This is a genomic window from Paraburkholderia sp. CNPSo 3281, assembly GCF_024206515.1.
Taxonomy (GTDB): Bacteria; Pseudomonadota; Gammaproteobacteria; order Burkholderiales; family Burkholderiaceae; genus Paraburkholderia; species Paraburkholderia nodosa.
In genome coordinates this window covers 1-55759 of sequence record NZ_JAMBPS010000022.1, presented here as the reverse complement: position 1 = coordinate 55759, position 55759 = coordinate 1, and the positions used below count along the sequence as shown (strand labels likewise).

The following is a 55759-nucleotide window of genomic DNA, read 5'->3' as shown; positions in this document are numbered from 1 at the left end:
GCCGGAAACTTCTGCGATTGCAGCGCGGCGAGCGTGAGCGCGCCATACGAAACGAATTCGCCCTGCGGAATGAAGATCACCCGCGTGACGGAGAACACCAGCACCAGGGCGAGCGCGAGCAGCGCATAGATCGCACCGGTGGTGATGCCGTCCTGCGCGAGGATCGCGGCGATCGATAAATCCATACTCCCCTCTTCCTGAAACCTTCTGGAACCCGGAAAAACAGCGACGTCGAAAAATGGCAATGCGGGCGTGAACCGTCAGCGGCGCGGTTCGGACTTCACGTGTGAAAAGCCGGTGCGCAGCGGCAACGCCGCGCACCGGTCATGCTTGATCTCGCTTGATCTCGCTTGATCTCGATTGTCAGTGGCCAGAATGACGCCGTGACACGCGCGTGGGTTTCACGGGAAAACGCGCCGCGCTTTCCCGTGCGCCGCACGTTATTCGCTCTGCAGCTTCCACTTGTTGTTGACGATCTCGACGATCACGCGCGCACGCTGGTCGAGGCCCGCATGATCCGTCGCGCTCATGTTGAAGATGCCGTGCGCGCCCGCCACGTCCTGCGAGTTTTCGAGCGCGGCGCGCAGCGCCACGCGGAACGCCTCGGTGCCAGGCTGGCCCGCCTTCAGCGCGACCGGAATCGCGCGCTGGAGCAACTGGCCGGCGTCCCACGCATGACCGCCGAAGGTCGCCACCGTGCCAACGCCATAGGCCTTCTCATAGGCCGTCTTGTAGGCCAGCGCCGACTTCTTCACAGGGTTCGAATCGGGCAACTGGTCGGCCACGAGAATCGGGCCTGCGGGCAGCAGTTCGCCTTCGCAATCCTTGCCGCAGACGCGCAGGAAGTCGTTATTCGCCACGCCGTGCGTCTGATAGACCTTGCCCTTGTAGCCGCGATCCTTGAGCGTGGTCGCAGGCAGCGCCGCGGGCGTGCCCGAGCCGGCAATCAGAATCGCATCGGGGTTCGCCGACATCAGCTTGAGCGCCTGGCCCGTCACCGACGAGTCGGTGCGGTTATAGCGCTCGCTCGCTACGACCTTGAGGTTGTGCTTCGCGGCCGCAGTGTTGAACTCCTTGAGCCAGCTGTCGCCGTAGGCGTCGGTGAAGCCGATGAAGCCCACCGTCTTCACGCCCTGCTTCTCCATGTAGCTCGCGAGCGCGTCGGCCATCAGGCTGTCGTTCTGCGGCGTCTTGAAGGCCCACTGACGCTTCGCGTCGATCGGCTCGACGATCGCGGCGGATGCGGCGAGCGAGATCATCGGCGTCTTGCCCTGCGCGACGACGTCGAGCATGGCGAGCGAGTTCGGCGTGACCGACGAGCCGATGATGGCGTCCACGTGGTCTTCGTCGATCAGCTTGTGCGTGTTCTGCACGGCCTTGCTCGTGTCCGAAGCGTCGTCGAGCACGATGTACTGCACGCTCTTGCCCGCGATCTCCTTGGGCAGCAGCGCGATGGTGTTCTTCTCGGGAATGCCGAGCGACGCGGCCGGCCCCGTTGCCGAGAGCGTCACGCCAATCTTCACCTGCGCGGCGGCTACGCCCGCCGTGCCCATCAGCGCCGCTGCGAGTCCGGCACTAATCGAGCTCAAAACCCACTTCTTCGTTTTCATTGCGCGTCTCCAAACGCTTGGTCTGCGTGTTTTCGATTGATCCTGCGCCGATTACTAGGATGTTCGTAATTCGACGCTGGCCTTTGAGTGTAGTAATCGGGATCGCGCGTGTAATGCATGGTTTTCCCTGCCTGCGGCGCCGCACAAGCCGCCGCGCGTCAGGGCGCGCTCTCCGCTTTATCGACTGCTCTACTGACCTGCTGTACTGCCCTGCTCCCCTGCTGCTGCAAAGCCGTTGCAACGGCAACAAAAAAGGCACCTCAAATGAGCGTGCCTTTTTCGTGTTTCGTGCGCCATTCAACCGGCGCTCAATCGCCGGCGAGTTTCCACTTGCCGCCGACGATCTCCACCATCACGCGGGCACGCTGGTCGAGACCCGCGTGATCCGTCGCGCTCATGTTGAAGATGCCGTGCGCGCCTGCCACGTCATGCGAGTTTTCGAGCGCGGCGCGCAGCGCTTCGCGGAAGGCCTTCGAGCCCGGCTGACCGGCTTTCAGCGCGAGCGGGATCGCGTGCTGGAGCAAGAGGTCCGCGTCCCACGCGTGACCGCCGAACGTCGAGATCGAGCCTGCGCCATAGGCCTTTTCATACGCGGCCTTATACGCAAGCGCCGATTGCTTCACGGGATTCGAATCAGGCAATTGATCGGCCACGAGCAGCGGCCCGGCGGGCAGCCAGGTGCCGTCGCAGTCCTTGCCGCACACGCGCAGGAAGTCATTGTTGGCCACGCCGTGGGTCTGATAGTACTTGCCCGCATAGCCGCGCTCCTTGAGCGTTTTCTGCGGCAGCGCGGCCGGCGTGCCCGCGCCCGCGATGAGCACCGCGTCGGGGTGCTGCGAGATCATCTTGAGCACCTGGCCCGTGACCGAGGCATCGTTACGCGCGAAGCGTTCGTTCGCCACGACCTTGATGTTCTGCCTGGCAGCGGCCGCGCTGAATTCCTTGTACCAGCTCTCGCCATAAGCGTCGGCGAAGCCGATGAAGGCCACCGTCTTCACGCCGTGCGCGGCCATATGCTGCGCGATGGCGCCGGCCATCAGCGCGTCGTTCTGCGGCGTCTTGAAGACCCACGAGCGTTTGGCGTCCATCGGCTCGACGATCGAGGCCGCTGCGGCCATCGAGATCATCGGCGTGGACGTTTCCGCTGCCACGTCGATCATGGCGAGCGAGTTGGGCACGACTGTCGAGCCGATCAAGGCGTCGACGTGATCTTCGCTCGTGAGCTTGCGCGCGTTCTTCACCGCCTGGGTGGAATCCGTGGCGTCGTCGAGCACGATGTAATCGACTTTCTGGCCCGCGATTTCCTTCGGCAGCAACGCAACCGTGTTCTTTTCCGGAATCCCGAGCGAGGCAGCGGGCCCCGTCGCCGACAGCGTCACACCGATCTTCACATCTGCATACGCCCCGCCGGCCGTCGCCGCGAGCACCCCGGTCGCGACGCAAGCCGCCCCCATCCAACGCAAAACCAACTGCATCTCCACTCCTTCGATATTCGTTTTCTTTATTGCTACGGAATTGTGGCGCACCACGGCCGATTACCTCATAGGCAAATCGATAATCGGCTGCGGGAAATCAACGCAAAAATGCTGACCGCATGGTCGGTGATTGGCGAGTGTAGCGGCCTGCGTATTCAGATGGCAAGCGCTTTCCATCTGCTTACAGTGAGCAGGATTACGCGCACGCCTTGCGTAATGCGCAAACGCTTGTGCTGCGGGCAAAGTCCGGCCGCGCGGCCTGATTTGCGTAATTTGGAAAGGGATAATCGGCGCGTACGAAGGTGCGTAAGTCGCATGCCTCGCAGCGGAAAAAATAATCGGCTCGCCGTTGAAAACAGGCGCGTAGAAATATAAAAAGCGCTGTTGGACTCTCATCCAACAGCGCTTCCTTGTCCGGGCACTTGGTGCCTCAGTTGTCTCCTCGTTCTCCACCTGCAAATTCGGTGCATCAGAACTAAGTGCAACTTTAAACTTCACCCCCCTCTGCAGCAACTAGCATTTACCCTAGTGGTGCAGTGCGGCACCGAAATGGGGCGAGGCGCCACACATTTGTCGCTCGGCGGGCCGCTGCGGGATGCCGCAGCGCGACATCTTTGCGCGCGTTACGCCGGCTCGGGCCGGCGGGCGATCATTCTATCGCAGTCCGGAGCAGTGCTGGCACGCCCGGCCATCACGCACGCAGGGGTCGCACGCGCGCCACGATCTCGCCGACAATGCCGCGCCGGAACGCCAGCACGCAGGCAATGAAGATGATGCCCGTGACGATCGTTGTGGACTCACCGAGTGAGCGGAACCACTCCACGCCCGTCCCTCTTGCGAGCGCCGTGCCGATGTCGCCCAGCCGGTCCTCCAGCGCGACGATGAGGGTCGCGCCGAGCAGCGGCCCGAACAGCGTGCCCATGCCGCCCACGAGCGTCATGAGGATCACGAGGCCGGACATGGTCCAGTACGCGTCGCCGAGCGTTTCGAAGCCGAGCACGAGTACCTTGAGCGCACCGGCCAGACCCGCGAGCCCCGCCGACAACACGAACGCGAGCAGCTTGAAGCGGTCGGTGTCGTAGCCGAGTGAGACGGCGCGCGGCTCGTTCTCCTTGATCGCCACGAGCACCTGCCCGAACGGCGAATGCACGATGCGCACGATCAGCATGAACGCGAGCACCATCGCCACGAGCACGACGTAATAGAGCGTGAGGTCGGAACCGAGCGAAAGCAGGCCGAACAGCTTGCCGCGCGGCACGCCCTGCAGACCGTCTTCGCCATGCGTGAACGGCGCCTGCAGGAACACGAAGTAGACCATCTGCGCGAGCGCGAGCGTGACCATCGAGAAGTAGATGCCCTGCCGGCGAATCGCGAAGATGCCTACCACGAGCCCGAGGACCGTGGCCACTGCCGTGCCCGCGAGCACACCCACCTCGGGCGTGAAATTGAGCGACTGGATCGCGTAGCCCGCCGTATAGCCCGCGCTCGCGAGAAACATCGCGTGGCCGAACGAGAGCAGGCCCGTGTAGCCGATCAGCAGGTTGAACGCCGCGGCGAACAGGGCGAAACACAGCACCTTCATCACGAAGAGCGGATAGGCGCCGGCGAACGGCGCGACGATCAGCCCGATCAGCAACAAACCATAGAGCGCTTTTCTTTGCATCATCGTTCCTTGCCGAAGAGACCAGCGGGGCGAATCAGCAGCACGATCGCCATGATTACGAACACCACGGTCGCGGAGGCCTCGGGCCAGAACACCCGCGTGAAGCCTTCGATCACGCCGAGCATGAGGCCGGTGAGAATCGAGCCCATGATCGAGCCCATGCCGCCGATCACGACCACGGCGAATACGGTGATGATCATCGGCTGACCCATGAGCGGCGACACCTGGATCACGGGTGCGGCGAGCACGCCCGCGAACGCCGCGAGCGCGACGCCAAAGCCGTAGGTGAGCGTGATCATGAGCGGCACGTTGATGCCGAACGCCTCGACGAGCTTGGGGTTCTCCGTGCCCGCGCGCAGATACGCGCCAAGGCGTGTCTTTTCGATCACGAACCAGGTCGCGAAACATACGGCAAGCGAAGCCACCACCACCCAGGCGCGATAGTTGGGCAAATACATGAAGCCGAGATTCGTCGCGCCGGCGAGCAGGTCTGGCACGTCATAGGGCTGGCCCGACGAGCCGTAGATCGAGCGGAACACGCCCTCCACCACGAGCGTGAGACCGAAAGTGAGCAGGAGTCCGTACAGATGATCGAGCCGGTAGAGCCAGCGCAGCATGGAGCGCTCGATTACGACGCCGAACAGGCCGACCACGAGTGGTGCGACGACGAGCATCACCCAGTAGGGCAAATCGAAGTACGCGAGCCCCATCCACGTGAGCATCGCGCCCAGCATGAACAACGCGCCGTGGGCGAAGTTGATCACGTTGAGCATGCCGAAGATCACCGCGAGGCCGAGGCTCAGGATCGCGTAGAACGAGCCGTTCACGAGCCCAAGTAGCAACTGGCTCAGCATTGCCGGAAGCGGAATGCCAAAGATCGTCATGAGAGCCGCCATTAACGCATTAACGGATTAAGCAATCATGCCGCGCCCGGCGCACCACCCTCGGGGCGCCGGGCGCGGCATACGACTGCAGCATTTACGCGCTCGCGCTTACTTCCACAGCGCGCACTTGCTCTCCTGCTTCGTCGTATAAGCCTGCTCGCCCGGGATCGTCTGCAGCACCTTGTAGTAGTCCCACGGCTTCTTCGACTCGGACGGCTTCTTCACCTCGACGAGATACATGTCGTGGATCAGCACGCCGTCCTGGCGGATGTAGCCGCCCTTGGTATAGAAGTCGTTGACCTTCGTCTTCTTGAGCTGCTCCATGACCTTGTCGGAATCCGTCGTACCGGCCGCCTGCACCGCCTTCAGATACGTCGTCACCGCCGAATAGTCGGCCGCCTGCAGTTCGGACGGCATCTTCTTCGTCTGGTCGAAGTAGCGCTGCGCCCACTTGCGCGTGTCGTCGTTCTGGTCCCAGTACCAGCCGGTCGTGAGCACGAGGCCCTGCGTGGTGTCGAGCCCGAGGCTGTGCACGTCGGGCAGGAACATCAGCAGCGCCGCGGTCTTCATCGTCTTGTTGATGCCGAATTCCTTTGCGGCCTTGATCGCATTGACCGTGTCGCCGCCCGCGTTCGCGAGGCCGAGGATCTGCGCCTTCGAGGCTTGCGCCTGCAGCAGGAACGACGAGAAGTCCGACGCCGAGAGCGGATGGCGCACTTCGCCGAGCACCTGGCCGCCGTTCGCCTTCACGACGTCCGCGGTGTTCTTCTCGAGCGACTTGCCGAACGCGTAGTCGGCGGTCAGGAAGAACCAGCTCTTGCCGCCCTGCTTGAGCACCGCGAGGCCCGTGCCCTTCGCGAGCGCGACCGTGTCGTAACCGTAGTGGACCGTGTACGGCGTGCACTGCTCGTTCGTCAGTGCGTCCGTGCCCGCGCCGGTGTTGAAGTACACCTTCTTCTTCTCTTGCGCGACCTGGTTCATCGCCAGCGCCGTCGCCGAGTTCGTGCCGCCGAGCAGCATGGTGAGCCCGTCACGGTCGAACCATTCGCGCGCCTTCGAAGCGGCGATGTCGGCCTTGTTCTGGTGATCGGCGTACTCGATCTGGATCGGCTTGCCGAGCACCTTGCCGCCGAAGTCCGCGACCGCCATCTTGATCGCCGTAAGGCCGCCCTGGCCGTCGTCGTCTGCGTAAAGGCCGGACATGTCGGTGATGAAGCCGATCTTCACCGCGTCGTCGGCGGCCTGCGCGCTCCCCGCGCTGAACGCCATCGCAGCTGCCGAGGCGGCAAAGAGGCCCGCGAGCCGCGCGAACGTGGTTTTCTTCATTGCAGTCTCCTTCCTTGGTTGCGTAATTATTCAGGAACACTCCATGAACACTGGAGGTAAAGCGATTCGCGCGGCACGTTTGCGTCGCGCGGCAAACCAGAACCGAAAATTAAACGCCCAGCAGGTCGTGCAGCACCGGCATCTTTCCCTCAAGCTCGGCAGTGCCGAAGTGCTCGACGATGCGCCCGTGCTCCATCACGTAAAAGCGGTCCGCGAGCGGCGCCGCAAAACGGAAGTTCTGCTCGACCATCACGATCGTGTAGCCGCGCGACTTAAGCGTGAGGATCATGCGCGCGAGCGTTTGCACGATCACCGGCGCGAGACCTTCGGATATCTCGTCGAGCAGCAGCAGGTTCGCGCCCGTGCGCAGGATGCGCGCCACGGCCAGCATCTGCTGCTCGCCGCCGGAAAGCCGCGTGCCCTGGCTGTTGCGCCGTTCGGCGAGATTGGGAAACATCGCGTAGATCTCGTCGAGCGACATGCCCTGCGCTAACTTTCCCCCTTTCGCGCCGATATGCGGCGGCAGGAGCAGATTTTCTTCGCACGAGAGGCTCGCGAAAATGCCGCGCTCCTCGGGGCAATACCCCACGCCGCAGTGCGCGATACGATAGGTGGGCATCTGGATGGTCTCGCGCCCGCCAATCCGGATCGAGCCCGTGCGCCGCCCGGTGAGCCCCATGATGGCGCGCAGCGTCGTCGTGCGCCCCGCGCCGTTGCGCCCGAGCAGCGTCACGACCTCGCCGCGCCCGACGGACAGATCCACGCCGTGCAGAATGTGCGACTCGCCGTACCACGCCTGCAGCCCCGCAATTTCCAGCGCCTTCGCGCTCTCGGTCGCACCCGCAGCGGCGGCCGTCTCGCGTTCGGTGACCGTATTCATGCGTGCGCCCCCGTCAGCGCCGCGTCCGCACTGCCCATATAGGCTTCGGCGACGAGCGGATTCTTCGAGACTTCGGCGTAGCTGCCTTCGGCGAGCACCTCGCCGCGCTGAAGCACCGTGATGGTGTCGGAGATGCCGGCAATCACGTTCATGTTGTGCTCGACCATGAGGATCGTGCGCCCGCTCGATACCTTCTTGATGAGCGCCGTCACGCGGTCCACGTCTTCGTGGCCCATGCCCTGGGTCGGTTCGTCGAGCAGCATCAGCTCGGGCTCCATCGCGAGCGTCGTGGCGATTTCCAGCGCGCGCTTGCGGCCATAGGCCAGCTCGACCGTGGGCACGTCGGCGAAATCGGTGAGACCCACCTGCGTGAGCAGATCCATCGCGCGGTCGTTGAGTTCCGCGAGCGTGCGTTCGCTCTTCCAGAAGTGGTAGGCGGTCCCCAGCGAGCGCTGTAGCCCCACGCGCACGTTCTGGAGCGCCGTGAGGTGCGGAAACACGGCTGAAATCTGGAACGAGCGAATGATGCCGCGCCGTGCGATCTGCGCGGGCCGCTCATGTGTGATGTCGATGCCGTTGAAGACGATGCGCCCCGCGCTGGGCACGAGGAATTTGGTCAGGAGGTTGAAGCAGGTGGTCTTGCCTGCGCCGTTCGGTCCGATCAGTGCATGGATCGAGCCGCGGCACACGCGCAGGTTCACGCCGTTCACGGCCGTGAAGCCCTTGAACTGTTTCGTGAGGTCGCGTGTCTCCAGAATCGTGTCGCCGAGAATCATGTCCCCTTCCGAGCGTGGTAAGGCGTAACACTGCAGACCGTCCGTGACTCGTGGTGCACGGTGAGATCCGGCGCGGACGTGGCGGCGCGCCTCCCGATGCGCGCAACGCGCGCCTGCCGACTTTCGCGTCATTGTCTCGCCAATGATGCAGCGCAATCATTGGGATTTGCACTTAAGTGAGCGTCACAACGACAGCGAACATGACAACCAACAGTTGACGACAATTCGATGAAAGATGTGCGCACGTTAGGCGCACGATTACCGCAAACCCGTATCTGACGGACGTACAGAAACACGCGCGCGGAAGCGCTTCCGCGTGCGTCCCATATAGTCGTCGAATCGACGCTATCTTGCGCGTCGCTCCATGCCCTCAGGCGGTCGTCAGCGTTGCACCGGCGGCGGCCTCCGTTTGCGCACGCGCACCTTCGCGGCGGTCGGCGCGCAGCATCGCGGCCGCGCGCTCCGCGATCATCAGCGTCGGCGAATTCGTGTTTCCCGAGGTAATGGTCGGCATGACCGAGGCGTCCACCACACGCAGGCCCTCCACGCCGCGCACCCGCAGGCGCGCGTCGACCACGGCGTCGGGATCGTCGGCGCGGCCCATGCGGCACGTGCCGACCGGATGAAAGATCGTCGTGCCGACGTTGCCCGCCGCCTCGCGCAGCTGCTCCTCGGTCTGAAACGCGAGCCCCGGCAAGATCTCGTGCGGCTGGTAACGGGCGAGCGCGTCAGAAGCCGCGATGCGCCGCGTGAGCCGTATCGAGTTGGCCGCAACGCGCAGGTCGTGATCGGTCGAAAGATAATTGGGTGCGATCGCGGGCCCCTGCGACGGGTCAGCCGAAACGGCGTGGATACTGCCGCGCGACGTGGGCCGCAGGTTGCACACCGAGGCGGTGAACGCGTTGAAGCGATGCAGCGGCTCGCCGAAACGGTCGAGCGAAAGCGGCTGCACGTGATACTGGAGGTCGGGCCGCGTGAGCGCGGGGTCACCCGGGTCCGACTTCGCGAACGCGCCGAGCTGCGAGGGCGCCATCGACATCGGCCCGCTCTGGAACAACGCGTACTGCATGCCGATCATCAGCTTGCCCCACCAGTGCGCGGAGGCCGTATTGAGCGTACGCACGCCGTTCACGCGAAACGCCATGCGTAATTGCAGATGGTCCTGAAGGTTCTCGCCCACGCCGCGCAGGTCCTGCACGACGCCAATGCCGAGTTGCGCGAGCCGCTCGGTATTGCCGATGCCCGAAAGCTCGAGCAATTGCGGCGAATTCACGGCGCCGGCGCACAGGATGACCTCACACCGCGCCCGCGCGACGTAATCGACGTCGCCGCGATACTCCACGCCCACGCAGCGCTTGCCTTCGAAGATCACGCGCTGCGTGAGCGCGCCGGTGACGACCGTGAGGTTGGGCCGCTTCATCGCCGCGCGCAGGAACGCCTTCGACGCATTCCACCGCACGCCGCGCTTCTGGTTCACCTCGAAATAGCCCACGCCGCTGTTGTCGCCGCGGTTGAAGTCGTCGGTGGCGGCAATGCCCTGCTCTTGCGCGGCGTGCGCGAACGATTCGAGAATCTGCCAGCGCAGGCGCTGCTTCTCCACGCGCCATTGGCCGCCCGCGCCGTGAAACTCGCTCGCGCCGCCGTGATGGTCTTCGCTGCGGCGGAACACGGGCAGCACGCTGTCCCACGACCAGCCGGAATCGCCGGTCTCGCGCGCCCAGTTGTCGTAGTCTTCGCGCTGGCCGCGCATGTAGATCATGCCGTTGATCGACGACGAACCGCCCAGCACGCGCCCGCGCGGATAGGAGAGCGAGCGGCCGTTGAGGCCTTTTTCGGCGGCGGTCTTGTAGAGCCAGTCCGTGCGCGGATTGCCGATGCAGTACAGGTAGCCCACGGGAATGTGGATCCAGTGATAGTCGTCCGCGCCGCCCGCCTCGATGAGCAGCACGGAGACGTCCGCGTCTTCGGTCAGGCGATTGGCGAGCACGCAGCCCGCGGTACCCGCGCCAACGATCACATAGTCGAATTCGCCTTCGAGGCGGCGCGCGGCCTGAGCTTCACTCGGTGCAGGCATGATGTGTCTCCAGCGATGACTACTCTCTTCATGTTGTATTTTTTGAATTTGCGATTACTGCGCCGGGCGAGATCGAACGCTTCGGATTCCTTTCGAACTGCCCGTCTCCCGAGCGCCTACTTCGCCACCGGCATGGTGAACTCCGCGCCCTTGGCAATGCTGTCGGGCCAGCGTTGCATGATGCTCTTGTAACGCGTGTAGAAGCGCACGCCTTCCTCGCCGTAGGCATGATGATCGCCGAACAGAGAGCGCTTCCAGCCGCCAAACGAGTGCCACGCCATCGGCACCGGAATCGGCACGTTGATGCCGACCATCCCTACCTTGATCTGGCGCGAGAAGGCGCGCGCGACGCCGCCGTCCGAGGTGTAGCACGACACGCCGTTGGCGAATTCGTGCGCGTTGATCAACTCGACGGCGCTCGCGAAATCGGGCACGCGCACGACCGACAGCACCGGACCGAATATCTCTTCCCGGTAGATCGTCATGTCGGTCTTCACGTCGTCGAACAGGGTGCCGCCGAGGAAGAAGCCGTCCTCATGACCGTCCACCTTGTGGCCGCGCCCATCCACGACAAGCTTCGCGCCCGCCGCCACGCCCGCCTCGATATAGCCCTGCACTTTCGCGCGATGCACGCCCGTGACGAGCGGCCCCATCTCCGAGGCGCCGTCCATGCCGCTGCCGATCTGCAGCGACTTCACGCGCGGCGTGAGGCGCTCGACGAGTTCGTCGGCGATATGGCCCACGGCCACCGCCACCGAGATCGCCATGCAGCGCTCGCCGGCCGAGCCGTAGGCCGCGCCGATCAGCGCATCGATGGCCTGGTCGAGGTCCGCGTCGGGCATCACGACGAGGTGATTCTTGGCGCCGCCCAGCGCCTGCACACGCTTGCCGTGCTTCGTGCCTTCCGTGTAGATGTACTCGGCGATCGGCGTCGAACCGACGAACGACAGCGCGGTGACGTCGGGATGCGCGAGCAGCGCGTCCACGGCCACCTTGTCGCCGTGCACGACGTTGAACACGCCGTCGGGCAGCCCGGCTTCCTTGAGCAGTTCGGCAAGCCGCACCGAAGCGGAAGGATCGCGCTCCGAAGGCTTCAGCACGAACGTGTTGCCGCAGGCAAGCGCGATCGGGAACATCCAGCACGGCACCATCATCGGGAAGTTGAACGGCGTGATGCCCGCCACGACGCCCAGCGGCTGACGCAGATTCCAGTTGTCGATGCCACCGCCGATCTGGTCGGTGAAATCGGTCTTCAGCAGATTGGGAATCCCGCACGCGAACTCGACGACCTCGATGCCGCGCATCACCTCGCCCTTTGCGTCGGAGAACACCTTGCCGTGTTCGCGCGTAATGAGTTCGGCGAGTTCGTCGTGATGCTGGTCGAGCAGATCCTTGAACTTGAAGAGAATGCGCGCGCGCTTGATGGGCGCCGTCTCCGCCCAGGCGGGAAACGCGGCCTGCGCGGCGGCAACGGCGGCGTCGACCTCCGCCACGGTGGCGAGCGGCACGCGCGCGCTCACTTTGCCGAACGCAGGATTGAAGACGTCGCCATGACGCTCGCTCGTTCCAGCCAGCGGCTTGCCGTTGACGAAGTGGGTCAGCATGCGTACGCCGGCTTCGTTCTGATGTGTCTCGCCCATGGTTGTGCCTCTTTTGTCGTGAAGCCTCGATCTAATTAGCGTAATCGCGAGGCCTGGGCCCGATCCAATGATTAATGCTCAACAGCGATATAAGGCGGTTTAATATCAGGATATGGACCTGACCTTGCTCCGAGCGTTTGTCACGGTCGCGCGCGAGGGCAACCTCACGCGCGCGGCCACCCATATGCATCTCACGCAGCCGGCGGTGAGCCTGCAGATCAAGCATTTGCAGGAGGCGCTGGGCGTCTCCCTCTTCACGCGTACTTCGCACGGCCTCGCGCTCACGCGCGACGGCCAGGCGCTGCTGCCGCATGCCGAACGCGCGCTCGCCGCCGCCGGCGACGTGCTGCGCGCCGCTGCTGCACTGCGACACGAGGTCCGCGGGCGCTTGCGCATCGGGACCATTCTCGATCCGGCGTTCCTGCGCCTCGGCGGCTTTCTGCGCCAGCTCGTCGAAACCTGGCCGCAGATCGAAACGGCGCTGCGCCACGGCATGTCGGGCTGGGTGCTCGACCAGGTGCGCTCGCGCGAGCTCGACGTGGGCTACTACATTGGCCAGCCGACACCCGACCCCGATACGTTCCACGCCATCACGCTCACGCGCTTCCAGTACCGTGTGCTCGCGCCCGCGGGCTGGAAAGACCGCGTCAAGGACGCGCGCGACTGGCGCGCGCTCGCCGCACTGCCGTGGATCTGGACACCGCCCGCTTCCGCGCACAATCGCCTGCTCACCACGCTGTTCGAAGCCGCACAGGCGAGGCCCGTGAAGGTGGCCGAGGTGGACCAGGAGCCGTCGATGCTCGATCTCGTGAAGTCGGGCGTGGGCCTCACGCTCGCACGCGATTCCACGGCCCTCGCCGAAGCGCACGCGCACGGGCTCACCATCGTCGAAGGCGTGACGGTGCCCACGGAACTCACCTTCATCACGCTCGCCGCGCGGCGCGACGAGCCCACCATCGCGGCGGCGCTCAAATCGATCGAAACGCAGTGGGCGATATGAGCCGCGCTCATGAAGACGCGCATGCGCCATTGATGTCTGACGTAAGTGTGGGCCTGGTCGCGTAACAGCGCTGTCACACAAGTTTTGATAGATTGGGAATTCGCTCCGCGTTTTCGGCACGCCCACCGGTGTGCTCACCCTGCGCGGCGCGTTTCCAGCCTCTCCCATCGTTCCCCCTTGTTCTCTTCGTTCGACAGGAGCCTTGCATGGCCCGCAACATCGAAATCAAAGCCCGCGCCCGTCAATTTGACGTCTTGCGCGATCGCGCTTCCCAGCTCGCCACCGACGCTCCGCTGATCTTTCGCCAGCAGGACTTCTTCTACGACGTACCGCGCGGCCGCCTGAAGCTGCGCCAGTTCGACGACGGCACGCCGCCCGAACTGATCTTCTATCAGCGCGACGACCGCGACGGCCCGAAGGCCTCGTACTACACGCGCAGCCCCGTCACCAATGCCGAGGCCATGCACTCGCTGCTCGCCACAGCGCTCACCACGCGCGGCATCGTCTCGAAGGAGCGCCACGTGTATCTGGCGGGCCGCACGCGCATCCATCTGGACCGCGTGGATGGTCTGGGTGACTTCGTCGAGCTGGAAGTGGTGCTCGGCCCCGAGGACGACGAGCAAGGCGGCGAAGCCGAAGCGCACGCGGTGTTCGCGAAGCTCGGCGTGGACGAAAGCGATCTCGTCGCGGTGGCTTACGTGGATCTGCTCAATACGGCCAACGCGGCCTGACATCGGTAAAACGGCCAGGCGGGCCGTTGCGGTCCGCCTGGCCCCTCAGCTCACGCCGCCGGCGCGCCCGGCTCCAGATGCCCGAGCGGCAGCGGCCCGTTGCGCTTGAACGTGGTGAGCACGATGTTCGAGCGCACGCTGTCCACGCCGGGCACGCGCATGAGCTTCTTCATGACGAAGGTCGAGAGCGCGTTCAGATCGGGCGCGACGATGCGCAGCAAATAATCGGCGTCCCCCACCACCGCATGGCATTCGAGCACTTCGGGCAGCACGTCGATCTGCTGCTGGAACTGCTCGATGATCGAATCCCCATGATGCTTGAGCTTCAGGCTCGTGAACGCGGTCACGCCCAGCCCGAGTTTTTCGGGCCGCAGCACCACGCGATAGCCGTCGATCACCCCTGACGCCTCGAGGCGCTGCAGCCGCCTGCCGATCTGCGAAGGCGAGAGCGGCACCTGCTCGCCAAGCTGCTGATGCGTGGCGCGGCCAAAGCGCTGCAGCACGTCGAGCAGTGCCAGATCGAAATGGTCGAGTTCGAGCATGAATGAAATCCGCATTAATTGACGGTGTTGCGCTCGATTATTGCATATGCTGGCCGCGTCCCATGTAGTACGCGCACATGTCGCGCGGCAACCGCTCTAGACTTGCATGACAGCGAGCCTTTTTAGTGGAGCGTTACGAACATGGCCGCCACCGCGAAACTGCAGGAGCAGTTCGACGTGGGTCTCACCAACCGTCCCGATTTCACGATCGACCCGGCGCTTTCCGGTCACCTGGTGGATGCGCCGTCCCGATCAGCTCGACTATCTGGAGGAACCCGACTGTTTTCACGACCTGTTCGGCCATGTGCCGCTGCTCACCGACCCCACTTTCGCCGATGCGATTCACGCCTATGGCCGCGCCGCGCTCGCCGTCGAGGAGTGCGCATTGCCGTGGCTCGCGCGGCTCTACTGCTACACGGTGGAGTTCGGCTTGATGCGCGACGCGAGCGCACCCAGCGGCGTGAAAATCTACGGCGCCGGCATCGTCTCGAGCAAGAGCGCGGCGCCCAACCGGCTCGCGTTCGACCTCGACCGTGTGCTGCGCACGCGCTATCGCATCGACACGTTCCGGAAGGCCTATTTCGTGGTCGACTCGTTCGCCCAGCTTTTCGACGCGCTGGGCGCGGGCATTGCTTTGCGCCTGACCGATCCGGCGGCGCTCATCGTGGCACAACCTCACGCGGCAGGCGACGTGCTGCACAGCGACACGATCATCACGCGCGGCACGCGCGAGGGCTGGCTCAACGACGGCGACGTCTGAACGACACGCGGGCTTTGCGCCGCAGCAAGCGCGCGATCCCTGATTCGAGCGCTCGCACGCGTGCCCTATACGTGAAAAAATGGCTGGTCGGCTAATGGCGCACGCCAGGCCTCAAGCTCAATACAGGTGCAATGATGATCAACCGACTCACATCCGAAGAGCGCGCATCGCAACTCGCCGACCTGCGCGGCTGGCAGGCCGTCGCCGGCCGCGATGCGATCCAGCGCCATTTCCGCTTCGCCGACTTCAACGAAGCCTTCGGCTTCATGACGCGCGTCGCCATCAAGGCGCAGGAAATGAACCATCACCCCGAGTGGTTCAACGTGTACAACCGCGTGGAGATCACGCTTTCCACTCACGAAGCCGACGGCCTCACCTCGCGCGACATCGAACTCGCGCGCTTCATCGATTCGATCGCGCCGGGACCGCTCAGCGCATAAGCAGCGGTACTAAGCATGGGTACGCTGTGCGCACGGCGAGCGCACACAATGAGCGCACAGCGCGCCATGAAAGCATAATGCAGGGTGCCGGGCCTTCAAACCTTCAGCTTTGAAGGCTATTCTTGATGGATACGTAAGACTCCCAGGCAGCGCGGGCAATCGGGTCTAAACGTTCCGGTGATATGGCGTTCTGACGCTGTACAATCAGCAGCGCATAAGGCTTGGAGAGCGCACTCGCCTCCTGGCACAACGCGAGTTCATCGCCAATCGAAGGCGAGCGGTTGCGCCAGAAGTTGATCGCGGCTTCGAGTTCGGTGATTGAAATATCGGACATGTGGATCGTGATCGCGCAACCGTCGGGCTGTGCCTCGTGGCCAGCAAGCGACGCTTTGCGAACTGCGTGCCTGAACGCTAAAACCCATTGTACTTGAGCGAATCCCATGCGACTCCTTCTGATCGAAGACGACCGCCCTATCGCACGCGGCATCCAGTCCAGCCTCGAACAAGCCGGCTTCACGGTCGACATGGTCCACGACGGCATTTTCGCCGAACAGGCCCTCACGCAAAATCGCCATGAGCTCGTCATCCTCGATCTCGGGCTGCCGGGCATCGACGGCATGACGCTGCTTTCGCGCTTTCGCCAAAGCAACCGGCATACGCCCGTCATCGTGCTTACCGCGCGCGACGAACTGAACGACCGCGTCCAGGGCCTGAATTCCGGCGCCGACGACTACATGCTCAAGCCGTTCGAACCGGCCGAGCTCGAAGCGCGCATTCGCGCCGTGATGCGCCGCAGCGGCCCGCACGGCGACGTGCCGCGCCCCGAAGTGTCGCTCGGCGGCGTGCGCCTGTCGGGCGTCGATCGCCGCATCTTCAACGACGACAAGCCGCTCGAACTCTCGCCGCGCGAGTTCGCCGTGCTCGAAATGCTGCTGCTGCGTCACGGCCGCGTAGTGAGCAAGGCGCAACTGCAGGACCACCTCACGCACTTCGGCGGCGACCTCGGCGACACTGCGATCGAAGTCTACGTGCACCGCGTGCGCAAGAAGCTGGAGAACTGCCGTGTCGAGATCGTCACGGTGCGCGGCTTCGGCTATCTGCTGCAGGAAATCCGCCAGGCGGCCTGATCCGCCTCGTTTTCCGAGCCAGCTAGCGGCGGCGGAGCACTCCGCCGCCGTTTGTGCTTGATGGCACCGGCTTCTGGCGCCTCACCGGCACTTGAGCCGCCACGCCCGCGGCCCGCGTACAATGGATCGGTCCCGTGCAGCGCGCGCCGCCGCACCCACGATTCGTCATTCGCCCCGAAGCCATCATGTCCTCACCTGCCGCAACGAGTCTGCGGCGCACGCTGCTACGGCGCCTCGCCGCCCCGCTTTCGCTGCTCGCGCTGATGAGCGGCCTGATCGCCTATTGGCTCGCCTGGCAGTACACGCAGCACGTGGTCGACCGCTCGCTCGCCGACCTCGCCACGGCCATTTCCCGCCAGATCCAGATCGCCGGCGACGATGCCGCCAGTACCGTCCCGCCGCTCGCGCAGGCGATGTTTTCCGACCCCGTCGAGCACCTCATCTATCGCATCAGCAACGGCGAAACCGAAATCGCGGGCGACCACGACCTGCCGCTGCAGGGCACCAACGTGCGCCGCATGCACTACGCGTACGTGTTCGAAACGATTTATAAGGGCGTCACGGTGCGTGTCGCCCAGGTGCGCGTGCCGCAGGCACATGGCAATCCGATCGTCGTGGAAGTCGGTCAGCCGGTACATCATCGCTTTCGCATCGCCGCCGAATTTCTCGTCGCGATCATGATGCCGTTGCTGCTCCTGCTGCTCGCCGGCTGGGTCATCGTGTGGCGCGTGGTCAACCAGCAGCTCAACCCGCTCACCGCGCTCGCCGACTCGCTCAACCGCCAGACGCACACGTCCCTCGAACCCGTGGACGAGACCTACGTGCCGGTCGAGATCCGTCCGCTCACGGGCGCGCTGAACGCACTGCTCGGCCGCCTGAAGACCGCGCTCGACGCGCAGCGCAAGTTCATCGCCGACGCCGCCCACCAGCTGCGTACGCCGCTCACCGCGGTGAAGCTGCACGCCGAGCAGGCCGTGAACGCGCGCGAGCCGCAAAAGGTCAACGACGCGGTGCGCGAGCTACGTGCGGCCGCCGATCGCGCAGTGCGTCTGTCCAATCAGTTGCTCTCGCTCGCGCGCGCGGAGCCGGGTGAACAGGCCGCGCGCTTCGTCGATATCGACATGGCCGCGCTCGCCTTCGAGACAGGCGCCGAGTGGGTGCCGCGGGCGCTGGCGAGCCACGTCGATCTCGGCTTCCAGCGCCTCGACGATCCCGAAAACGACACGCCGTTGATGGTGCGCGGCAACCCTGTGCTGCTGCACGAGGTCATCGCGAATCTGCTCGACAACGCGCTCAAATATTTGCCCCCCGCGCGTTTCGAAGGCGCGCGCATCACCGTAACCGTTTCGCAGTCCTCCGTGGAGGGCCTGCCGATGGCCGAGATCGTCGTGGAAGACAACGGCAGCGGCGTGCCCGCTTCGCAGCAGGCGGATCTCTTCAAGCGCTTCTTCCGCGGCGACGGTCAGAGCGAAAGCGGTGTGGATAGCGGCGCGGGCCTCGGCCTCGCGATCGTCCACGACATCATGACGCTGCATCGGGGCAGCGTGCATTACGAAGATACGCCGGAAGGCGGCGCGCGCTTCATCGTGCGCGTGCCGCTCGCGCGTCGCAGCGCGCCTGGCGGCAAGGACGCCAGCGACAGAAAAGACAGCCAGGAGGCCACCGCCTCCGAGACCGCGCATCTGCGCACGGTCGAGGCCGACGAGCCGCCGTGTGAGAAGAAACCGACCCACCAGGCGAGCATCGATCTCTGACGCTGCAAGTGCCAGAAAAACGACAAGGGCCGCTCATGCGGCCCTTGTGCTTGATGCGGTGCGACGCGCGTGGCGGCCGCTTACTTCTTCTTTTTGCTCTTGCCTTTCGACGCTTTCGCGCCCTTCGCAGACTTGTCGTCGTCGGGCGGTGCGAGCATCGTGCCGCGGCACTTGCGGGCGCCGCAACGGCATTCGTATTCGCGCTTGAGCTTCTTCGTCTGCTTCGCGTCGATCACGAGGCCGTAGTCGTAAAAGAGCTCCTCGCCCTCGGCGATATCGCGCAGCGCGTGAATATAGACGTGCCCTTCGATTTCCTCGGCTTCGCAGTTCGGCGCGCACGAGTGATTGATCCAGCGCGCACTGTTGCCCTTCACCTTGCCGTCGATTACGTCGCCATCGTCGAGCGCGAAATAGAACGTGTGATTCGGTTCGTCAGGATTGTGCGGATGACGCCGCAGCGCTTCCTTCCACGAGATGCGCTCGCCCTTGTATTCGATCAGTCGTTCGCCGGTCGCAATGGAGACCGCCGCAAACACGCCCTTGCCGTGCACGCCCGACTGGCGCACGACGATCCTGCGTTCACTCATTGAATGAATCCTTGTGAAGTACTGGGGGAGACTGTTCCGGTCATGACAGGCGGCGTGCAACATGTCCTCGCGCGCCGCCTGCGGCTCTCTCATGAAGCCGTGCCCGATGGTCTGCCTGGCCTTGCATCGGCCCTTGCATCAAACCTCGCGTCCTGCCTCGTCGCGCTCCGTACGCAAACGCGGCGCCGATTGGGCGCCGCGCTCATGCGACGCCCGGCGCGCCACAGACGGCATCGTACACGCTCGCGCCTCTTTCGTTCAACCCATATACGCCGTGAGAAACCGCGACGCGCAGCGTGCTTCAGCGCTGCCCGAGCGTCGTCTCGCCGAACAGCTTCTTCAACTCGCGCGGTTGCGAGCGCCAGTATTGCGGCGGCGCGCTCACGCTCGCGCCGAGTTGCGCCGCGGCGTGCCACGGCCAGCGCGGATCGTAGAGCATGGCGCGCGCCATCGCGATCATGTCGGCTTCGCCGTCTTCGACGATCTGGTTGGCCTGCAAGGCGTCGGTGATGAGGCCCACCGCAATCGTCGTCATGCCGGTTTCGGCCTTCACCTTGCGCGCGAACGGCACTTGATAGCCGGGCTCGAGCGGAATCTTTTGCAGCGGCGACACGCCGCCCGACGACACGTCGATCCAGTCCGCGCCGCGCGCCTTGAGCGCCTGCGCGAGGACGACGGTGTCATCAGGCGTCCAGCCGCCCTCGACCCAATCCGTTGCCGAAACGCGCACGCCAATCGGGCGATCGGCGGGAAACTCGGCCCGCACGGCGTCGAACACTTCGAGCGGAAAGCGCATGCGGTTTTCGCGCGAGCCGCCGTACTCGTCGCTGCGCTGGTTCGCGATCGGCGAGAGAAATTGGTGCAGCAAATAGCCGTGCGCCGCGTGGATTTCGAGCGCCTCGATGCCAAGACGCGCAGCGCGGCGCGCCGTGGCCACGAACGCATCGCGCACGCGATTCAGACCCGCCACGTCGAGCGCGAGCGGCGGCGCCTCCCCCTCCTTGTGTGCGAGCGCCGAAGGCGCGTGCGGCAGCCACCCGCCGTCGGCAACCGAAATCAGCTGGCCGCCCTCCCAGGGCACGTGACTCGACGCCTTGCGCCCCGCGTGCGAGATCTGCATGGCGATGCGGACAGGCGAATGGCGGCGGATGGCGGCGATCACCGGCTCGAGCGCGGCTTCGGTCGCGTCGTCCCACAGGCCAAGACAGCCCGGCGTGATGCGCCCGTCAGGCTCGACGGCCGTCGCTTCGATGCAGAGCATCGCGGCGCCCGAAAGCGCCAGGTGGCCGAGATGGATCATGTGCCAGTCGTTGGCTTCGCCGCGCTCGGCGGAGTACTGGCACATCGGCGAAACGACGATGCGATTGGCGAGCGTCACGCCACGCAGTTCGAGCGGAGTGAAGAGCTTGCTCATGGGAGGTCCACGGACGGTTGGCAGAAGCGTCCGAGAATAGCACGCGTTTTTTTCACGCGTTCGACAAGGCACACCACGCCTGCACGGCGTGCGCCCGCGCGAGGTCGATCAAGCTGGGGTCAGGCGCGGGTCAGGGTTGGCGCGCGGCTATCTGTGCGTCGACGGCGTCGAGCCATTCGCCGAACATGCGGCTCGCCTGCGCTTCGAGGAGCGGCCCGTGGCGCGCCGTGTCGGCGCGCAGCGCGTTCACGTCCACGCCCGCGCCGGCGATCTCAGCGGCATGACCGATCAGCCAGGGCTCGAAACGGTCGGCGCGCACTTCGGGATGGCACTGCAGGCCGAGCACGCAGTCGCCCCACGAAAACGCCTGGTTTTCGCATAGCGGCGTGGAAGCGAGGCGCGTCGCGCCCTGCGGCAAATCGAAGGTATCGCCATGCCAGTGCAGCATGGAGGTCGCCGCGCCGTCGAGGTGCTGCAGCGGCGAGGCGTGGCCGGCGTCGGTGAGCGTGAGCGGCGTCCAGCCGATCTCGGCCTGGGGTCCCGCATACACGCGAGCACCGAGCACGCGCGCAATGAGTTGCGCGCCGAGGCAGATGCCAAGCGTAGGCAGACCCGCCGCGATGCGCTTTTCGATCATCGCGGCAAGGGAAACGAGTGTGGGATAGCGCGCATCGTCGCACGCGTTGATCGGGCCGCCGAGCACGACCATGAGCGACGCCGACAAGGGATTGAGCGCGCCAACCCGGGCGAAGCCGACATCGACGTAGCGCACGGGGCGTCCACGGTCGCCGAGCACGCGCTCGAAGCTGCCGAGGTCCTCGAAATAGACATGGCGCACAGCCAATACTTCGCGATTCATCGGCAAATTCCCGGGTCGGCTGTGGGCGGCCTGCATGTCACCGCTTTTTCACGGCGCGTGCGAACGTTTGCGCCAACGGTCGTGACAAAAACGTGTGGCCAATACTTGCGAGAACTACACAAATTGCCATGTATGCGTTTGATGCACGTAAGGTCAGCACGCAACGTCGGCACGCCAACGACCGCGCGATGCTTTGCACTACCGTGCATTACACGCATGATGCGCGCCGCCCGCATGGGGGCGGCGGCGCAACTTCGGCCTTAAACCGCGAAGATCTTCCAGTTTTTCTTCTGGGTCGTCACGTCGGCCTGTTCGTAGACCGAGCAATCGAGACGCAGATCCGTGTCAGCCATGTTGATGTTCAGAAGCTGGCAGTGATGCGGCGTCTTCTTCGGGTTCTTGCTCGGCTCGAAATGCGAGCAGGTCAGGCACATGCGGTGTTGCGGGCTGGTTTCCTGCGATTCGAGCAGATAAACCGTCTTGAGCAGTGTGCGATAAAGCGTGGACTGCTCATCCGCCTTCAGCGTGCCGACCGCCTTCGACAGGAAGTCGGGCCACTGCGAGGCCTTTTTCGCCGCCGTGCGGCCGCGCGAGGTGAGGCGCACCGCGAGTGCGCGGCCGTCGTCGAGCGCGCGGCGCTTTTCGACCAGCCCCTTGGTTTCGAGCGTGCTCACCGCATCGCTGGTGGTCGCGGCCGTGAGGGCCGTTTCACGCGCGATCTCGCCGAGGCGCATCGGCCCCTTACGCTGCATCAGCAGCACGAGAATTTCGCCCTGGGTAGGCGTGAGTCCTGCCCCTTCGGCCCAGTCCCACGCCTGGCTCCGCATTGCCGTGCTAAGTCGCAGCAGGCTATGGGTCACCCGCCCGGCTGCCTGCTCTCCGTATACGCCTTCGCTCATAGTCTTTCGCTGGTTATTGGCAGCTTGCGCTGCATCGTCAGCCGCCGCTTTGACCGACGGCCTGTGGGAACGCTGGCGCCCGGTTCCCCGAGCGCCGCACCATCACAAAAAATCCTGCTTCGCGTACGCCACGCGTATGCGTTGCATTGTCATGTTTCTTGCCGCAGGCCCCGGAAACATCCTTCAAGTCCCGACGCCAGTGCAGCAAACCGACATTCTATGCGAGAGCGGCAAATCGCACAGCTAAGTTATCCAACGTGAATTGTGGATAACCCGTTGATAAGCACGCCATTGCCTTATGTACAGGTTCCTGGCTGCTCGCCATCGTCGCCCCGCGACCCATGCAGGTTATCGCGGATTTCTGTCTCGAACGCAACTGGAATCTGCCCGATTGTGCCTAACCAATCATTACGTAGTCCATTGAGTTTGCAGGGAAAACGAAGGTTACCCACAAAGGCGCGGGCCATCTGTCCATGAATATGGACCATGTCGGGACCCAGGTCAAAAAAATAAGAACCCCCAGGTACCTCGAAGCCGGCAAAAAAATTTTCGTCCACCTCGAAAAAAGTGGCGTGTGGAACCAACGCGCCCCGTATTTGGCCCGCTTTTAGCATGCTTCCTACCCGTTTTCCGGTCCCGGAAAGCACGAAGGGCAGCCCGAAAGCTGCCCTTGCATCCTGTCTTGCCGGCGCGGGGCGCACTTCTGACACTTCCGGCACCCCACGAAAATCGGTCAGTGGTCCTGTGTGTCCGCCGGCTCCCCCTTCCGATTCCCGTCAGGCGCGCCAGCGCAAGCACTGCTGGCGCACCGCTTCGTGCAGCGATTTCTCCTCGGCCACCACGCTGCGCAGCCACGTGGCGTCGTTGTTCTGCGCACGGGCGATCGTGCCGATTTCGGTGAGCGCGCGCGTCGAGCCGAGCACCTCGCCGTGCGGCGCGATCCGGTCCAGCGTTTCGAGAATATCTTCGGAAATCGTGCGGCGCTCGCCCGTTTGCGGATTCACGCAGGTGCCGGCCAGGCCAAAGCGGCACGCCTGGAAGCGGTTGAACGTGTACACGAGGTAGTCGTCCTCGAGCGGCGCGATCGGTCGGTCGGTGAGCAGATGGCGCGCGAGCGTCTGGATATAGCAGGCGATCGCGGCGGCGCGCTCCACCGAAAGCGGCGTGTCCATCACGCGCACCTCGATCGTGCCGAAGCCGGGTTTCGGGCGGATGTCCCAGTAGAAGTCTTTCATGCTGTTGACAACGCCCGTATGCACCATCTTCGAGAAGTACTCCTTGAACTCCTCCCAGCTCAGCACGAACGGCGCGCGGCCCGACAGCGGAAACGCGAACACGGAATTCAGTCGTGCCGAATGAAATCCAGTGTCCACACCCTGGACATAGGGCGACGACGCCGACAGCGCGATGAAATGCGGGATGAAGCGCGAAAGCGAGTGCAGCAGGAAGAGCGCGCTGTCCGCATCCGGGCAGCCGATATGCACGTGCTGGCCGAACACCGTGAACTGCTTCGCCAGGTAGCCGTACAGCTCGGACAGATACTGAAAGCGCGGCGTATCGACGATGCGCCGGTCGCTCCATTGCTGGAACGCGTGCGTACCGCCGCCGCACAGACCGACGTTGAGACGATCGGCCGCGGCGACGAGCACGTCGCGAATCTTGCGCAGATCGGCCACGGCCTGCTCGTGATTCGTGCAGATGCCGGTGGAGAGTTCGATCATGCTTTCGGTGATTTCGGGCGTGATATTGCCCGGAATCTCCTGATCTTTGACGAGGCGCATGAGGTCGCTACCCGCCTTGGTCAGATCGTAGTCGTGCGTGTTGACGATCTGCATTTCGAGTTCGACGCCGAACGTGAACGGCTTCGAATCGACAAACGTTTCAAGTGACATGGCATTTCCTGTCGGGGCGTCGCGCGCAAGCCTCCGGCCGCGCGCGCCGCGAGATTCATTTTTCGCCGCGTTCGCCGACGAGCGCAAGCGCGCGATAGACCAGCCAGGGTCCGAAGAGCTGCAGCACGACGATCGAGCAAAGAATGATCGCGCGCAGACGCGGATCGAACGTCGGATAGAGTTCGTAGGTGTCCTCGACGAGCAGCAGCGCGAGCGCCGACATGGGCGTCAAGGCGAGGCCGAGCGCCACACCCTGCTTCCAGTGCAGCCCGCTCGGCTTGGCGAAGATCAGCACGCCGACGAGCTTGGCCACGAGACGGGCGACGATCAGCCCCGCCGCCGCCACGCCGCCCACGAGAATGTCGTGCCACTCGAAGCTGGTGAGCGTGAGCACGAACAGAATCACCGTGAGCAGCCATCCGGCCGTGCCGAAATGCTGCGGCCACAGTTGCGGGCGCGGCTCCAGATTCTTCACGATGATGCCCGCGGCAAGCAGGCTCAGGATCGTCGAGAGCTTGAGCAGATGCGCAATGGCGATCGCCAGCAGCACGAGGCCGAAAAGTGCGACGAACGAGTGCTCGTCCTGCGGGCTCAGCCGACGGTAAAACAGCGTGCACGCGCGGGCGAGCACGAACGCGAGAATCAGCGAGCCGATCAGCAGATACAGCGGCTGCAGGATCGTTGCGAACACGTTGCCGTACATTTCCTGGTGCAGCCAGGTCGAGGCGAGCTTTTCCACGATCACCGCATACATGCTGTTGAGCGCCGTGAGCGTGAGCAGGCGCTGCGTGACCTGGCCTTCTGCGCGCAGCTCGGTCTTGAGCTGGATCACCATCGCCGGCGACGTCGCCATGGCGATCGCGGCCACGACGAGCGCGATCATCGTCGGCACGGAAAGGAACAGGAGCACCGCGAGCACGAGCACGAAGGTGAGCGAGGACTCGGCAAGACTCGAAAGGATGAGCCAGGGATTTCGGCGGATCCAGCGCAGGTCGAGACGGCTGCCCAGTTCGAACAGCAGCAGGCCGAGCGCGACGTCGAGCAGCGGCCGCGCGGACGTGCCGACATCGGCGTCGATCACGCCGAACCCGGCCGATCCGGCAATGAGCCCAATCACCCCATAGCCCGAGATCCGCGGCAAGCGCCACGCCCGATAACAAAGCTCGCCGCACAAACCGGCGGCGAGCAACGCGAGCCCGGCCCAGAAAATACCGTCGAGCGGCAACGGCCAGGCGGGAAAAAACGAAAACGCCGACTTCATCGTGGTGGCTTCTCCTTGGCAACGACATCTTGCGTGGGATCGAATCCGGCTGTCCGACGTTAGATCGACATACGACTGGCTCACAGGCAAGCCGCGTGCCGCACGAGGCGAACAACACCTCTACTCCCCGTCAGTTGTCTGCCTGCCTGGCGCACCAACCCATGCAGCCGGCTGGCCGACGATATGACGATTGGGCGAGCTGGCGCGAATATGCGCTTCCTGCGGCGAGTGCGGGCAAACAGTGCGGCAAAACGCTGCGGCAAAGCAGTGCGCCGGCACATGACGGCGCGGCGAACAGCCGGTACGGGCGCTTTGCGTGTGGTGTAGCTGCGCCCGCGTTGGATGAACGAACGCTGCCCTCTACCCTGGGCACTCAGATTCAGGATGAGGGGCAACCGTTCCTTGGATGCGTCGACCGTCTGATGCGGCATGTGACGCGGAAAGAACGGCGATTGTGCCATAGCTTTTTTGCAATTGTCCCCGCCTCTTCGAAAGCGTCGACAAAGACGGTAATAGCGTCCGTATTGTGCGCTTTTGACGATGTATGTGGAAAAAATGACCGCATCAGCGGCCCGGCTTTCGTCTGGGTTTCAAGCTCCGGCTGGACCATGCTTGCCGGCAGCGATGACGCCAGCTTGGGGTTTACTGTTTACCGTATGTATACGTAGTAGAAGTTAACAAGGGCCTGGATTTCCTGTGGATAACCGGGGTTTACCGAAAGGAATCCGCGAGTTGGCGCTCGCACAACCACGCGCAAAGCATGTGCGGTCCATGCGCACTTCGAAGAGTAACTTTTAGGCCTGGAACGGGGTGTGCTGAGTTACCCCGTTTACGTCCACACCGCGTCCACACTCGATTCGCTGGCAATTCGCGCGGTTATCCACAGATTTGCGTGGATAACCGGGGCGGCCATTTTCCGCGCACCGTGCTCAAAGACTGCGCTGGCGCAAGGCGCGCTGCAGGAAGCGCGCCGGATCCAGCTGGTCAGCGAGTTCCCGCTCCAGCGGCCACGGCTCGCCCTCCAGCTGCGACGCGATCAACTCGGCTCCCAGCCCTGCCCACACGAGCCCGCGCGAACCAAACGCATACGCGCCGTAGAGGCCGCTTGCGCGCGGCAGGTCGAGCGGCCATGCGCCGGCCAGACGCTGGGCGTCGCGGCGGGCGGCGTCTTCGTCGGCGAGCGGGCCGAGCATCGGCATGCGGTCGCTGGTGACGCAGCGGAACGCCACGCGGCCGGCGAATTCGCTCTCGCTTCGGGCCGCGGCAAGCTCAGGGAGCATGTGCGCGACGCGTTCGATGTTCTCGGTATGGCCTGCGGCGCGCAGCGCGTCGTCGGCGTCGTCGACTTCGTAGGTGGCGCCCGCGAGCGTGACGCCGCCGTCGAGCGGCACCGCATAGCCCTCGCCGATCACGGGCACGTGCAGGTTCGCGAGCGGGCTGGGATCGACGAGCGTGAGCTGGCCGCGCACGATGCGGGTGGGCGCATGTGCGAGCGCGGCGGCACGCGAGGCGTCCTGAGCATTGGCGAAGATCACCGCGGCTGCCTGGGCGACGGGCCTTCCGGCTTCGTCGAACACCTGCCATTCGTCGGATTCCTGTTCGCCGGCGCGCGCAATGTGACCGATACGCACACCGAAACGTGTCTCGACCTGCGCGCCGGGCAGCGCGGCGGCGAAGGCGCATTGGGCGCGGCAGAGCGTCGCCGGGTCGATGGCGCCGCCCTGCGGATAGAACCAGCCACCCTGATTGAGCGCGACGCCGGCCAGCGCCTGCGCTTGCTCGCGCGTGACGGCGCGCACGAATTCTTCGGGATAGCCGAACGATTCCAGCGCGGCGGCGACGGCGCGCGATTCGTCATCGGTGGCGAGATGGAGCAAGCCGGCGTGCGAGCGCCTGGGCGCATGGCCGGCGGCTTCGAGCGCGGCCCAGCGTTGCAGCGCGTAGAAAAACCCCGCGCGCGTGATGCGTGACGCGCTGCTGTCGTCGCGCGAAATCAACGGATGAAACACGCCGGCCGGATTGCCCGATGCCTCGAGCGCGGGCGCGGCGTTGCGTTCGATCAGCGTCACGCGCCAGCCGCGCACGGCCAGCCGCTCGACGAGCGCACAGCCGGCGAGTCCCGCTCCCACGACGACGGCGTGCCGCTCGCGCAGCGCAAGCGGCAGCGGCGGCTCGTAGCGGCGCACGCGCCAGCGCGGCGCGAAGCGTCCGACCAGCATCGCCCACTTGCCGTTGAAGCCTTCCACCTTGTGGTATTCGAAGCCGTTTTGCTGCAGCGCGCGCTTGACGTCCCCCGAACTGCTCCAGGTCGCGACGGTGGCGTCCTCACCGGCAATGCGCGCAAGCGCCTTGAAAATAGCCGGCGACCAGAGGTCGGGATTCTTTGCCGGGGCGAAGCCGTCGAGGTAGATCGCATCGGCGCGCATCCACATTTTGGGAAATACCTCGATCGCGTCGCCGAAAACGAGCGTGAGCGTGACGCGTCCGCCCTCGAATTCCAGGCGGTGGGTGCCCGGGACGAGCATCGGCCAGGCGTTCACGAGTTCGCGCGCGAGCAGCGCTTCGCGTGTGTACGCAACGACTGCGTCGAGTGCGCTTTGCAGGTCGTTGCGCGCGAACGGATGCTTTTCCACCGAAACGAAATGCAGGCGTTCGCAGCGCGCCGGGTCGTCGCGCCATGCCGACCACGTGGCGAGAAAGTTCACGCCCATGCCGAAGCCGGTTTCGACCACGGTGAAGATCCGCCGGTCTTGCCAGCGCTGCGGCAACGCGTTGCCGTTCAGAAAGACGGCTTGGGCCTGTGCGAATGCGCCTGCAGTGCTGTGATAAACGTCGCCATAGATGGGCGAAAACGGTGTGCCGTCTTCCCGAAAGGCGAGCGTGGCGGGTATCAGGGTGGCGGTCATGAGGAACGCGAAGCCAGAGGTGAGGAGAAAACGGGCGAGCAGCGCGGCTCGAAAAAGCGTCTGGCGAAGGCCGATCGCGTCGCCGCAAACGCTTGCCGGACCGGCGTTTGCGCGCATGCTGCGTTGGCGCGGCGCAACGCGTGCGGCGGGAAAAACGTCGCAGGCGGGGGGATTTGCGGGGGTGGACACCCCAAAAACGTCTGCAAGCTCCAAAAAACCCGTAATTCCCGCGCGAAATCTTCGAAACCCTTGTCGTTATTGGGTTTGCGCTGCGCTATCATAGCAAGCGCCGCCCAGGGAAGCGGCAGCACGGACGTTGCGGCATCAGACACACGCTAGTCGCCGCAACGCGAAAACGCCGGGGTGCTCCGGGTCCGTCGCTGCTCGACGGCGCGGCACGCGTCCGTATAATCGGCGCGTTCGCGCTGTTCGTGTCAACCTAAACACAGAAAGGAACTTCTCAATGAATAAACAGGAACTGATCGACGCCGTCGCAGCACAGACGGGCGCTAGCAAGGCACAAACCGGCGAGACGCTGGACACGCTCCTCGAAGTGGTCAAGAAGGCTGTGTCGAAGGGTGACGCGGTTCAGCTGATCGGCTTCGGCAGCTTCGGTTCGGGCAAGCGCGCAGCCCGTACGGGCCGTAACCCGAAGACCGGCGAAACCATCAAGATTCCCGCTGCCAAGACCGTCAAGTTCACGGCTGGCAAGGCGTTCAAGGACGCCGTCAACAAGCGCTAAGGCATTGCCGCTTTAAGTTGACACCCGCCCCTGGCGGGTTTTTTTTTGCCTGCACGATTCGTGCATCGCGGGCGCAAAAACAAACGGCGCCGCATTTTTGCGGCGCCGTTGTTCGTTGAGCGCGTCGTTCGGGTCAGTCGGGACGGTGGACGATTTCGTCGTGATCGTCGTGATCATGATCGTGATCGTCGTCGTCGAGCTCCCAGCACGGGAACGGGTCGGCGTAGCCCAGCCAGGCTTCGGGGCCTGCCGCGTATTCCGTATCGTTGAGAAGGCACGCATCGAGCTTCGCGCGCCACGCGTCGCGGTCGAGATCGACGCCGATCATCACCAGCTCCTGGCGACGGTCGCCGACGCTGGGGTCGTCGAGATCGCCCTGCCAGTCGGCGGCGATTTCCTTTTCGAGTTCGGCGTCCTGCGGCCATTCCTCGCGCGGCAGCGCCGCCCACCACGTGCCCGCGGGACCGTGACGACACACGCCGCCCGCCTGCGAAAGCGTGCCCGTCACGTCGTTGCGTGTGGCGAGCCAGAAGAAGCCCTTCGAGCGCAGCACGCCCTTCCACTCCTGGTTGAGCAGCGCCCAGAAGCGCTCGGGATGAAACGGGCGGCGCGCGCGATAGACGAAGTTGCTGATGCCGTACTCGTCGGCTTCGCTGCGCGGCGCATGCGTATGCGCTGGATCGTGGCAATGCGCCGGGTCATCGCACTGGTCATGGTCGTGCAGCGACGCGAGCCAGCCCGGCGCGCTCGACGCCGCATCGAAATCGAAGCGGCCGGTATCGATCACTTCCTCGAGCGGCACGTTGCCGAAGCGGCTCACCACCTGCACCGCGCGCGGATTGATGCGCGCGAGAATGTGCTGCAGGCGCGCGAGTTCGTCGTCGCTCACGAGGTCGGCCTTGTTCAGCACGAGCACGTCGCAGAACTCCACCTGATCGACGAGCAGTTCCACGATCGCGCGGTCGTCTTCCTCGCTCGCCGCCACCCCGCGCTGCGCGAGCTGGTCGGCGCTCGCGTAGTCGCGCAGGAAGTTGAATGCGTCGACGACGGTGACCATCGTGTCGAGACGCGCGAACGCGTCGAGCGCGACGCCGTCGTCGGCGGCGAACGTGAAGGTCTCCGCGATCGGCATGGGCTCGGCCACGCCGGTCGATTCGATCACGATGGCGTCGAAGCGCTGGCCGGCGCGCGCCGGGTCGGCTAGACGCTGGATCTCGGTGAGCAGGTCGTCGCGCAGCGTGCAGCAAATGCAGCCGTTCGACATTTCGACCACGCGCTCTTCCACGCGCGAGAGCGCCGAGGCGTCGCGCACGAGCGCGGCGTCGATGTTCACCGAGGCGAGGTCGTTGACGATCACCGCCACGCGCAGGCCCGCGCGGTTCGACAGGATATGGTTGAGCAGCGTGGTCTTGCCCGCGCCCAGAAAACCCGAGAGCACGGTGACGGGCAGTGGCGGCTGGTTCATCGCAGTTGTGGTGCAGTAAGTGAGTCGGGAGGCGCGCCGCGCGAAAGGATCGAAATTCTCGTAAGGCTGCGGCGCCAGCCAGCATTTTGCACCATGCACGCGCGCCGCGCAGGGCACGCGTGCCGCCGCATTCAGGGCGCAAGCACGCTGGGAGCACTCAGCACGCGTTCAAGCGTGCTATTGCATGAGATGCCACTTGCGCAGAATGTCGGCGATTTGCTGCGCGTACTGGTCGCGCAGCGTCGGCGTTTCGGAATGGTAAGCGCCGATGGCAGCCCACGTGTTGCCGTACTTGTTCATCTTCTGGCGCAGATGCCACGCGGCGATATAGACGTTCTTGCACGGCTCCATGAGCGTGCTTTGCGAAATGCCGTACTGCGAGAGCACGGGCAGATGCACGGAATTGATCTGCATGACGCCGTAGTCGATCGAACCGTTCGCATTCCTGTGTACTGCGTCGGGCCGATTGTGCGACTCCTGCCAGGCAATGGCGCGCAGGATCAGCGGATTGACCTTCTGGTAGCGCGCGGCCTCGTCGAAACAGTCCGCGTGCGCGAGCGTGCTGACGCTCGCGGTGACGAGCACCACGGCGGCGGCAAGCGTAGCGGACCAGACGTTTGGCATGGCGACTCGCGCGGAAGCTGACAAAGGCAATCAAAGGGCAATCAAAGGGCAAGCAAAGAGGCGAACGGCGCAGCCTGAAGAATGACGCAATCTCTCGCTGGCCGGCCTGATTTCTGGCGCGCAATGCGGGAATTCCCACATAGAGACGGGGGAAACGTGCGTTGGCCATCCTTCGGGCCGCTCGTATGATACCGGTCACCGATGACGCGTCAAGCTGGCTGCTCAGACAAGACGTGGCGCTTCGAGTCAATCGAAGTCCGCGCGCGCCAGCTCATGAGGCATGCATGCTTACAAACAGCTTGGGATTACCGGCTGGCGCGGCTCGGCGATTAGAAGAATTCCCCAGAGAGCCATTTTTTGTGACAAATTCGACACGAAAAACTGCTACTGTTCCATCTTTTGTTGACTAACGGACGTCCGGGCTGAGGAGAGCCGGCGCCGGCACTAGTCAGGAAAGCACAGGCGAGTCGGCCCCACAGCCGTACGTCGAGGACGAATAGCCGCGCGCGTCTGCCGCTGGCTTCGATAAGACACCCATGAGAAGAAATCGTATGGCTTTGCGTCGCGTCGCCACGGCGCTGCTCGTGAGCGGACTCATTACGGCACAGCTTGCCTATGCGCAGGTCACGCTCAATTTTGTCAACGCCGACATAGACCAGGTGGCGAAGGCAATTGGCGCCGCCACCGGCAAAACGATCATCGTCGATCCCCGCGTGAAGGGGCAGCTCAATCTCGTCTCCGAGAACCCCGTACCTGAAGACCAGGCGCTCAAGACCCTGCAGTCGGCGCTGCGCATGCAAGGCTTCGCGCTCGTGCAGGATCACGGCGTCCTGAAGGTCGTGCCGGAAGCCGACGCCAAGCTGCAGGGCGTGCCCACCTATGTGGGCAATGCGCCCACCGCGCGTGGCGACCAGGTGGTGACCCAGGTGTTCACGCTGCGGCACGAGTCGGCGAACAACCTGCTGCCGGTGTTGCGCCCGCTCATCTCGCCGAACAACACCATTGCTGCCTACCCGGCAAACAACACGCTCATCGTCACCGACTATGCGGACAACGTGCGCCGCATCGCCTCGATCATCGCGGGTGTGGACTCGGCCGCCGGCCAGCAGGTGCAGGTGGTGCCGCTGCACAATGCCAATGCGCTCGACATCGCGCCGCAAATCGCGAAGATGCTCGACCCGGGTGCGATCGGCGCCTCGGACCCTTCGCTGAAGGTGTCGGTCATCGCCGACCCGCGTACCAACTCGCTGATGCTGCGCGCCTCGAACACGCAACGCCTGGCCTCCGCGGTCCAGCTCTCGAAGCAGCTCGATGCGCCGACCAGCATGCCGGGCAACATTCACGTCGTGCCGCTGCGCAACGCCGACGCCACGCAGCTCGCCAAGACGCTGCGCGGCATGCTCGGCAAGGGCGGCAACGACACGTCGTCCGGCAACGCGAACGGCTTCAACCAGGCCGGCAACAGCGGCGGCGGCGGCACGTCGACGGGCACCTCCGGCACGCCGCCGCTGCCGTCGAGCTCGCTTGGCGGCGGTACGTCGTCGGGCAGTTCGCTGGGCGGGGGCAGTTCGTACGGCAGCGGTGGCAGCGGCAGCAACGAAGCCCCGTTCCTCGGCGGCGACAAGGACAAGGGCGACGAGAACCAGCCGGGCGGCATGATCCAGGCCGACGCGGCGACCAATTCGCTGATCGTCACGGCGCCGGACGCGGTGTACCGCAACCTGCGGGCCGTGATCAACCAGCTCGATGCGCGGCGCGCACAGGTCTATATCGAGGCGCTGATCGTCGAGCTGAACTCGACCACCAACGCCAACCTGGGCATTCAGTGGCAGGTGGCGAGCGGCAACGTCTACGCGGGCACCAATCTCGCGACGGGCAGCGGCAACAGCATCGTCAACCTGACGGCGGCAGCGGCAGCGGCCGCGAGTACCGGCGGCCTCGCCAACGCGCTCGGCTCGCAAGGCCTCCAGCAGGGCCTGAACGTCGGCTGGATCAAGAACATCTTCGGCGTGCAGGGGCTTGGCGCGTTGCTGCAGGCGCTCTCGCAAACCGCCGACGCCAACGTGCTGTCCACGCCTAACCTCATCACGCTCGACAACCAGGAAGCGAAGATCGTCGTCGGTACGAACGTGCCGATCCAGACGGGTTCGTATTCGAACCTCACGAGCGGCACGGCGAGCACGGCGTTCAACACCTACGACCGTGTGGACGTCGGCTTGACGCTGCACATCAAGCCGCAGATCACCGACGGCGGCATCCTGAAGCTGCAGCTATACACGGAAGACTCGGCGATCGTGACGGGCACGACCAACGCGACGACCAATCCGGCCGGCCCGGAGTTCACCAAGCGTTCGATCCAGTCGACCGTGCTGGCCGACAACGGCGAGATCATCGTGCTCGGCGGCCTGATGCAGGACAACTACCAGGTCGCCAACAGCAAGGTGCCGCTGCTCGGCGACATTCCGTGGATCGGCCAGCTGTTCCGCTCGGAAAACAAGACGCGCGAGAAGACCAACCTGATGGTGTTCCTGCGTCCGGTGATCATCAGCGACCGCGACACGGCGCAGGCGGTCACGTCGAATCGCTACGACTATATCCAGGGCGTGACGGGCGCATACAAGTCCGACAACAACCTGATCAAGGATCGCGACGACCCGGTCGTGCCGCCGATGCCGGTGGGCCCGAGCCAGGGCGGCTCCGTGCTGAACCTGTTCGATCTCGACCAGATGCGGCGTCAACAGGCGCTGGGCGTGCAGCCCGCGGCTCCCGCAAATCCGGCAAGCGCCGTGCAAATGCAGCCCGCCGCACCCGTGCAGACGGCGCCGGTGGAAACCACGCCGGTGCAACAGGCGGCGCCTGCCACGACGCGGGTGCAGCCGTGAGCACGCCGCACGCGCCTGCGGCGACTGACGGTGCGGACCGCGAGCCGCCCTCGCCGCTGGCCGCGCGCCTCGTGCCGTACGGCTTTGCGCGCAGCGGCCAGATTCTGGTCGCCCAGCAGCGCGCCGAAGGCCTCGAAGTGTGGATCAGCGAGCGCACCTCGCAGGCTGCCATCGCCGAGGTCGCGCGCAACTTCGGCGCGTTCGCGCTCGTGCGCGTGCCGGCCGACGAACTCACGCAGGCCATCAACCAGGCGTACGCGCGTCAGGACGGCAGCGCCGCGCAGGTGGTGGGCGAAGTGGAAGGCGAAGTCGATCTCTCGCGCCTCATGCAGGATATTCCCGAAGTGGAAGACCTGCTGGAGTCCGAAGACGACGCGCCGATCATCCGCATGATCAACGCGCTCCTCACGCAGGCTGCGCGCGAGCAGGCATCGGACATTCATATCGAGCCGTTCGAGAATGCCTCGGTCGTGCGCTTTCGCGTGGACGGCACGCTGCGTGACGTCGTGCGCCCGAAGAAGGCGCTGCACGGCGCGCTGATCTCGCGTATCAAGATCATGGCGCAGCTCGACATCGCCGAGAAACGCCTGCCGCAGGACGGCCGCATCACGCTGCGCGTGGGCGGGCGTCCGGTGGACGTGCGCGTTTCCACGCTGCCCACGGGCCACGGGGAGCGCGCAGTGCTGCGTCTGCTCGAAAAAGACGCGCAGCGCCTGAACCTCGAAGCGCTCGGCATGGCCGGCGATACGCTCGGCAAGTTCGACCAGCTGATCGCAAAGCCGCACGGCATCGTGCTCGTGACCGGCCCGACGGGCTCGGGCAAGACGACCACGCTCTACGCGTCGATGTCGCGGCTCGAAACGGCCACGACCAACATCATGACCGTGGAAGACCCGATCGAGTACGACCTCTCGGGTATCGGGCAAACGCAGGTGAACGAGCGCATCGGCATGACGTTTGCACGCGCGTTGCGCTCGATCCTGCGTCAGGACCCGGACATCATCATGATCGGCGAAATCCGCGACCTCGAAACCGCGCAGATCGCCGTGCAGGCGTCGCTCACGGGCCACCTCGTGCTCGCCACGCTGCACACCAACGACGCCGCCTCGGCAGTGACGCGTCTGACCGACATGGGCGTCGAGCCGTATCTGCTCGCATCGTCGCTGCTCGGCGTGCTCGCGCAGCGCCTCGTGCGCCAGCTCTGCCCCGTGTGCAAGGAAGAACGCGTGGAAGACGACGGCAGAAAGCGCTGGCATCCGGTGGGCTGCGAACGCTGCGGCCATTCGGGTTACGCGGGGCGGCGCGGCGTGTACGAACTGCTGCTCATCGACGAGCCGATTCGCGCGCTCATCCACCGCAACGCCGCCGATGCGGAGATCTTCGCGGCCGGCCGCACACAAGGCATGCGCACGCTGCGTGAAGACGGCGAGCGCTGGGTCGAAGCGGGCAGGACGTCGCTCGAGGAAGTGCTGCGCGTGACGGGCGGCGCGTGATGGGTCGCACGATGAACCACCAGATGGATTCTCAATAAGAGCGAGGGCGATCAGCAACATGCCGGCATTTCGCTTCGAAGCCATCGACGCCACGGGCAAAGCGCAAAAAGGCGTGCTCGACGCGGACAGTGCACGCGGCGCGCGCGCGCTGCTGCGCGGCCAGGGCCTCACGCCGCTCGTGGTCGAACCCGCCGCGAGCCGCACGCGCGGCGCACGGCAGCAGCGGCTCGCGCTCGGGCGCAAGCTCTCGCAGCGCGAGCAGGCGATCCTCACGCGCCAGCTCGCGAGCCTGCTGGTGGCGGGCCTGCCGCTCGGCGAGGCGCTTGCGGTGCTCACCGAGCAGTCCGAGCGCGACTACATCCGCGAACTGATGGCGGCCATTCGCGCCGAGGTGCTCGGCGGCCATTCGCTCGCCAGCGCACTCGAGCAGCATCCGCGCGATTTCCCGGACATCTACCGTGCGCTCGTGGCCGCGGGCGAGCACACCGGCAAGCTCGGCATCGTGCTGTCGCGCCTCGCCGACTACATCGAGCAGCGCAACGCGCTCAAGCAGAAGATCGTGCTCGCCTTCACGTACCCGACGATCGTCACGATCATCGCGTTCGGCATCGTCACGTTCCTGCTCAGCTACGTGGTGCCGCAAGTGGTGAACGTGTTCGCGAGCACGAAGCAGCAACTGCCCTTGCTCACCATCGTGATGATGGCGCTCTCGGGGTTCGTGCGGCAGTGGTGGTGGGCGGTGCTGATCGCCGTGGCTGTGGTGGCCTGGATCGTGCGCTCGACCTTGCGCCGGCCAGGCCCCCGCCTCGCGTTCGATCGCTGGATGCTCACTGCGCCGCTCGCGGGCAAGCTCGTGCGCGGCTACAACACCGTGCGCTTCGCGAGCACGCTCGGCATTCTGAGTGCGGCAGGCGTGCCGATCCTGCGCGCGCTGCAGGCGGCCGGCGAAACGCTCTCGAACAAGGCGATGCGCACGAACATCGACGAAGCCATCGTGCGCGTGCGTGAAGGCACGTCGCTGTCTCGCGCGCTGGGCAACACGAAGACGTTTCCGCCCGTGCTCGTGCACCTGATCCGCTCGGGCGAGGCGACCGGCGACGTGACGACCATGCTCGACCGCGCGGCTGAAGGCGAGGCACGCGAACTCGAGCGGCGCACGATGTTCCTCACGAGCCTGCTCGAACCGTTGCTGATCCTGGCGATGGGGGGTGTGGTGCTGGTGATCGTGCTTGCGGTGATGCTGCCGATCATCGAGCTGAACAACCTCGTGCAGTAAGGCGTACGAACTGCACGAAGTCGCGGGAAGCCAGGCGCGCGGAACTCAGCGCACGTAGATGGTGGGACCGGCAGCGTTGGGCGGCAGGAAGATTTCGGAGTGCACGCCGTGGCGGTCGATGACGATCGAGCGGGGGCGCACTTCGAAGAGTTTGGAGTTCTGGTCGATCGGGCCGCCGAGCGAGATGGCCCGCGGCGGTTCACCGCCCACGCTGACGATGGCCGCTGCGCCCTGCGCGAGCGAGAGGATGCCGAACAGGTGAATGTCCTGCACGGGGTTGCGCTCGAGCCTGCCGCCGAACGGCGTGCCGGCCTGGTCGAGCGAAACCGGCACCCGGGCGGCGGCGGCCTGCACCGGCGCCGCGCGGCTGGTGGCGAGGGTGATCGTCCACCACGTGGCCGTGGCGCAGAACACCGCAAACGCGGCGAGGGAAAGAAGGCGGATTTGCAGTGGGCTCATGCGCTCATTGTACGAAGGTTTATGAAATTTTTGATGTACGCGTTTGCCATGCCCGCAAGGCGTCGGAAAGGCGTCATCGTGTGACATTACAATGACCCGTCATGCATGCGAGGACCCGGCCGATTCGAGCGGCGGGGTCGATTGCAGGCGGGACGAAGCGCGGCGCACAGGCGTGCACCGCAACCATATCTAGCGAGGGAGGAAAGAACTCATGTCCATGTGGGCCAAACGCCGTGCCGAAATCGAAGTCACGCGCGCGCGCCGCCAACGCGGCTTCACGCTCATCGAAATCATGGTCGTGATCGCGATTCTCGGCATTCTGGCCGCGTTGATCGTGCCGAAGATCATGAGCCGTCCCGATGAAGCGCGCCGCGTCGCCGCGCGCCAGGACATCGGCACGATCATGCAGGCGATGAAGCTCTATCGCCTCGACAACGGCCGCTATCCGACCCAGGACCAGGGGCTGCAGGCACTCGTGCAAAAACCGACCACCGACCCCGTGCCGAACAACTGGAAGGACGGCGGCTATCTGGAGCGTCTGCCCAATGACCCGTGGGGTAACGCGTACCAGTACCTGAACCCGGGCGTGCACGGCGAGATCGACGTATTCAGTTACGGCGCCGACGGCAAACCCGGCGGCGAAGGCAACGACGCCGACGTCGGGTCCTGGCAGTAAGTCGTCCACCACGCCGCATCCATGCAACCGAGCCGCCTCGCCCCTAGCCGGGACCGCCGATCGTCACGCACCGCGCGCGCCTCACGCGCGGGCCTGCGTTCGCGCGGGGCGGGCTTCACGCTGCTCGAAATGCTCGTGGTGCTGCTGATCGCGGGGATTCTCATCTCGCTCGCTTCGCTCACGCTCACGCGCAATCCGCGCACCGACCTGAACGAAGAAGCGCAGCGGCTCGCGCTCCTGTTCGAATCGGCGGGCGACGAGGCGCAGGTGCGTGCCCGGCCCATTGCATGGCAGCCGCTCGCGGGCGGGTTCCGCTTCGACGTCCATACCGAGGACGGCTGGCGTCCGCTGCGCGACGATCTGCTCGGACCGCGCCAATGGGAAGGCGGCGTGACCGGTGTGGCGATCACCTACCCCGGCGGCGACGACACGCAGGCTAACCGGCTCATTTTCGGCACGGAAGCCGTGGACGTGCCGGTGCAGGTCACGCTCTTTTCGGCAGCCGGCCGCGCGACGATCGTCGGCACCGGCACTGGCCGCTTCGAGGTGCGCTGAGATGCGGCTCTCGATACGAGGGGAAAAGCGCGGCCAGAGCGCTCGCGTGGTTCGTCCGGCTCGTCCGGTGCGTGAGCGCGGCTTCACGATGATCGAGGTATTGGTTGCGCTCGCAATCATCGCGATTGCGCTGGCCGCTTCGCTGCGCGCCGTGGGCAGCCTCGCCGCCAGCGAAGCCGATCTGCACGACCGCCTGCTCGCGGGCTGGAGTGCGGACAACACGCTCGCGCAACTGCGTCTAGCACACGCATGGCCGGACCTTGGCGAGAGCAGCTTCGACTGCTCGCAGGGCAATCTGCGGCTGACCTGCACACAGCATGTCGCGACGACGCCCAACCCCGTCTTCCGGCGCGTCGAGGTGTCGGTGACGACGCCCGGCCGCTCCGGCAATCTCGCGCAACTCGTCACGGTGCTCGCCAATGAGACGAACCGCTCGTTGTGACCGCGCGCGCGTCGCCTCGTCAGCGCGCGGCTTCACGCTGATCGAGCTGCTCGTGGCGATCGCCATCATGGCTGTGGTGGCGATCCTCTCGTGGCGCGGCCTCGACGAGATCGTGCGCGGGCGCGAAACCATCACGCGCTCGATGGCAGAGGAACGCGTGTTCGCGCAGATGTTCGACCAGATGCGCATCGACTTGCGCGAAGCGACCTCCGATGACGAAGCGGGCGGCGTCGCCCTCTCGCTCGACGGAGGCGCGCTGCAGGTCGTGCGCGGGTTCGCGGTGCCGCCGGGCGCGGCGCCGCGCCTGCAAGTGGTGCGTTATCGCGTGTCGGGCGGCCAGGTGGTGCGCTATGCGTCGCCCCCGCTCGCCAATCTCGGCGAACTGCGGCGCGCATTGCGCGGCGGCGAAGGCGACAACTGGGGCGCGTTGCCGATGATGAGCGGCGTGGACGTCATCAACGCGCGCCTGTACGTGCCGAAGACGGGCTGGACGGCGAACATGCAGGACGTGCGCTCGCAGGTGAGCGGCAACAACGATGATCTCAAGGTGCCGCAGCTCGGCAACGCGCCGCTGCCGCGCGCGGTGACGGGCGTGCAGGTGAGCGTGGGTTCGCATTCGCTCGAGCGGCCGGTGACCCGCGTATTCATGGTGGGGGAATGACGTTGCGCACACAACGAATCTCCGCCGGACGATCCAGCCGCTCTACGCACGCGCGGCGCGGCGCGGCCATCATCAGCGCGCTGCTTGTCGTGGCGCTGTCGGCGATCCTCGTCTCGGGCATGTTGTGGCGCCAGCAGGTGCAGTTGCGCCGCATCGAAAATCAGCGGCTGCTCGCACAGGCGCAATGGATTGCGCGCGCCTCGCTCGACTGGACGCGCCTCGTGCTGCGCTCCGAAGCGGATACGTCGGCGGGCATCACGTATCTCGGCGGCGCGTGGGGCGTGCCGCTCGCGAGGACGCGCCTGTCCGACTTTCTCGGCCAGATCGGCGACGCGCGCGCGCAACAGGGCGCGGACACCTGGCTCTCGGGTTCGATCGAAGACGCCCAGGCGCGTTTCAATCTGCGCGATCTGGTGGCGAGCAGCGCGCCGGGCTCGCTGCAGCTGAATCTCACAGAGATCGAAGCGTTCGCGCGCCTGATGCAGATTCTCGGCATCGACCAGCAACTCGCCAAGAACACCGCGGTGTATCTGCGCTCGGGTCTCGCCTACTCGGCAACGCGCTTCCAGACGCAAACCGCCACGACGAGCGGCACCTCGCAAACCGAGGTGCTCGCAGGCGGCGGAACGACTGGCGGCGGCAACTACACGGACAACCCCGGCCTCTCCGATTCCGACAATAACAGCGGCGTCGCGCCGCTCCTGATGACGAGCGTCGATTCGCTGCTCGACGTGCCAGGCTTCACGCCCGACGCCGTCGCGCGGCTGCGCCCGTTCGTGACGATCCTGCCCACCGTGACGCCCGTGAACATGAACACGGCGAGCGCCGAGGTGATCGCCTCCGTCGTGACGGGCATGAGCCTGTCGAACGCACAGGCGCTCGTCGCGCGTCGCCAGAGCGTGTTTTTCCGCAATGTGAGCGACGTGCAGCTCGCGCTCGAAGGCGTGGGCGTGAAGCAAGCCTCGATCGACACCACGCAGATCGACGTCAACACGAGTTATTTTCTGATACATGGGCGCGTGCAGCACGAGCGCGCCGAGGTGGACCGCACGACGCTTGTCTGGCGCGACCCGCTCACTCATACGACGCGCATCGTGCGCGTTCGCGACGAACCATGAATCCGTCCCCGATCAACATCGAAAAGAGGTGCGTTTGAGCACGCTGATCGTTCTCATGCCGCCCCGCGACCCGGCGGTCCACTCGCAGGAATGGCAGCTGCCGGAGCTGCCGTTCGTGCTGCTCGACAAGACGGGCAGCACGCAGCGCGCGGGCCGTTCGGCGCTCGGGCTGCTGCCGAAGGCCTCGGCCACCATCCTGATGATCGCCGCGCGCGACCTGCTCACGCTCGCCGCCACCGTGCCGCCGCTCAAGGGGCCGCGGCTGCGTCAGGCGCTGCCGAACGTGGTCGAGGATCATCTGATCCAGGACGCGCAGACCTGCCATCTGGCGCTCGATCCCAAGCGCCTGGCCGACGGCCGCCAGGTGGTGGCGGCCATCGATCGCGGCTGGTTCCGCTATCTGCTGGAAGGCTTTACCGCCGCGGGGCACCGCAATCTGCGCGCTGTGCCCGTGGCGCGCTGCCTGCCGGCCGCGCAGGCGGTGGAAGCGGTTCAAGAGGTTCAGGTGACCGAACCAGCCGAGCCCGCAGAGCCGACCGCAGCGCCCGACGCCGCGGCTCCCGCGACGCCCGCGCTCGAACCCGTGACCGCGTGCGTGCTCGGCCATGTCGTCGCGACCGCGCCCACGCTGCTGCCCGGTGTCGCGCCCGAGCCCGCGGCCGCCACGGCGCAAGCGGCGCTCGAACTCGCGATCGTGCGCGGCGCGCTCGCCGAGGGCTTCGCGGTGCCCGCCGCGAGCGTCGCTGCCACCGTCACGGCGCTCGCGGGTGGCGCGCCGGTTTCGGGCTACGTCCTCACCAATCTGCCGGGCGAGCCCGTGAGCGCCGCCGCACGCGCGTCGCTCGCCGCCGCGTTGCCGGGCGCGCAGACGCTCACGTTCGAGGCGCTCGCGCGCCGCGCGCTCGCCTGCCGCTTCGACCTCTGCCAGTTCGAGTTCGCCTCGCAGCCGTGGCGGCTCGATCGCGCGACGCTGCGCCGTCTGCGTGTGCCGATCGTGCTCGTGGCGGCGTCGCTCGTCGTGGCGGTCGTCGGCGCGAATATCCAGTGGCTCATGATGGCGCGCCAGCGCGACGCGATCAACGCGCAGATGACCGAGCTGCTGCTCAATGCGTTCCCGAAGACGACCGTCGTGCTCGATCCCGCCGGACAGATGGCGCGCCAGTTGCAGCAGTTGCGCCTGGCCGCGGGCGAGCCTTCGCCCGACGACTTCCTCGCGCTCTCCGACGGCCTCGCGCGCTCGCTCGGTCCGGTGCCCGCGAACGCCATCGCGGCCCTCGACTATCACGACCGGCGTCTGGACGTGACCTTCAAGCCAGGCGTCGACGTCGACGCCGATCTCGTGAAACGCCTCGCGGGCAACGGCCTTGCGGGCACGGTGGATGCCAGCACGGGCAAATGGACCATCAGGAGCGCATCGTGAAGACAACGGCTGTGAGCGGCGCGTGGGCCGAGGCCTGGACGAACTTCTGGGAGGCGCGTTCGACGCGCGAAAAGACGCTGCTCACGTGGGGTGGCGCGGTCCTTGCGCTCGCGATCGGCTGGTCGGTGCTGTGGCAGCCCGCCGCCGACGGCCGCGCGCGCCTGCGTGAGAGCTTGCCCGGCCTGCAGCGCGGACTCGCGCAGATGACAGCCGAGGCCGACGAGGCGCGCTCGCTGGCTGGCGCCGCTGCGAGCGTGGCGCCGGGCGGCCAGGCGCTCAAGGACGCGCTCACCGCCTCGCTCGCGGATCACGCGCTCACGGGCGCGCAGATTCAACTGATCGGCGCGACGGTGCAGGTGCAGATGAAGAACGCGTCGTTTCCGGCGTGGGCCGCGTGGCTCGACGACGTGCGCAAGCAGTTCAAGGTGCAGGTGGTCGAGGCGCACATCACCGCGCTGAAGGCCGATGGCCAGGTCGACTTGACAGCCTCGCTGCAACCGGCGAATACGCATTAAAAAGAAAAAGCGCGCATCGAAAAGCGCGCAATGAGAATCGCCGGAGAAATAAGCAATGAGTTACTGGATGCGGCGCCTGCGCGCCGCGTTGCCCTGGCTGATCGTGGGCCTGCTGTCGAGCGCTGTCGTGCTGCTCGCCCGCCTGCCCGCGGCCTGGATCGCGCCGCAGTTCGCGCGCGCGACCCAGGGGCACGTGAATCTGATCGACCCGGAAGGTTCGCTCTGGCACGGCTCCGCCACGCTGATGCTGGCCGCGGGCCAGGACGCACGCGGCGCGACGCTTCTGCCGGGGCGCATCGTCTGGCGTACGGCATTCTGGCCGCTTTTCGTCGCGCGCGTGCGCATGGAAATGCTGCAGACCGAGGCGATGCCCGACGCGGTCACGGTGGATGCGTCAATGCGCGGCGCGAACGTGAGCGCGGGCACGATCGCCGTGCCGGCGTCGCTGCTCGCGGGTCTAGGCGCGCCTTTCAACACGCTCGATCTGGACGGCAAGGTGCGGCTCGCGTGGAGCCCGTGGCGCGTGTTCGGCACGGATGCGTTCGGACGACTGACCGTCTCGCTCGCCGATATGAGCTCGCGCGTTTCGCTCGTGAAGCCGCTCGGCACGTATCAGGTGGTGTTGCAGGCGCAAGGGGCGACGTCGACGCTCGATCTCTCGACGCAAAAGGGACCGCTGATGCTCGAGGGGCGCGGCGCGTTCTCGCGTGCGTCGGCGTCGTTCCAGGGCACCGCGAGCGCGGCGCCGGATCAGCGCGACAACCTGGCGGGCCTGCTGAATCTGCTGGGCCGGCCGGTCGGGCCGGGAACCGTCGCGCTGACCTTCATGCGCTGAGGTTCGTGGTCTGAGCGTGCGCCCGCCTCGCGGGCGCGCGCGTACGCATTACTGCGGCTGGGCGGCCGGCGTAGCCGTCGTCGCTGCCGCTGGGGACGAAGGTGCCGAAGCCACTGCCGGCGCGGCCACGCTGCCCGTCTCGCGATCCATCTGCGAGGCATCCCAGCCGCCGCCCAGCGCCTTCACGAGCCCCACCGACGACACCATGCGCTGCCCGCCGATGCTCACGAGCTTTTGCTGCGCGGTAAAGGCCGTGGCCTGCGCGGAAAGCACGTTCTGGAAATCGGTCGTGCCCGCCTTGTACTCGTTCGTCACGATCGCGAGCGCATGCTGCGCCGACTCCACTGCCTGCTGCTGCACGACGACCTCTTGCCCGAGGATGCGCTGCGAAGCGAGGTTGTCCTCCACATCCTGGAACGCAGCCAGCACCGTTTGCCGGTACGTGGCCACCTGCTGGTCGTAGGCGGCGCGCGCGGCCTCGGTCTGGGCCTTGCGCAGCCCGGCGTCGAAGATCGTGCCGGCAAGCGAGGGCCCGAGCGTCCAGAAGCGCGACGGCATCTGCAACAGCTGCGACATCACCGAGCTTTCGAAGCCGCCGCTCGCGGACAGCGTGAGCGTGGGGAAGTACGCCGCGATGGCGACGCCGATCTGCTCATTGGCGGACGCCGCCTTGCGCTCGGCCGAGGCGATGTCGGGCCGGCGCTCGAGCAGCGTCGAAGGCATGGCGAGCGGCACCGTGGGCGGCGTGGCGGCGAGCGGCGACGGCGGGATCGAGAACGTGGAGGCGGGCTGGCCGACCAGCACGGCGATCGCATGCTCGTCCTGGGCGCGCGCCACGCCGTTGTCGATCGCGGAGGCCTGGGCGGATTGCAGCTGGGTTTGCGCCTGGATCACGTCGGCGCGGCCCGCCACGCCCTGGGCGTACTGATTCTGCGTGAGCTGCAGCGACTTCTGGTACGCGCCGACCGTGTCGTCGAGCAGCTTCTGCTGCGCGTCGAGCGAGCGCAACGTGAAGTAAGTCTGCGCGAGCGTGGCCTGGGCCGACAGTCGCGCGTTCGCGAGATCGGCGGCGGCGCCCTGCTGGCTCGCCTCCTGCGAGCTGACCGTGCGGCTCACCTTGCCCCAGAGATCGGGTTCCCAGGTGGCGTCGAGCCCCAGGTTGACGTTGTTGTTGATGCTGCCGCTCGACAATCCGCCGCTCGAGTTGGACACGCGCGTGGGCGTGTACGAGCGCGTGCCCGCGAACGAACCGCTGATCACAGGGAAGTACGCCGCCCGCGCCTCGCCCACGAGCGCCCGCGCCTGGCGGTAGGCGGCGGCATTTTGCGCGACCGTCTGGTTGCTGGTGTTGAGCTGGTCCATTAGCGCATTGAGCTGCGCGTCGTCGTAGATCAGCCACCACGCGCCGCGGTCGGCGGTATCGGCGGGTTGCGCGACCTTCCAGCCCTCGGGCGCTTCCTTGAACGAAGCGGGCACGGCGGCGCTGGGCCGATGATAGTCGGGGCCGACGGCGCAGCCACTCAACTGGAAGGTAAGCACGGCAGCCGCGCACAGCGTCAAGATGGAAAGCGGCTTGGGCGCGCGGCGCGCCACGGACCCGGCGGATCCAGCGGTCGCGCCGGAGCGGACGAAACGGCAAGGCATGCAAGGATTCCTGTCGATGCAACCGGCGCGCGCTCAGGCGGCCGGGCGCGCACGGGGTTGTCGCGTTGCGGCAATGGTAGCGCACGCGCTAGTCATTACGCGGAATCCGAAAGCTTACGCGTTGGAAGGGTTGGCGGGTGTTACGGCGTGAGGCGCGCAGGTTACGCGTCGTTACGACGGCGCTTCTGTGCGCGGCAGGCGAGCTGGCCGCCACCGCACACGGGCGCATCCGCTGCTGGTGTTACTGCCGCTGCTGCCGTTGCGGTCGCGAGCGTGGCCGGCACGACAGCGCTTGCTGCGGCGGCTTCCGGCTGCGCGCGCCGACGCTGCGCCCACACCACGGCCACCACCGCGATCGATCCGCCCGGCAGCGCGAACATGGCCGCATACAACGCGAGCTTGCGCCAGCGCGACGACTCACCGGTCTTCGCGAAAGCGAGGCGGGCGGTGTCGGTGACGGAGCGGCCAAGGCCGCCAAGCGCGTTGATCAGGAAAAGCATGATGCGGAAACGGGTGGACTTAGGAGAATGAAACTGGTTGCCTGTCATAATATTGACTATGCAATCAAATCACAACATACTTTGCAGCGCATCAAACCAACTGTTGTTTTTACGCGCCGATCGGCGCAGCCGAAGCCTTGGCAACCTGGCGATTGACTTATCTGCCTGAGCAGCGAAATAACCGGTTATAATCCGCTCGTTTTTAGAGATGCTGCAAAGCGAACTGTCATGAGCGATGGTCCTTTCGTCCCGGCCAGTCTGGGCGTCGAGCCAAGTCTCGGCTATTTCCTTTCGACCGCGCGCAACGTGCTGGCCGGGCGTATCGATCGTGCGGTTGCGCCGCTTGGACTCACATCGTCGCAAATTGGTGTGATCCTTTTATTGTGGTTCGAGCGCGCCAGCACGCCGAATGAGATGTCGCGCGCGCTCTCGTACGACACCGGCTCCATGACGCGCATGCTCGACCGGCTGGCGAAAAAGGGCTTTCTCGAGCGGCAGCGCAGCCAGGCGGACCGCCGGGTCGTGGAACTCGCACTGACGGATCAGGGACGCGCGGCGGCGCAGCAATTGCCCGACCTGATCGCCGCGGAGATGTCCGAGCAGCTGCGCGGCTTCTCGCCCGAAGAGGTCGCGACGCTGGTTCATTTGCTGCAGCGCTTCATCGCCAATGACGGCTCGACCACACCGCTCTGCGGATCGATGGACGGCACCGGCAAGGACGCACAAGCGCCGGCGCAGGAAGACGGCGACTAGCAACGCCGCACGCTGCGCGGCAGCGCAACACGTGGCGTCGTTTGATCCAATCACTGTCTGGGCAGAAAATGCACAGACACGAAATAGCAGGCTGCCGTGCGCTGCTCCCCGGGGGCAGCGGCAACAGCCGACCCAACAAGGACACGGAACATGGCAGCTTCTCCCGCGGTGCCCGCGCAGGCCGAACCCGCACCGTTTTCCGGCGGCACGCTCGCGCTCCTCACAGTCGGGCTCGCGCTCGGGACCTTCATGGAGGTGCTGGACACCTCGATCGCCAACGTGGCGGTGCCGACCATCTCGGGAAACCTCGGTGTCGCCAACAGCGAAGGCACGTGGGTCATCTCCTCGTATTCGGTCGCCTCGGCGATCGCCGTGCCGCTCACCGGATGGCTCGCGCGCCGCGTAGGCGAAGTGCGCCTCTTCACGCTCTCCGTGCTGCTGTTCACGCTGGCCTCGGCCGCTTGCGGCTTCGCCACCAACTTCGAAACGCTCATTGCGTTCCGTCTCGTGCAAGGGCTCGTTTCCGGGCCGATGGTCCCGCTTTCGCAGACCATCCTCATGCGCTCCTACCCGCCTGCCAAACGCGGTCTCGCGCTCGGCCTCTGGGCGATGACCGTGATCGTCGCGCCCATCTTCGGACCGGTGATGGGCGGCTGGATCACCGACAACTACACGTGGCCGTGGATCTTCTATATCAACGTGCCGATCGGCGTCTTTTCGGGCATCTGCGCGTACCTGCTGCTGCGCGGCCGCGAGACGAAGACGACGAAGCAGCGCATCGACGCCGTAGGCCTGGCGCTCCTCGTGATCGGCGTGTCGTGCCTGCAGATGACGCTCGACCTCGGCAAGGACCGCGACTGGTTCAACTCGACGTTCATCGCCACGCTCGCCATCATCGCGGTGGTCGCGCTCGCGTTCATGCTCGCGTGGGAGGCGACGGAAAAAGAACCCGTGGTCGACCTCTCGCTCTTTCGCGACCGCAATTTCGCGCTCGGCGCGATGATCATCTCATTCGGCTTCATGGCCTTCTTCGGCTCGGTGGTGATTTTCCCGCTCTGGCTGCAGACCGTCATGGGCTACACGGCGGGCCTCGCGGGTCTGGCCACCGCGCCGGTGGGCCTGCTCGCGCTCGTGCTCTCGCCGCTCATCGGGCGCAACATGCACCGGCTCGATCTGCGCATGGTCGCGAGCTTCGCCTTTGTCGTGTTCGCGCTCGTCTCGCTCTGGAATTCGACGTTCACACTCGACGTGCCGTTCGACCACGTGATCCTGCCGCGTCTCGTGCAGGGTATCGGCGTGGCCTGCTTCTTCGTGCCGATGACGACCATCACGCTCTCGAGCATTCCCGACGAGCGGCTCGCGAGCGCCGCGGGCCTCTCGAACTTTCTGCGTACGCTTTCGGGTGCCATCGGCACGGCGGTGAGCACGACGTTCTGGGAAGACGCCGCGATCTATCACCATGCCGTGCTGTCGGAATCGGTGACCCAGTACTCGCCGAACACCGTCGCCTACAAGGACGCGCTCGCGAACCTCGGTTTCGCAGGTCAAAGCCTGACCGCCAAGCTCAACGACGTCGTGACGACGCAAGGCTACATGATGGCGACCAACGACTTCTTCCGCATTTCCTGCGTGATGTTTGTTGTGCTGGCCCTGCTGGTATGGGTGACGAAGCCGAAAAAAGGCGCGGGACCGGCAATGGGTCATTGACGGTCCCGGGAAAGGCTGCCCTGAGCGCGCGCCGGTGCGAACCACGCCCAGCGCGGTCAGGGCCACGCGCGATCAATGCGCGCTTGAAGCCGGCTCGGCCACGGCTGCGCCGCTCACGCCAGCCGTGTCGCCGCCTGCGCCCGTGGTCGTGTCGCCGGGAATCGGCACATCGACGCCGGTTCGCACGTACTGCTTGAACGCCGCGCCCGCCGACCACGGGTTGGGCTTGCAGCCGAGCGAACTGTCGCAATGCGCGGCGAAGCCGATCGTGGCCGTGCCGTCATTGTTGGCGGACTTCGTGATTTCATAGGCGAGCAGACGCCGGCCGCCGCCCGGGCCCGACGTCTGGATCAGCGTGTCGGTCACGGTCTGCACTTCGTACTTCGAATGACTGCGCACCCAGTCCTGGGCGCGTTGCCACCAGAGATCGCATTCCGCCTTGTTCGAACAGGTGAGCGGCGCGGTTGCGATCTGCATGACGTCGGGATTGACCTGCCCGCGCGACGCGCAGGCCGCAGCCGTCGCGCACAGCAGGATCGCAAGAATTCGTTTCATCGCGTGGATTCCTCCCAGAGTGAGCCGCATTGCGCGCGGCCCGTGCTTTTTTGGTGTTTTCAGTTTCGGTCGTCCGGCGCGCGTCGTCTGCGCGCGGTTCGGTAACGCGGCGCCTACCCTGGTTGGACCGCATCTGCACGCTGACGTTGCGAGCAAATGCGGTGCCCGGGACAAACCTCGATGGGATGGGGGCGCGCCGCAGCGGCGCACCGGCGCGCGGCTCAGACGCTGAAGCGATTGAGCGTATAAGCGCGATAGGCGGCGACGAACGCGTCGAACGAGCCGACTTCGTCGTGCTCGAGTTGCGCCTGCTCGACGAGCGATTCGCGCGCGAGCGTTTCGAACTCGGCCGTAGCCGCGGCGTCGAGCGGATGCGCGAGGAATTGCGTCGCGTGGTGCTCGCTTTGTGCGCGTGCAAATTGCAGGAAGGACTGCTTGCTATCGCGCATGGTTTGCAGCACGCGCGCCGACGGCGTGAGCGACGGGTCGGCCAGCTTCGCGCGTTGTACCGCGAGCGAGCGCGTGTGTTCGTTGCTGCCATGCGCCGCGTCGAGTACGGCGGCTGCGTGGCCGATCTTCTCAAATAGCACTTCGGCCCACTCGTGCATCGGCACGTCCTTGCCGTCGCGCTTGAGCGCGAGACCCGGGCGGCGCCCTTCTTTCGTCACCAGGCCAAAGTTTTCATTCGATTCGGCGTAGGCGTCGGCAGGCAGGAACGGGCTTTCATCGAGCGCGCAGGCGAGCAGGTAGGCGTCGAGAAACCGTGCGGTTTCGAGCGAGATGCCGGTCGGCTCGAACGGATCGATGTCCATGCAGCGCACCTCAACGTACTGCACACCGCGCGCGGCGAGCGCATGCAGCGGCCGCTCGCCCGGATGCGTGATGCGCTTGGGGCGGATCGTTGAGTAGAACTCGTTCTCGATCTGCAGCACGTTCGTGTTGATCTGCACCCACTCGCCGTCGCGATGCGTGCCGATCGCCTCGTAGGGCGGATACGGCTGGCTCACGGCCTGCGCGAGCGCGTCGAGATAGCCTGCCAGCGTGTCGTAATCGGCGCGCAAGGCGGACTGGCCCGTCGTGTTCGAGTAGCCGAGATCGCTCATGCGCAGGCTCGTCGCGTACGGCAGATAGAGCGTGTCGGCGTCGAACGCTTCGAGCTTGTGCTCGCGGCCGCGCAGGAAGCGTGCGTCGAGCGCGGGCGAAGCGCCGAACAGGTACATGAGCAGCCAGTTCGTGCGGCGGAAATTGCGGATCAGCGCGAGGTAGCGCTCCGACTGATAGTCGGTGAACGAGGCCGTGGACTGATGATGCGCATGTAGCACGCGCCACACTTCGTCGCTCAGCGAATAGTTGTAGTGGATGCCGGCAATGCACTGCATCGTGCGGCCGTAGCGCAACGCGAGGCCCATGCGGTACACGTACTTGAGGCGGCCGATGTTCGAGCTGCCATAGCGCGCGATGGGAATGCCGTCGTCGGTGTCGGGCAGGAGGCCCGGCATCGATTCGTTCCAGAGCATCTCGCCGTCACGCGCGAGTACCGCATAGACGTAGCGATGCAGCTCGTCGAGCTTCGCGAGCGTGATCGACGCGTCGGGCTCGGCGGGCGTGATGATCTCGATCAGCGCTTCCGAATAGTCGGTGGTCAGCGACGGATGCGTGAGCGCCGAACCGAGCGCTGCCGCGTGCGGCGTCATGGCGAGACGGCCGTCGCGCGTCACGCGCAGGCTCTCCTTCTCGATGCCGCGCAGACCGCGCGTGAGCGCGCCGCGATGTGGCCCGTCGCCCAGCACGGAAAGGCGCTGCGCGAGAACGTCGTTCGTGCGTGTAGATGTCGTGTCTGGCATTGAGGCAAGTCGGGCTCGGGCCGGCGGCGCAGTGCTGCGCGCAGTGCTGCTAACACTCGCCGGCCGGGATTCTTTTCGGTAGCGGGCACTTTAACATCTCGCCGAAAGACCTGCTTGGGCCTGCCTCGGGCGGGGTTTTGGCCTGTCGGCGCGTGCTTCTCGCGGTGATGGCACCCTGTTCCCTGCTGCCTTCCGCTGCCCTATCCGCCCCGCGCCGCGCCCGCGCGATCGGCGATTTCGTTCCACAAATGCATGGCCGCGTATGCGCGCCAGGGGCTCCATGTGTCAGTGCGGGTGCGCTGCTGGGTCGCGCGCACGAGTGACGGGTCGCGCGCCGCGATGGCCTGCATGAGCACGAGATCGGTCGCGGGCCACGCGTTCGCGTCGCGCCATGCGCGCATCGCGACGTATTCCACGGTCCACGGTCCGATGCCAGGCAGCGCGAGCAGCGCGGCGCGCATGGCGTCGAGGTCGGCGGGTTCCGGGGCGATAGCCTCGATTTGTCTGTTTTGACGCTTGCCGCGCGGCTTGTTTTGATCCTTCTGCGCGTAGTCGCGTTCGATGATCACCGCGCCGCTCGCCACGGCCTGCGCGAAGCCCTGCAGCGCGGCGACGCGCTTGCCCGGCATGCCGATGCCCGCAAGATCGGCGGACGCGAGCGCGGCGGGCGTCGGAAAGCGCCACGCGGTGCGCGCGTGCGCATGGTCGTCGATGCGCTTGCCTACGCGTTCGACGAGGCGGCCGATGATCGTCGTCGCCGCTTTCACGCTGACCTGCTGGCCGACGATCGCGCGCACCACGAGCTCGAAGCCCGACCACGCGCCGGGCACCCGAAGCCCCGGCACGGCCGCGACGAGCGGCGCGAGCCACGGGTCGCTGCGCAGATGGGCGGCGACGGCGGCGGGATCGGCCTGCAGGTCGAACATGCGCGAGAGCGGCGCGGCGAGCGCCGCCGCATGCGCGCTCACGGGTCCGTCGATCTGCACGACGAGGCAATGCTTGCGCGCGTGACGGCGCACGGCGAGCGTGCCGCTTGCGCCGCTGAAATCGATCGCGCGCAGCCACGCGCCGTCCTCCACCGCCTCCACGCCCGGCGTTGCGCGGCCGCTGAAGAAGCGCAGCACGCGGGGCCAGTCGTAGGGCGCGCGAAATGGCAGTTCGAGTGTGGCGCGGTGCGTCGGCGTCTCGGTTTGTGCTTCGGGTTGCGAGGCGATGGCGCTCAAGTGGCGGTCTCCGGCGTGTTGGCGCGGTTCTGGGTCGAACGGGTGCTCTTCGGGTTTTTTGCGCCGTTTTGCGCACCTTGTGATGCGCGCGCTTCGGCGTCGATCAGCGCCGCCTTGCGCTCGAGCCCCCAGCGATAACCCGCGAGCGAGCCCCCCTTCTGGACGACGCGATGGCACGGAATCGCCAGCGCCACCGGATTCGACGCGCACGCACTCGCCACGGCCCGCACCGCGCGCGGCGCGCCGAGCGTTTCGGCGATCTGCGAGTAGCTGCGCGTCTCGCCGTAGGGAATGCGCTGGAGCGCGTCCCAGACGCGCTGCTGGAACGCCGTCGCGGCAATGTCGAGCGGCAGATCGAAACGCTCGCGCCGGCCGTGCAGATACGCGTCGATCTGCGCGGCGAACGGCGCGACCGCAGCCTTGTCCTCGATGCACTGCGCGTTCGCGAAATCGGCTGTGAGTGCGGCGGTGAGCGTCGCGGCTTCGTCGCCGAACGCGATCCGACAAATGCCCTTCCCCGTTGCCGCGATGAGCACGAAACCGATCGGCGTGGGCGTGGCGGCGTAGTGGATCGTCAGCCCCGCGCCCTTGCGGCGATAGGCGGAAGGCGCCATGCCCAGCTCGCCCGGCACGCTGTGATAGAGGCGCGACGACGAGCCGAAGCCGGCGTCGGCGCTTGCCCGCGTGACGTCGGCGCCCTCGCCGAGCGCGTCGCGTAGCACGGCCCCACGCCGCGCCGCCTGGTATTGGCGCGGCGAGACGCCCAGCACGCGCTTGAAGAGGCGCTGCAGGTGAAACGGGCTGAGATGCACGGCTTCGCCCAGCTGCGCGAGCGTGAGCCGCTCTTGCGGGTCGGCGTCCAGCGCCGCACACGCGCGCCGCACGATTTCCAGTTCGCGCGGCAGGCCGCCCGGGCGGCAACGCTTGCATTCGCGATAGCCGGCGGCACGCGCGTCGTTCGCCTCGGCGAAGAATTCGATGTTCTCGCGCCGCGGCAGCCGCGACGCGCACGACGGGCGGCAAAACACGCCGGTGGTGCGCACGGCGTAGAAGAACGCGCCGTCGGCGCGCGCGTCGCGCGACGTGACGGCTTGCCAGCGGTCGGCGTCATTGGTCCACTCGCTGTCTGGTGTTTGCCTGGGTTTGGCGGGTTTCATCGCTGGTTTCATTGCAGGAACGGCGCTCATTTGAGGGCTCCTCGAAGTGCCTGTCTGTATGCCCTTACTCTAACTTCGCGTACGGAGGACGGCGCGCCGGATCTTGCGCTGTCATTGCGGTCGACATGGGCCGTGAATGCGCGCTGATCGGGTACTTTTATGGCCTTCGGTGAATCCCTGGTGGCGCCTTGCAGATTCCCGTGCGACAAAATGGCAACTTTGCGGGTTTTCCCTTAAAAACTTGTTGCGTCGCGACAGCCGACTCGGTATAGTGGTTCCTGTCTCCTCCATGTCTCCTCCTGATATGGATTAAGCCCGCTCACAGCAGCGGGCTTTTTTTCGTCCAGCGTTTCCTGACGTCAACTCGCCCCACGCGCGGCGCGCCCGCAAATTCCGCGGCTTCAGCGCTTTCGGTTATTTTCCGCCGCTTCCCACTGTTCTGCTGCCGGCGATTCCGCTTCGCGAGTCTCGCTGAAATGCGCGCCTTCTGCGCAGCCCGGCGTTCGCAGGTTCATCATGAGAATCCCAGCACGACCTCGAGGACGCCATGCGGATCCAGATTCGCGAGATCGATCACGTCGTTATCCGGGCCGCCGACATGGCCGCCATGACGCGTTTCTATTGCGAAGTACTCGGTTGCCAGCCGGAGCGTGAACAGCGCGATCTCGGCCTCGTGCAGTTGCGCGCGGGACGCTCGCTCATCGATCTCGTGACAATCGGCGGCCCGCTCGACCGGGGTTCCGGCGCGCCGCCCGCTGGCGCGAGCGGCAACATGGATCATCTATGTCTGCGCGTGGAGCCGTTCGACGCCGAGGCGCTCACGTCACATCTGACGCAGCATGGCGCGCATCCCGGCAATGCCGTCGAGCGCTATGGGGCGGAGGGTTTGGGGCCGTCGCTGTATCTGTTCGACCCGGAAGGCAACATGGTGGAACTCAAGGGGCCGCCGCACGCCTGAACGCGCGCAGCCTGCTTTCACACGTTTTCGGGCGCCTTGAACACGCTCCATTCGACTGCCACTGGCTCGGCGCTCGTATTGCCGATCCACGCCGCGCCGTCCTGCACCGTGCATTGCAGGCGCATGGTGCGCTCGGCCAGCGCGCCGAGCGACGTGGCGACGCCCTCGCCCAGCGACCAGACCGTCACGTTGCGCAGGCGCTCGACCTTGTTGCGCACGCCTTGCCACCAGATGTCGGAGGTGCGCCCGCCGTAGGCGATCACGATGACCTCGCCCGCACGGCCGCTTGCCTTGGCAATACGTCGCTCGTCGGGCTGGCCGACCTCGATCCACGTTTCGATCGCGCCCGTGTAGTCCTTGCACCAGAGGTCGGGCTCGTCCATGTCGGAGAGGCCCTTGCAGAATTCGAGCCGCTCGCCCGCAAACAGCGCGAACGCCGCGATGCGGACCATCATGCGGTCGTCGGTTTCGGACGGATGGCGCGCGATCGTGAGCGCATGGTCGGCGTAATAGTGCCGGTCCATGTCCGCGATCTGCAGTTCTGTCTTGTAGATGGTCGATTTGAGTGCCATACCGAATTCCGGTCGCGCGAAAGCCGCACATGATAGCGAAGTTTCTAGCAAGCGATGTGCCGGTCGAGTCGACGCGCAGCGCGTGTCGATGCGGCGCGCGACGCAATCCGGATGGTCTGACGAGAAAGTGACGGGGGTTTGACAGCGGCGCGCGACGCGTTGCATTACGCCACGGACGCGCGCCCGGCAAGCACGATGGCCCGGCGCGCGTGCGTCGGACCATGTCGAGAGGCGCGTTGGAAGAGGCGGCCTTACTGCTTGATGAAGCGGTCCGTGGTCCAGAGACCTTGCTCGTCGGTATTCGCCGCGTTGACGAATTCGACGTCGTGGCCCACCACCTGTACGACGCGGAACGACTGGTTGTCGGGCGTGGACAGACACTGGAATCCCGAGAAGTATTCCTGCATCTGCTGATGCTCGCCGGCCTGCTCGTGAAGCGCGACGGCGTCGAGCTTGTCTTTCGTGAGGCAGCCATAGGAGCCCGGCTTGAGCTGCACCGTTTGCTGCGCCTTGACGCTCACATCCTGAGCCTGAGCCGCAACGACGCAAGCGAGGCTGGCCGTCGCGACGACCAGACCGGATAGCATTTTCATGATTGCCTCCTGCGGGCTTTACTCTGGTTAGCTATATATTTAACTCTCATGCCATACCCGCATCTTTAAACATAGAAAACTGCCGAGAGACTGCAAGCCCGACTTGTGTGCGCTCGCAACAGTCGTGGAGGCTCGCAGCATGATGCCGAGCGCCGCTATGCCATTGAGCCTGCCACTAAAAGGCGTCCAGCAGCACTCCGAAGCATCGATTACAAAGCCCCGCGCCTTATCCAACAAGGCACAGACGGTTATAGCGGAGATAGAAGAATCGAACGGGCTTTGATTTAAACGGTTTAATAGATCCCGGGACAACCAATGACGCGGCGCACCCAAAGTCGCATCAATGCTCTCAACTTAAGCCTTCGCATTACGCGAGTTTGTAGGCGAGATAGAAATGGGGCTTGGCCTTTCTGGGTGGCCTGGGACAGGAGCGTGACGGCTGTATTCGACATCGGGTGCGGTGAATCACCGAGAGAACCGGGGCGAGGCTGTCCAGGCAGCGCTGGATGCGCAGAAGGCAGCCGGCAAGGATCGGCCTGAGTGCGCCCAGTGCGTAGATGCGGTTAGGACGACTGGTCAATGCCTCTTCG

Annotated in this window: 52 protein-coding genes and 3 pseudogenes (1 of these 55 cut by a window edge); 23 read left to right on the top strand and 32 right to left on the bottom strand. The window is 65.6% G+C overall.

Annotated elements, in window-relative coordinates; genetic code table 11:
• The 10 genes from M3I56_RS21515 to M3I56_RS21470 form a co-directional block, all read right to left on the bottom strand.
• Positions 1–185, bottom strand: partial view of a branched-chain amino acid ABC transporter permease gene (locus tag M3I56_RS21515; protein ID WP_254355727.1) — the 5' portion only. The gene continues 871 nt to the left of window position 1, outside the view; only the first 185 of its 1056 coding nucleotides appear in the window; it begins with the start codon at positions 183–185; its stop codon lies beyond the left edge, outside the window.
• 255 nt (positions 186–440) lie between these two features.
• A complete protein-coding gene (locus M3I56_RS21510; RefSeq protein WP_254355726.1) occupies positions 441–1610 on the bottom strand; it encodes an ABC transporter substrate-binding protein in 1170 nt (389 codons plus the stop codon).
• Between the two features lie 308 nt (positions 1611–1918).
• On the bottom strand, positions 1919–3085 hold the full coding sequence (locus M3I56_RS21505; RefSeq protein WP_254355725.1) for an ABC transporter substrate-binding protein: 1167 nt from the start codon (positions 3083–3085) through the stop codon (positions 1919–1921).
• A 691-nt stretch (positions 3086–3776) separates the two neighbouring features.
• Positions 3777–4748: a branched-chain amino acid ABC transporter permease gene (locus M3I56_RS21500; RefSeq protein ID WP_254355767.1), complete on the bottom strand. Its 972-nt coding sequence runs from the start codon at positions 4746–4748 to the stop codon at positions 3777–3779.
• Positions 4748–5632, bottom strand: coding sequence for a branched-chain amino acid ABC transporter permease (locus M3I56_RS21495; RefSeq protein WP_254355724.1), 885 nt, complete (start codon positions 5630–5632; stop codon positions 4748–4750). The genes M3I56_RS21500 and M3I56_RS21495 overlap by 1 nt, the downstream gene beginning before the upstream one ends.
• Before the next feature lie 108 nt (positions 5633–5740).
• Positions 5741–6958, bottom strand: a complete 1218-nt coding sequence (locus M3I56_RS21490) for an ABC transporter substrate-binding protein (protein WP_254355723.1) — start codon at positions 6956–6958, stop codon at positions 5741–5743.
• A gap of 109 nt (positions 6959–7067) precedes the next feature.
• Entirely contained in the window at positions 7068–7838 is a 771-nt protein-coding gene (locus M3I56_RS21485; protein WP_254355722.1) for an ABC transporter ATP-binding protein, read from the bottom strand.
• Positions 7835–8614 carry an ABC transporter ATP-binding protein gene (locus M3I56_RS21480; RefSeq protein ID WP_028203291.1) on the bottom strand — a complete coding sequence of 260 codons (780 nt, stop codon included), beginning with the start codon at positions 8612–8614 and terminating at the stop codon, positions 7835–7837. The genes M3I56_RS21485 and M3I56_RS21480 overlap by 4 nt, the downstream gene beginning before the upstream one ends.
• Before the next feature lie 370 nt (positions 8615–8984).
• Positions 8985–10688, bottom strand: a complete 1704-nt coding sequence (locus M3I56_RS21475; RefSeq protein ID WP_254355721.1) for a GMC family oxidoreductase — start codon at positions 10686–10688, stop codon at positions 8985–8987.
• Positions 10689–10804: 116 nt separating this feature from the next.
• The gene (locus tag M3I56_RS21470) at positions 10805–12328 is read right to left on the bottom strand and encodes a CoA-acylating methylmalonate-semialdehyde dehydrogenase (RefSeq protein ID WP_254355720.1); all 1524 of its coding nucleotides are present in this window, start codon (positions 12326–12328) and stop codon (positions 10805–10807) included.
• A gap of 112 nt (positions 12329–12440) precedes the next feature.
• On the opposite strand from M3I56_RS21470, the gene M3I56_RS21465 reads away from it, so the two are divergent.
• Together M3I56_RS21465 and M3I56_RS21460 are read left to right on the top strand one after the other, a co-directional pair.
• Positions 12441–13328: a LysR family transcriptional regulator gene (locus M3I56_RS21465; protein WP_254355719.1), complete on the top strand. Its 888-nt coding sequence runs from the start codon at positions 12441–12443 to the stop codon at positions 13326–13328.
• Positions 13329–13534: 206 nt separating this feature from the next.
• Positions 13535–14059 (top strand): class IV adenylate cyclase, encoded by a 525-nt coding sequence (locus M3I56_RS21460; protein ID WP_254355718.1) that lies wholly within the window; start codon positions 13535–13537, stop codon positions 14057–14059.
• Between the two features lie 50 nt (positions 14060–14109).
• On the opposite strand, the gene M3I56_RS21455 is transcribed toward M3I56_RS21460, so the two are convergent.
• A complete protein-coding gene (locus M3I56_RS21455; RefSeq protein WP_028203286.1) occupies positions 14110–14601 on the bottom strand; it encodes an Lrp/AsnC family transcriptional regulator in 492 nt (163 codons plus the stop codon).
• A 208-nt stretch (positions 14602–14809) separates the two neighbouring features.
• Between M3I56_RS21455 and M3I56_RS21450 the strand changes: the two are divergent.
• Positions 14810–15361 (top strand): annotated as a pseudogene (locus M3I56_RS21450) (phenylalanine 4-monooxygenase); the annotation flags it as partial.
• A gap of 125 nt (positions 15362–15486) precedes the next feature.
• A pseudogene (locus M3I56_RS21445) lies at positions 15487–15801 on the top strand (4a-hydroxytetrahydrobiopterin dehydratase); the annotation flags it as partial.
• A gap of 103 nt (positions 15802–15904) precedes the next feature.
• On the opposite strand, the gene M3I56_RS21440 reads toward M3I56_RS21445, so the two are convergent.
• The gene (locus M3I56_RS21440; RefSeq protein WP_028203283.1) at positions 15905–16135 is read right to left on the bottom strand and encodes a DUF3717 domain-containing protein; all 231 of its coding nucleotides are present in this window, start codon (positions 16133–16135) and stop codon (positions 15905–15907) included.
• 106 nt (positions 16136–16241) lie between these two features.
• Between M3I56_RS21440 and M3I56_RS21435 the strand changes: the two genes are divergently transcribed.
• Positions 16242–16928, top strand: a complete 687-nt coding sequence (locus M3I56_RS21435) for a response regulator transcription factor (RefSeq protein WP_027815974.1) — start codon at positions 16242–16244, stop codon at positions 16926–16928.
• Positions 16929–17113: 185 nt separating this feature from the next.
• Positions 17114–18682 carry a sensor histidine kinase gene (locus tag M3I56_RS21430; RefSeq protein ID WP_254355717.1) on the top strand — a complete coding sequence of 523 codons (1569 nt, stop codon included), beginning with the start codon at positions 17114–17116 and terminating at the stop codon, positions 18680–18682.
• Between the two features lie 80 nt (positions 18683–18762).
• On the opposite strand, the gene M3I56_RS21425 is transcribed toward M3I56_RS21430, so the two are convergent.
• From M3I56_RS21425 to M3I56_RS21395, 7 genes are all read right to left on the bottom strand, one after another.
• Positions 18763–19269, bottom strand: a complete 507-nt coding sequence (locus M3I56_RS21425; RefSeq protein WP_254355716.1) for an SET domain-containing protein — start codon at positions 19267–19269, stop codon at positions 18763–18765.
• 301 nt (positions 19270–19570) lie between these two features.
• Positions 19571–20683, bottom strand: a complete 1113-nt coding sequence (locus M3I56_RS21420) for an NADH:flavin oxidoreductase/NADH oxidase (RefSeq protein ID WP_254355715.1) — start codon at positions 20681–20683, stop codon at positions 19571–19573.
• Between the two features lie 130 nt (positions 20684–20813).
• Positions 20814–21542, bottom strand: a complete 729-nt coding sequence (locus M3I56_RS21415; protein ID WP_254355714.1) for a glutamine amidotransferase — start codon at positions 21540–21542, stop codon at positions 20814–20816.
• A gap of 260 nt (positions 21543–21802) precedes the next feature.
• The gene (locus M3I56_RS21410; RefSeq protein WP_028203278.1) at positions 21803–22441 is read right to left on the bottom strand and encodes a MarR family winged helix-turn-helix transcriptional regulator; all 639 of its coding nucleotides are present in this window, start codon (positions 22439–22441) and stop codon (positions 21803–21805) included.
• Positions 22442–22737: 296 nt separating this feature from the next.
• Complete coding sequence (locus M3I56_RS21405; RefSeq protein WP_254355713.1) at positions 22738–23151, bottom strand: hypothetical protein; 414 nt, start codon at positions 23149–23151, stop codon at positions 22738–22740.
• Between the two features lie 66 nt (positions 23152–23217).
• Positions 23218–24333: a YbdK family carboxylate-amine ligase gene (locus M3I56_RS21400; RefSeq protein ID WP_254355712.1), complete on the bottom strand. Its 1116-nt coding sequence runs from the start codon at positions 24331–24333 to the stop codon at positions 23218–23220.
• Between the two features lie 55 nt (positions 24334–24388).
• A complete protein-coding gene (locus M3I56_RS21395; RefSeq protein WP_254355711.1) occupies positions 24389–25594 on the bottom strand; it encodes a cation:proton antiporter in 1206 nt (401 codons plus the stop codon).
• A gap of 161 nt (positions 25595–25755) precedes the next feature.
• Here M3I56_RS21395 and M3I56_RS21390 point away from each other — a divergent pair, with 161 nt between their 5' ends.
• Positions 25756–26262: a hypothetical protein gene (locus M3I56_RS21390; protein WP_254355710.1), complete on the top strand. Its 507-nt coding sequence runs from the start codon at positions 25756–25758 to the stop codon at positions 26260–26262.
• Positions 26263–26523: 261 nt separating this feature from the next.
• On the opposite strand, the gene mnmC is transcribed toward M3I56_RS21390, so the two are convergent.
• A complete protein-coding gene (gene mnmC / locus M3I56_RS21385) occupies positions 26524–28500 on the bottom strand; it encodes a bifunctional tRNA (5-methylaminomethyl-2-thiouridine)(34)-methyltransferase MnmD/FAD-dependent 5-carboxymethylaminomethyl-2-thiouridine(34) oxidoreductase MnmC (RefSeq protein ID WP_254355766.1) in 1977 nt (658 codons plus the stop codon).
• Between the two features lie 463 nt (positions 28501–28963).
• Between mnmC and M3I56_RS21380 the strand changes: the two genes are divergently transcribed.
• Complete coding sequence (locus M3I56_RS21380; protein WP_027815965.1) at positions 28964–29242, top strand: HU family DNA-binding protein; 279 nt, start codon at positions 28964–28966, stop codon at positions 29240–29242.
• Between the two features lie 133 nt (positions 29243–29375).
• Here M3I56_RS21380 and M3I56_RS21375 read toward each other — a convergent pair whose 3' ends face one another.
• Both M3I56_RS21375 and M3I56_RS21370 read right to left on the bottom strand, forming a co-directional pair.
• Complete coding sequence (locus M3I56_RS21375; protein ID WP_254355709.1) at positions 29376–30707, bottom strand: GTP-binding protein; 1332 nt, start codon at positions 30705–30707, stop codon at positions 29376–29378.
• Positions 30708–30884: 177 nt separating this feature from the next.
• On the bottom strand, positions 30885–31331 hold the full coding sequence (locus tag M3I56_RS21370; protein WP_028203273.1) for a lytic transglycosylase domain-containing protein: 447 nt from the start codon (positions 31329–31331) through the stop codon (positions 30885–30887).
• A 551-nt stretch (positions 31332–31882) separates the two neighbouring features.
• On the opposite strand from M3I56_RS21370, the gene gspD reads away from it, so the two are divergent.
• The 3 genes from gspD to gspF are packed head-to-tail and all read left to right on the top strand — an operon-like array spanning position 31883 to position 36982.
• A complete protein-coding gene (gspD, locus tag M3I56_RS21365; protein WP_254355708.1) occupies positions 31883–34213 on the top strand; it encodes a type II secretion system secretin GspD in 2331 nt (776 codons plus the stop codon).
• Positions 34210–35706, top strand: a complete 1497-nt coding sequence (gene gspE / locus M3I56_RS21360) for a type II secretion system ATPase GspE (RefSeq protein ID WP_309249176.1) — start codon at positions 34210–34212, stop codon at positions 35704–35706. Before gspD ends, gspE begins: the two co-directional genes overlap by 4 nt.
• Before the next feature lie 58 nt (positions 35707–35764).
• Positions 35765–36982 carry a type II secretion system inner membrane protein GspF gene (gspF, locus tag M3I56_RS21355; protein WP_028203270.1) on the top strand — a complete coding sequence of 406 codons (1218 nt, stop codon included), beginning with the start codon at positions 35765–35767 and terminating at the stop codon, positions 36980–36982.
• Positions 36983–37027: 45 nt separating this feature from the next.
• Here gspF and M3I56_RS21350 read toward each other — a convergent pair whose 3' ends face one another.
• Complete coding sequence (locus M3I56_RS21350; protein ID WP_028203269.1) at positions 37028–37441, bottom strand: hypothetical protein; 414 nt, start codon at positions 37439–37441, stop codon at positions 37028–37030.
• A gap of 211 nt (positions 37442–37652) precedes the next feature.
• On the opposite strand from M3I56_RS21350, the gene gspG reads away from it, so the two are divergent.
• Genes gspG through M3I56_RS21310 form a run of 8 tightly spaced genes read left to right on the top strand, consistent with a single transcriptional unit; the run spans position 37653 to position 43663 of the window.
• Positions 37653–38117: a type II secretion system major pseudopilin GspG gene (gspG, locus tag M3I56_RS21345; RefSeq protein ID WP_302056945.1), complete on the top strand. Its 465-nt coding sequence runs from the start codon at positions 37653–37655 to the stop codon at positions 38115–38117.
• Positions 38118–38138: 21 nt separating this feature from the next.
• The gene (locus tag M3I56_RS21340; protein ID WP_254355707.1) at positions 38139–38672 is read left to right on the top strand and encodes a GspH/FimT family pseudopilin; all 534 of its coding nucleotides are present in this window, start codon (positions 38139–38141) and stop codon (positions 38670–38672) included.
• Between the two features lies 1 nt (position 38673).
• Entirely contained in the window at positions 38674–39114 is a 441-nt protein-coding gene (gspI, locus tag M3I56_RS21335; RefSeq protein WP_302056944.1) for a type II secretion system minor pseudopilin GspI, read from the top strand.
• A complete protein-coding gene (locus M3I56_RS21330) occupies positions 39092–39775 on the top strand; it encodes a type II secretion system protein J (protein WP_254355706.1) in 684 nt (227 codons plus the stop codon). Before gspI ends, M3I56_RS21330 begins: the two co-directional genes overlap by 23 nt.
• Positions 39772–40893 carry a type II secretion system minor pseudopilin GspK gene (gene gspK, locus M3I56_RS21325; RefSeq protein WP_254355705.1) on the top strand — a complete coding sequence of 374 codons (1122 nt, stop codon included), beginning with the start codon at positions 39772–39774 and terminating at the stop codon, positions 40891–40893. Before M3I56_RS21330 ends, gspK begins: the two co-directional genes overlap by 4 nt.
• A gap of 34 nt (positions 40894–40927) precedes the next feature.
• Positions 40928–42313 (top strand): type II secretion system protein GspL, encoded by a 1386-nt coding sequence (gene gspL / locus M3I56_RS21320; protein ID WP_254355704.1) that lies wholly within the window; start codon positions 40928–40930, stop codon positions 42311–42313.
• Positions 42289–42828, top strand: coding sequence for a type II secretion system protein M (locus tag M3I56_RS21315; RefSeq protein WP_254355703.1), 540 nt, complete (start codon positions 42289–42291; stop codon positions 42826–42828). The genes gspL and M3I56_RS21315 overlap by 25 nt, the downstream gene beginning before the upstream one ends.
• 55 nt (positions 42829–42883) lie before the next feature.
• Positions 42884–43663 (top strand): type II secretion system protein N, encoded by a 780-nt coding sequence (locus tag M3I56_RS21310; RefSeq protein ID WP_254355702.1) that lies wholly within the window; start codon positions 42884–42886, stop codon positions 43661–43663.
• Positions 43664–43711: 48 nt separating this feature from the next.
• On the opposite strand, the gene M3I56_RS21305 is transcribed toward M3I56_RS21310, so the two are convergent.
• Positions 43712–45307, bottom strand: a complete 1596-nt coding sequence (locus M3I56_RS21305) for an efflux transporter outer membrane subunit (protein ID WP_254355701.1) — start codon at positions 45305–45307, stop codon at positions 43712–43714.
• Positions 45308–45468: 161 nt separating this feature from the next.
• A complete protein-coding gene (locus M3I56_RS21300; protein ID WP_254355700.1) occupies positions 45469–45807 on the bottom strand; it encodes a hypothetical protein in 339 nt (112 codons plus the stop codon).
• A gap of 27 nt (positions 45808–45834) precedes the next feature.
• On the opposite strand from M3I56_RS21300, the gene M3I56_RS41110 reads away from it, so the two are divergent.
• The 3 genes from M3I56_RS41110 to M3I56_RS21290 all read left to right on the top strand — a co-directional run bounded on the left by M3I56_RS41110 (position 45835) and on the right by M3I56_RS21290 (position 48267).
• Positions 45835–45963, top strand: coding sequence for a hypothetical protein (locus tag M3I56_RS41110; protein ID WP_302056943.1), 129 nt, complete (start codon positions 45835–45837; stop codon positions 45961–45963).
• Positions 45964–46035: 72 nt separating this feature from the next.
• Positions 46036–46560 carry a MarR family winged helix-turn-helix transcriptional regulator gene (locus tag M3I56_RS21295; RefSeq protein ID WP_254355699.1) on the top strand — a complete coding sequence of 175 codons (525 nt, stop codon included), beginning with the start codon at positions 46036–46038 and terminating at the stop codon, positions 46558–46560.
• A 150-nt stretch (positions 46561–46710) separates the two neighbouring features.
• Entirely contained in the window at positions 46711–48267 is a 1557-nt protein-coding gene (locus tag M3I56_RS21290; RefSeq protein ID WP_254355698.1) for a DHA2 family efflux MFS transporter permease subunit, read from the top strand.
• A gap of 72 nt (positions 48268–48339) precedes the next feature.
• On the opposite strand, the gene M3I56_RS21285 is transcribed toward M3I56_RS21290, so the two are convergent.
• From M3I56_RS21285 to ada, 4 genes are all read right to left on the bottom strand, one after another.
• On the bottom strand, positions 48340–48822 hold the full coding sequence (locus tag M3I56_RS21285; protein ID WP_254355697.1) for a hypothetical protein: 483 nt from the start codon (positions 48820–48822) through the stop codon (positions 48340–48342).
• Between the two features lie 221 nt (positions 48823–49043).
• Entirely contained in the window at positions 49044–50666 is a 1623-nt protein-coding gene (gene gshA, locus M3I56_RS21280; protein WP_254355696.1) for a glutamate--cysteine ligase, read from the bottom strand.
• Between the two features lie 200 nt (positions 50667–50866).
• On the bottom strand, positions 50867–51790 hold the full coding sequence (locus M3I56_RS21275) for a DNA-3-methyladenine glycosylase family protein (protein ID WP_375541768.1): 924 nt from the start codon (positions 51788–51790) through the stop codon (positions 50867–50869).
• 95 nt (positions 51791–51885) lie between these two features.
• Complete coding sequence (gene ada, locus M3I56_RS21270; protein ID WP_254355695.1) at positions 51886–53046, bottom strand: bifunctional DNA-binding transcriptional regulator/O6-methylguanine-DNA methyltransferase Ada; 1161 nt, start codon at positions 53044–53046, stop codon at positions 51886–51888.
• Positions 53047–53593: 547 nt separating this feature from the next.
• Between ada and M3I56_RS21265 the strand changes: the two genes are divergently transcribed.
• A complete protein-coding gene (locus tag M3I56_RS21265; RefSeq protein ID WP_254355694.1) occupies positions 53594–54004 on the top strand; it encodes a VOC family protein in 411 nt (136 codons plus the stop codon).
• A gap of 17 nt (positions 54005–54021) precedes the next feature.
• Here M3I56_RS21265 and M3I56_RS21260 read toward each other — a convergent pair whose 3' ends face one another.
• From M3I56_RS21260 to M3I56_RS21250, 3 genes and pseudogenes are all read right to left on the bottom strand, one after another.
• Positions 54022–54576 (bottom strand): YaeQ family protein, encoded by a 555-nt coding sequence (locus M3I56_RS21260; RefSeq protein ID WP_254355693.1) that lies wholly within the window; start codon positions 54574–54576, stop codon positions 54022–54024.
• Positions 54577–54827: 251 nt separating this feature from the next.
• The gene (gene sap1, locus M3I56_RS21255; RefSeq protein WP_254355692.1) at positions 54828–55169 is read right to left on the bottom strand and encodes a surface attachment protein Sap1; all 342 of its coding nucleotides are present in this window, start codon (positions 55167–55169) and stop codon (positions 54828–54830) included.
• A gap of 367 nt (positions 55170–55536) precedes the next feature.
• Positions 55537–55759, bottom strand: a pseudogene (locus tag M3I56_RS21250) (IS4/IS5 family transposase); the annotation flags it as partial.

What these genes read in the sequence shown, in the direction of transcription:
- M3I56_RS21500 (WP_254355767.1), bottom strand. Translation starts at nt 4,748, where the DNA reads ATGCAAAGAAAAGCGCTCTATGGTTTGTTGCTGATCGGGCTGATCGTC.
- gspG (WP_302056945.1), top strand. Translation starts at nt 37,653, where the DNA reads ATGTCCATGTGGGCCAAACGCCGTGCCGAAATCGAAGTCACGCGCGCG.
- M3I56_RS21440 (WP_028203283.1), bottom strand. Translation starts at nt 16,135, where the DNA reads ATGTCCGATATTTCAATCACCGAACTCGAAGCCGCGATCAACTTCTGG.
- M3I56_RS21415 (WP_254355714.1), bottom strand. Translation starts at nt 21,542, where the DNA reads ATGAATCGCGAAGTATTGGCTGTGCGCCATGTCTATTTCGAGGACCTC.
- M3I56_RS21455 (WP_028203286.1), bottom strand. Translation starts at nt 14,601, where the DNA reads ATGCTCGAACTCGACCATTTCGATCTGGCACTGCTCGACGTGCTGCAG.
- gshA (WP_254355696.1), bottom strand. Translation starts at nt 50,666, where the DNA reads ATGCCAGACACGACATCTACACGCACGAACGACGTTCTCGCGCAGCGC.
- sap1 (WP_254355692.1), bottom strand. Translation starts at nt 55,169, where the DNA reads ATGAAAATGCTATCCGGTCTGGTCGTCGCGACGGCCAGCCTCGCTTGC.
- M3I56_RS21400 (WP_254355712.1), bottom strand. Translation starts at nt 24,333, where the DNA reads ATGTCACTTGAAACGTTTGTCGATTCGAAGCCGTTCACGTTCGGCGTC.
- M3I56_RS21350 (WP_028203269.1), bottom strand. Translation starts at nt 37,441, where the DNA reads ATGAGCCCACTGCAAATCCGCCTTCTTTCCCTCGCCGCGTTTGCGGTG.
- M3I56_RS41110 (WP_302056943.1), top strand. Translation starts at nt 45,835, where the DNA reads ATGAAACTGGTTGCCTGTCATAATATTGACTATGCAATCAAATCACAA.
- M3I56_RS21435 (WP_027815974.1), top strand. Translation starts at nt 16,242, where the DNA reads ATGCGACTCCTTCTGATCGAAGACGACCGCCCTATCGCACGCGGCATC.
- M3I56_RS21420 (WP_254355715.1), bottom strand. Translation starts at nt 20,683, where the DNA reads ATGAGCAAGCTCTTCACTCCGCTCGAACTGCGTGGCGTGACGCTCGCC.
- M3I56_RS21460 (WP_254355718.1), top strand. Translation starts at nt 13,535, where the DNA reads ATGGCCCGCAACATCGAAATCAAAGCCCGCGCCCGTCAATTTGACGTC.
- M3I56_RS21285 (WP_254355697.1), bottom strand. Translation starts at nt 48,822, where the DNA reads ATGAAACGAATTCTTGCGATCCTGCTGTGCGCGACGGCTGCGGCCTGC.
- M3I56_RS21505 (WP_254355725.1), bottom strand. Translation starts at nt 3,085, where the DNA reads ATGCAGTTGGTTTTGCGTTGGATGGGGGCGGCTTGCGTCGCGACCGGG.
- M3I56_RS21470 (WP_254355720.1), bottom strand. Translation starts at nt 12,328, where the DNA reads ATGGGCGAGACACATCAGAACGAAGCCGGCGTACGCATGCTGACCCAC.
- M3I56_RS21390 (WP_254355710.1), top strand. Translation starts at nt 25,756, where the DNA reads ATGCAGCCGGCTGGCCGACGATATGACGATTGGGCGAGCTGGCGCGAA.
- M3I56_RS21315 (WP_254355703.1), top strand. Translation starts at nt 42,289, where the DNA reads ATGGACCATCAGGAGCGCATCGTGAAGACAACGGCTGTGAGCGGCGCG.
- M3I56_RS21495 (WP_254355724.1), bottom strand. Translation starts at nt 5,632, where the DNA reads ATGACGATCTTTGGCATTCCGCTTCCGGCAATGCTGAGCCAGTTGCTA.
- M3I56_RS21485 (WP_254355722.1), bottom strand. Translation starts at nt 7,838, where the DNA reads ATGAATACGGTCACCGAACGCGAGACGGCCGCCGCTGCGGGTGCGACC.
- gspD (WP_254355708.1), top strand. Translation starts at nt 31,883, where the DNA reads ATGGCTTTGCGTCGCGTCGCCACGGCGCTGCTCGTGAGCGGACTCATT.
- M3I56_RS21260 (WP_254355693.1), bottom strand. Translation starts at nt 54,576, where the DNA reads ATGGCACTCAAATCGACCATCTACAAGACAGAACTGCAGATCGCGGAC.
- M3I56_RS21465 (WP_254355719.1), top strand. Translation starts at nt 12,441, where the DNA reads ATGGACCTGACCTTGCTCCGAGCGTTTGTCACGGTCGCGCGCGAGGGC.
- M3I56_RS21375 (WP_254355709.1), bottom strand. Translation starts at nt 30,707, where the DNA reads ATGAACCAGCCGCCACTGCCCGTCACCGTGCTCTCGGGTTTTCTGGGC.
- M3I56_RS21480 (WP_028203291.1), bottom strand. Translation starts at nt 8,614, where the DNA reads ATGATTCTCGGCGACACGATTCTGGAGACACGCGACCTCACGAAACAG.
- gspF (WP_028203270.1), top strand. Translation starts at nt 35,765, where the DNA reads ATGCCGGCATTTCGCTTCGAAGCCATCGACGCCACGGGCAAAGCGCAA.
- gspK (WP_254355705.1), top strand. Translation starts at nt 39,772, where the DNA reads ATGACGTTGCGCACACAACGAATCTCCGCCGGACGATCCAGCCGCTCT.
- M3I56_RS21425 (WP_254355716.1), bottom strand. Translation starts at nt 19,269, where the DNA reads ATGAGTGAACGCAGGATCGTCGTGCGCCAGTCGGGCGTGCACGGCAAG.
- gspI (WP_302056944.1), top strand. Translation starts at nt 38,674, where the DNA reads ATGCGGCTCTCGATACGAGGGGAAAAGCGCGGCCAGAGCGCTCGCGTG.
- M3I56_RS21265 (WP_254355694.1), top strand. Translation starts at nt 53,594, where the DNA reads ATGCGGATCCAGATTCGCGAGATCGATCACGTCGTTATCCGGGCCGCC.
- M3I56_RS21490 (WP_254355723.1), bottom strand. Translation starts at nt 6,958, where the DNA reads ATGAAGAAAACCACGTTCGCGCGGCTCGCGGGCCTCTTTGCCGCCTCG.
- M3I56_RS21370 (WP_028203273.1), bottom strand. Translation starts at nt 31,331, where the DNA reads ATGCCAAACGTCTGGTCCGCTACGCTTGCCGCCGCCGTGGTGCTCGTC.
- M3I56_RS21330 (WP_254355706.1), top strand. Translation starts at nt 39,092, where the DNA reads ATGAGACGAACCGCTCGTTGTGACCGCGCGCGCGTCGCCTCGTCAGCG.
- M3I56_RS21305 (WP_254355701.1), bottom strand. Translation starts at nt 45,307, where the DNA reads ATGCCTTGCCGTTTCGTCCGCTCCGGCGCGACCGCTGGATCCGCCGGG.
- mnmC (WP_254355766.1), bottom strand. Translation starts at nt 28,500, where the DNA reads ATGACCGCCACCCTGATACCCGCCACGCTCGCCTTTCGGGAAGACGGC.
- M3I56_RS21300 (WP_254355700.1), bottom strand. Translation starts at nt 45,807, where the DNA reads ATGCTTTTCCTGATCAACGCGCTTGGCGGCCTTGGCCGCTCCGTCACC.
- M3I56_RS21510 (WP_254355726.1), bottom strand. Translation starts at nt 1,610, where the DNA reads ATGAAAACGAAGAAGTGGGTTTTGAGCTCGATTAGTGCCGGACTCGCA.
- M3I56_RS21430 (WP_254355717.1), top strand. Translation starts at nt 17,114, where the DNA reads ATGTCCTCACCTGCCGCAACGAGTCTGCGGCGCACGCTGCTACGGCGC.
- M3I56_RS21310 (WP_254355702.1), top strand. Translation starts at nt 42,884, where the DNA reads ATGAGTTACTGGATGCGGCGCCTGCGCGCCGCGTTGCCCTGGCTGATC.
- M3I56_RS21395 (WP_254355711.1), bottom strand. Translation starts at nt 25,594, where the DNA reads ATGAAGTCGGCGTTTTCGTTTTTTCCCGCCTGGCCGTTGCCGCTCGAC.
- M3I56_RS21295 (WP_254355699.1), top strand. Translation starts at nt 46,036, where the DNA reads ATGAGCGATGGTCCTTTCGTCCCGGCCAGTCTGGGCGTCGAGCCAAGT.
- ada (WP_254355695.1), bottom strand. Translation starts at nt 53,046, where the DNA reads ATGAAACCCGCCAAACCCAGGCAAACACCAGACAGCGAGTGGACCAAT.
- M3I56_RS21475 (WP_254355721.1), bottom strand. Translation starts at nt 10,688, where the DNA reads ATGCCTGCACCGAGTGAAGCTCAGGCCGCGCGCCGCCTCGAAGGCGAA.
- M3I56_RS21380 (WP_027815965.1), top strand. Translation starts at nt 28,964, where the DNA reads ATGAATAAACAGGAACTGATCGACGCCGTCGCAGCACAGACGGGCGCT.
- M3I56_RS21290 (WP_254355698.1), top strand. Translation starts at nt 46,711, where the DNA reads ATGGCAGCTTCTCCCGCGGTGCCCGCGCAGGCCGAACCCGCACCGTTT.
- M3I56_RS21340 (WP_254355707.1), top strand. Translation starts at nt 38,139, where the DNA reads ATGCAACCGAGCCGCCTCGCCCCTAGCCGGGACCGCCGATCGTCACGC.
- M3I56_RS21410 (WP_028203278.1), bottom strand. Translation starts at nt 22,441, where the DNA reads ATGAGCGAAGGCGTATACGGAGAGCAGGCAGCCGGGCGGGTGACCCAT.